Origin of the sequence: Mycobacterium aquaticum (assembly GCF_002086485.1) — a bacterium.
In the GTDB taxonomy this organism is placed as follows: domain Bacteria; phylum Actinomycetota; class Actinomycetes; order Mycobacteriales; family Mycobacteriaceae; genus Mycobacterium; species Mycobacterium aquaticum.
Genome location: NZ_MVHF01000053.1, coordinates 1 through 55,625, shown reverse-complemented (window position 1 = coordinate 55,625; position 55,625 = coordinate 1). Strand labels below are relative to the sequence as shown.

Below are 55,625 nucleotides of genomic sequence, written 5' to 3'. Positions count from 1 at the left end.
CATCGCGGCCACCACCCCCGACCCCCGGTAAGACATACCGAAGCCCCCGATCAACCGCTCAATTTCGCAACAACCCGATCGAGCGACAAAGCGTACGATAACTGGCCATTGAGCAGCTAGTCGGCGCCTACCATGTTCAGCATGTCTGAACACACCGGCGCGCTCGTGCGGTCTGCCCGCACTCGAGCCGGGGTCTCGTTACGCCAACTGGCCACCCGCATCGGAGTGAGCCCGGCCACGATGAGCGCGATCGAGAACGACAAGGCCGGGCTGAGCGTGGACCGGCTCTACGCGATCGCCGAAGCGCTGGGTACGTCGGCCACCGAGATGTTGCGAGCGCCCGAGCCCGACCATGTCCCGCAGGCCCGGAGCCGCGACAACGCCCCCGGCTCAGACTGGCGGGCGTTCCCCGCCCTGAACCTGGATCCGGTTCTCGTGGCCGCAATCTCGATGTTCGTCCGCACCGGCTACCACGGCGCCACCATGCGGACCATCGCCACCGCCGCACACATGAGCGTTCCCGGCGTCTACCACCACTACCCGAGCAAGCAGCGCCTGCTGGTGGCGATTCTCGACGTCGCGATGAGCGAGTTGCACTGGCTGATCCCCGCGGCCAGGTCTGAAGGATCAACACCCACCCAGCGGTTCAGCAACATGGTCGAGGCGCTCGCGCTGTTCCATACGCACCGCAGAGACCTGGCCTTCATCGGCGCGAGCGAGATGCGCAGCATTCTGCCACCGGATCACGAACGAATCTCCGCGCTACGCAACGACATCCAGTACATGCTCGACGACGAGGCCGAGGCGGCGATCGCGACGGGCGAGTTCCGCACGCCCCACGCCCACGACGCCACCCGGGCGATATCCACCATGTGCACGTCGCTGCCGTCGTGGTTCCAGCCGTCCGGGCCGACGTCGGCTTCCGAGATCGCGCGGGAGTACGCCCGCTTCGCCGTCGACATCATGCGCGCCGGTTGACACTCTCTGTTCAGCTTCTCTGAACAGACTCACCCGCTAGCACCGATGCTATTGACAAATCACCAGTGTTCGTCGCACCATGCAGATACCGAACGTTATCGAGCGTTCGGTCGGGAACCGCAAATCGTGTCCCACCACCCGCAGAACGGAACACCTCATGACCGATGTCGAATCGCTGCTGCACCCGGCCCGACTGGGCCCCGCCCTGGCCGACGTCACGCTCGACAATCGCTGGGCCACGTTCGACGCCAGGCTCATCGCCGGCGGAAAGTCGAACCTGACCTTCGAACTGACTTCTGCCGCAGGCGAATTGATCCTCCGTCGACCACCGCAGGGGCCCCTGCTGCCGAGTGCGCACGACATGGCCCGCGAGGCGCGCGTGCAGCGAGCACTGGCACAGACATCCGTGCCGGTCGCATCGGTCGTCTACGCCGAGACCACCGCGCAGACGCTCGACACCCCGTTCTATGTCATGGAGAAAGTCGCAGGCCACGCCATCCGCGACGCCATGCCGGCCGATTACGCGACGGCGCCGGCGGATCGGCACAAGATCGCCGACGCCCTCATCGACACACTGGCCGATCTCCACGGCATCGAGCCCGCATCCGTCGGCCTCGACGACTACGGCCGGCCGGATGGTTTCCTGGCCCGTCAGGTCACCCGCTGGCGAAAGCAGTCGCTGGCCAGTCGTTCCCGCGATGTGCCCGCCCTGGATGCCCTGGCGACCGCCCTGGAGGCGGACCTGCCGGCCAGCCCGCCACCGGCCATCGTGCACGGCGACTTCCGGCTGGACAACTGCCTGATGGACCCAACCGATCCCGGTCGCGTCGCCGCGGTGCTGGACTGGGAGTTGTCGACGGTCGGCGATCCGCTCACCGACCTCGGTCTGCTGATGTTCTACTGGCCGCAGGCAGACGAACCGCAGATCCCGCTGGTGCCGACGGTCACCACGCAGGAGGGATTCCCGCCGCGGTCATATCTGTTGTCCCGCTACGCCGAACGGACCGGACGTGACGTCTCGGCGGTGCCGTTCTACGAAGCGTTCGCCCGGTTCAAGTTCGCCGTCATCATCCAGGGCGTCGCGGCCCGCTCGGCCGCGGGAATGATGGCAGGCCAGGATTTCGGCGAGGTGGAAAGCGAAGTCGTCCAGCTCGCCGAGGCCGGCCTGGACGTGTTGGGGGCGGCGTCATGAGTAGCGTCATCGATCGGTTCCGGTTGGACGGGCGGGTCGCGGTGGTGACCGGGGCGAGCTCGGGGCTGGGAGCCGGATTCGCCCGGGCACTCGTCGACGCCGGCGCACGCGTCGTGCTCGGAGCCCGGCGCGAGGACCAACTCCACACGCTGGCAAGTGAATTCGATACAGATGTGGTCCGCACCCGGCGCACCGACGTCACCGATCCGCAGGATTGCACGGCGCTGGCCGAGCTGGCGATCACCGAATTCGGCCGTCTCGACGTCCTGGTCAACAATGCCGGGGTCGGCACCGCGGTGCCCGCACTGCGGGAAACCCCCGACGAGTTCCGCGGCGTCGTCGACGTCAACCTCATGGGCACGTACTGGATGGCCCAGGCCGCCGCCCGGGTGATGAGACCCGGATCGAGCATCGTCAACATTGCCAGCGTGCTCGGCTTGATCAAATCCTATGCGCCGCAAGCGGCGTACGCGTCGAGCAAGGCCGCGGTCATGGGCCTGACCCGGGACCTGTCCCAGCAGTGGTCGGGCCGCAAAGGCATCCGGGTCAACGCCATCGCGCCCGGATACTTCGAGAGTGAGATGACCGCGGCGATTCCCGGTGACCAACTCGCCGCGTTCGTCGACCAGACCTCGACGCTCAAACGCGTCGGCCGCCAACACGAACTCGATACCGCCCTGATCTTTCTGGCCAGCGACGCGTCGACCTACATCACCGGAATCACGCTGCCCGTCGACGGCGGCATGTCCGGCCACTGAACCCTCGGACAAGGAGCACATCATGGATTTCAGCCCGTCACCACGTACCACCGAGCTCGCCGAAAAGGTGTGGGACTTCATGCGCGAGAAGGTGTTTCCCGCCGAATCGGTCTACCGGGACTGGCGCGCGGCGAACTCTGCGCACGCGCGGCCACCCGTCCTCGAAGAACTCAAGACCGAAGCCAAGCGGCGGGGGCTGTGGAACCTGTTCCTGCCACATGAATCAGGGCTGAGCAACACCGAATACGCCGCGATCGCCGAGATCACCGGATGGTCGCCCGTCATCGCCCCCGAAGTGATGAACTGCAACGCGCCCGACACCGGAAACATGGAAACGCTGTTGATGTTCGGCACCGACGAGCAGAAGAAGCAGTGGCTCGAACCCCTTCTGGCAGGCGACATCCGGTCCGCGTTCGCCATGACGGAGCTGGCAGTGGCCAGCTCCGACGCCCGCAACATCACCACCTCGATAGCCCGCGACGGCGACGAGTACGTCATCAATGGCCGCAAGTGGTGGATCACCGGCGTCGCCGATGAGGCGTGTCAGATCTTCATCGTGATGGGCAAGACCGATCCTGACGCCGCGCCGCACCGGCAACAGTCCATGGTGCTGGTCCCCCGCGACACCCCGGGACTCCAGATCGTCCGGCACCTGCCGATTTTCGGGTATCAGGATCAGCACGGGCATTCCGAGATCCTGTTCGACAACGTCCGCGTCCCGGTGACCAATGTGCTCTCGGGCGAGGGCGACGGGTTCATGATCGCTCAGGCGCGCCTGGGTCCGGGCCGCATCCACCACGCCATGCGGGCCATCGGAATGGCCGAACGCGCATTGGCGCTCATGGTCGATCGCGCCCAGAACCGCGAGGCGTTCGGCGGACCGCTCGCCGAGCAGGGCGTGGTGCGTGACCTCATCGCCCAGTCCCGCATCGAGATCGACCAGGCCCGGCTGCTGGTGCTGCACACCGCATGGCTGATAGATCAGCACGGCGCGCGAGGGGCCGCGACCGAGATCGCCGCCATCAAGGTCGCGGCGCCGAACATGGCCACCCGGGTGATCGACCGCGCCATCGAGGTGTTCGGTGGTGGCGGCGTCAGCGACGACTACCCACTCGCGTACTTCTACAGCTGGGCGCGGGTGCTGCGGATCGTCGACGGCCCCGACGCAGTTCACCGGCGCACGGTGGCCCGCAACGAGCTGCGCCGCGAACGCCCGTACGTCGGATAGCTCACGGCACCGAGATCCGGCATTCCGGCAGGCGGCGGACGGCGTCCAGGGCGATGTACAGCTCGGCGGAATCGAGCCGCCGGTCGAAAGACCGGCCGGACAGCTGCTCGATGCGGCGCAGGCGGTAGCGGACCGTGTTCGGGTGGCAGTACAGCCGCTCGGCGGCCTCGCTGGCCGAGCCGTCGACGGCGAAATAGGTGGCCATGGTCGTCAGCAGCAGCTCGCGGTCGGCCTCGGGCAGGTCGAGCAGCTCACCCAGGATCTGCTTGCTGATGGTCGCCGCCGTCGACGGTGCGCCCACCACCAACATCGGTAGCGGCGCGTCGTCGAACACCGTCACGCGGGCCACACCGGCCTGAGCACCCGCGAGCGCGTTGCGCGCCAGATGCAATGCCTGCGGCGTCTGATCCAGCCGGGTGTAGGACGGGCTCACGCCGACGGGCCCTACGGCGAGCGCGCGCAACGCGTCGACCAGTTCGGCCAGGCCATCGGCGCTGCGCATCGACACGATCCCGATGTGCAGATCGGGCGTGAGACGCCACGCCGACCCGATGTCCCTGGCCCGCAGCACCGGTTCCACGTTGGGCAGCGCGTGCCGGGCCAGGCCCGGGGCATCCGCGACGACGACGGCAAAGGTGCCTTGATACGGCAGGGCCAGGAGATCGGCGGCATCGAGGATGGTCTTGGTGTCGCCGGTGCCGCCGCCCTGCAACACCCCCTCGACCAGCGCAGAACGCTCCTGATCGCGCTGCACCATCAGCAGCGCCGCGGTCTCGCTGAACGAGTTCATCATCGCGGTGGTGAAGGTGTCGTGATAGGACCACACCTCACCGGCGATCCCGACCAGGTCGGCGTCGGTGACCGTGTCGGTGCGCGCCGCTTCGGTCACGATCATCTCCCACATACACGCGAACGAATGGCGAAATGCGGTCTGCACCATCGCCAGCGGAACACCTTGTTCAGCACGCCTGCGACCGGTCTGCCGCGGCGCATCGAGATCGAGCCACGGCTCGTGCGCGACGTGGCGAATCATGAATTCCAGGTTGGTCCGGCACGACGTGTAGAGATCGTCCGGTGGCACCACGCCGTCGGCCCGGTACACCTCGATGTTGTCGCGGATGCGGTCGACCAGCACCTGCGCCAACTCGTCGACGCGGGGCAGCATCGCTGCCGCGAGCGTCGCACCGGCGTCGGGGATGGGAGCACGCACGATGCCAGGGTATGCGGCCGCCCGTCCCGTGCGGCCGAACTTGTGCCGGTGGACTTGTGCCGGTGGACAAACGACGTCTGGCCGGTCTTGTTCGGCACACCATCGACTGGGCAGCCCACGACAACCACTATGGACATAGACCGACAACCGAGACGAAAGCAGGTGGAGGCCGTGGCAGCCAATGCAGACGATCTGAGCAGGGAACCGACGCCGGACCCGGCCGAAGACAACGCCTTCTTCCCGTCGCCGTACTCGCTGAGCCAGTACACCACCGCCAAGACCGACTTCGCCGGCGTCAAGCACAAGGACGCCTACACCGGCGGCAGGTGGAAGGTGCTCATGATCGCCGCCGAAGAACGCTACGTATTGCTGGAGAACGGCAAGATGTTCTCGACCGGCAACCATCCCATCGAGCTGCTGCTCCCGCTGCACCACCTGATGGAGGCAGGCTTCGAGATCGACATCGCCACGCTGTCGGGCTACCCGGCCAAGCTGGAACTGTGGGCCATGCCCCGCGAAGACGACGCGGTCATGTCGACCTACCAGGCACTCAAGCCAAAGCTGAAGCAGCCCAAGAAACTTGCCGACGTGATCGCCGATGACCTCGGCCCGGACTCCGATTACCTCGCGGTGTTCATCCCGGGCGGCCATGCCGCCGTGGTCGGCTTGCCTGCGAGCACGGACGTGGAGCAGACGCTCGACTGGGCGCTGGCCAACGACAAGTTCATCATCACGCTGTGCCACGGCCCGGCCGCGTTGCTGGCCGGTGCGCTCGGCAAGCAGGAATCGCCGTTCAAGGGCTACTCCGTGTGCGTCTTCCCGGACGCCCTCGACCAGGGCCCGAACCTCGAGATCGGTTACCTGCCAGGACATTTGCGGTGGCTGGTCGCCGACCTGCTCGGCAAGCAGGGGCTCACGATCGTCAACGATCAGATGACCGGCCAGGTCCACCGAGACCGCAAGCTGCTCACCGGGGACAGCCCACTCGCCTCGAACAATCTCGGCTTACTCGCCGCCGACGCTCTCGTCGAAGCGGTGCGCGCCGACGGTTAGCCACGCCCGGGCCCGCGAGCAGACACGAAAGTCCGCCAAACGCCGCGCGTCGCGAACTTTCGTGTCTGCTCGTCGGGAGTGTGGCACGCGTGAGCAGACCCGCCCACGCGTGCCGTCACCCTCACACCAACTGCTCGCGATATGCGCGCGCGTTGCCCATCAGCTCTTCCACCCGTGCCCGCTGCGCCCGGTTCTCGAACACACCGTCGGCCTTGAAGTAGGTGCCGACCACCGCGCCGTCGGCGATGGCCAACTGGTCGGCGACGTTCTCGGCGCGCACCCCGGTGTTGACGAAGACCGGGACCGCGCCGGCTGCCGCCTTGACCACGCGCAGTGCCTCGAGGTCCGTCGGTGACCCGGCCGTCGCGCCGGACACGCAGATGGCGTCCGGTGCGGTGGCGAACACCGTGGTCCGCGTGATCGACGCGAGGTCGCGTGCAGCCAGGTAAGTGGCCGACTCCGGCACGATGTTGAAGAGCAGTTTCACGCCGGCCCCACCCACCCGGGCGCGGTGCCGGGCGACCTCGCCCACGTTGGTGTCCCACAGACCGAAGTCACTGGCGTACACGCCGGTGAAGATCTCGCGGACGAACTTCGCCCCGGTCGCCACCGCCAGGTCGATGGAGGCCCGCCCGTCCCACAGGACGTTGACCCCGTAGGGCACGGCAATATTCGGCAGCAGCTCACCGATGATGCGCGCCATGGTGATCGCCGTGATCGGTTCGGTCTTGGTCAGGTACGGCAGGCTGAACTCGTTGCTGAACATCACTGCGTCAACGCCGCCGGACTGCAGGGCATCGAGTTCTTCGCGGGCCCGATCGACGACCGCGGCGATACCGCCCGCGGTGTCATATGCGGGGTCGCCGGGCAGCGCGCTCAGGTGGAGCATGGCGATGACGGGCTTGCGCACATGGAAAACCTCGTCGAGCCAGGTGGTGGTCACTACTTGTACCTTTCTTTTTTGTCTTGCATCACAGTCTCTTTCGGGCTAGTCCATGTAGGCGCCGCCGTTGACGGCCAGAGCCTCGCCGGTGACGAATCGCGCGTCCTCGGAGAGCAGGAAGGCCACGACGCGCGCGACGTCCTCGGGTTGTTCCAGCCGGCCCAGCGGCGTGTCGTCGATCATCATGGTGCGCACGCCCTCGGGGGTGATCCCGCGCAGTTCCGCCTCCCACTCCAATTCCCTTGACTGCATGGGTGTTTCGACGTAGCCCGGGCAGACGCAGTTCACGGTGATGCCATGCTCGCCGAGTTCGTAGGCCATCGCCTGGCTCAGGCCGACGACACCGAACTTCGACGCCACATAGTCGGACAGGAACGGAACCCGACCCTGTTTGCCCGCCATCGATGCCGTGTTCACAATGGCTCCCGCCGTGCCGCTGCGCACCATCGCGCGCGCGGCCGCCTGCCCGCACACGAAGACACCCTTGAGGTTCACATCCATGGTCTGGTCGTAGCGGGCTATCGGAGCGTCGAGGAATTTGTGCATGAAGGAGATGCCGGCGTTGTTGACCCAGGCATCGAGGCCGTGGCGGTCGGCGACCCCGGAGGCCACCGCGGCGGCATCGTCGGGCTCGGTGACGTTGAGCACCGCCGATTCGTGACCGGCGCCCGGATTGGCCAGTGATGCGGCGACTTCCCGTGCCGCGTCGCCGTTGATGTCGGTGACGACGACGCGCCAATCCCGTTGCGCGAGGGTGGTGGCGATGGCGCGCCCGATCCCCGAACCTGCGCCGGTCACGACGACTGTCTTGGTCATGAGTGTGATTCGTTCCTATCCGTTTTCGGTTACTTGCCTGCGCCCGTGAGACGCCGGCCGGTGACTGGGTCAAATGTGTGGACGGCGCCGGGCCGGGCCGCGAGGGTGACCGCGGCGCGCTCACGTATCCCCGACATGCGGGACACCTCTACGACACTGGTGAGCTCGGTGCCACGCGCGTCGATCGTGACGATGGCCCGAGGGCCCAGCAGTTCGACGAGTGTCACGGTGGCCGCGGTGTCGTCGCCGTCGGCGGCGACCGTGGGCACCAGGTCGTCGGGGCGCACACCGAGCGTCACCGCGCCGGACGCCTCGGCCCCCTGCACCCCGAACGCGAAACCGGTTGGCAGCGTGAACGTCGAGCCGTCCAGCCGGCCGTCCACGAGGTTCATCTTGGGGCTGCCCACGAATGCGGCGACGAAGGTGTCGGCCGGGGTGTTGTACACCTCCAGGGGCGTGCCTTCCTGCGCGGTGCGGCCGTCGCGCATCACCACCATGCGGTCCGACAGCGTCATCGCCTCCTCCTGGTCGTGCGTGACGTAGACCGAGGTGATGCCGAGCCGGCGCTGGATCTGCAGCAACTCAGTGCGCGTTTCGACGCGCAATTTGGCGTCCAGGTTCGACAGCGGTTCGTCGAACAGGAACACCGACGGTTGCCGCACGATGGCGCGGCCGATCGCGACGCGCTGCTGCTGCCCGCCGCTGAGGTCTTTGGGCTTGCGGGCCAACAACTTTCCCAAGCCGAGCGATTCGGCCACCTCGTCGGCCCGCGCCAGCGCATCGTGGCGGGGTGTCTTCGACGCCCGCAACGGGAACGCTATGTTCTCTCGCACGGTCAGATGCGGGTAGAGCGCGTAGTTCTGGAACACCATCGCGACATCCCGGTCACGCGGCGGCAGGTGCGTGACGTCGCGGTCGCCGATCGTGATGGTGCCCGCCGTCACGGTTTCCAGCCCTGCCAGCATGCGTAGTGACGTCGACTTGCCGCAGCCGGACGGCCCGACCAGCACCGTAAACGAACCGTCGGGCAGTTCGAGGTTCAAGTCCTCGACGATGGACGTCGAACCGTAGGACTTGTTGACACCCGAGAATCGGACTGTTGCCATGAAGTGTTGATCACCAACCTTGTCAGAACTTGACCGCGCCGCCGCTGATGCCCTGCACCAGCCTGCGCTGAATGAAAAAGCTTGCTATGACTACCGGTACGACCGCGATGAGGATCGCCGCACTCATCGAGCCGATCTGGACACCACGGAATGTGTTGAACCCGGCGATCGCCACCGGCAGGATCGCGGCCTTGCCGGGCGCCAGGATCAGGCCGTAGAACAGGTCGTTCCACGACAGGGTGAACCCGAAGATGGCGGCGGCGCCGATGCCCGGATACACCTGTGGCAGCACCACCATCCGGAACGCCTGGAACCTGGTGAAACCGTCGACCTGGGCCTGCTCCTCCAGCGACCGCGGCACTGCTTCGAAGAAGCCGATCAGGAACCACGTCACCACGGGCAGAACGAAACTCAGGTGCGCAAAGATGACCGGCACCAAGGTGTCGTTGAGCCGCAGCGCGTACGCCATGGTGAGGAACGGGAACACCAGCACCGCCGGCGGCAGCACCTGGGCCGCCAGCATGCCGAACCGGGTCGCGGTGCCGCCGGCCCGATACCGCGCGATCGCGTAGGCGCCCATGCTGCCGACCACCACGCTGATACCGACGGTGACGACGGCGACGACGGCACTGCGGCCGGCCGCGGCCAAGATCCCCGATGTCAACACGTTGCGCCAGCTGTCGAGCACCGGGGTGAACGCGATCAAGAACGGATCATTGAGCTGCTGAGGGGTTTTCACGCTGGCCAGCGCGACCCATACGACCGGGAACAGCACCGTGATGGCCGCGGCCCACAACAGAGCGATCCGGCATACCGTGAGCGCGATCGAATTCCTCATGACTGCTTCGTCTTCTCCATCCGGCGGAACGCGAGCACGATGACAGTGAGCACCACCAGCAGCACCACGAAGGCCATGGACGAGGCGGATCCGAGCCGGAAGAACTGAATTCCGGTCTGGTAGATGAAGTACTGCAAGGTTTCGGTTTCCGTGCCCGGGCCGCCCCGAGTGGTGGCGAACACGTACTCGAACACCTTCATGGCATCCAGGCACCGCAGCATGATGGCCACGACCAGCACGGGCGCCAGCAGCGGCAGGGTCACCCTCCGCAGGATGTACCAGCCGCCTGCGCCGTCGACGCGAGCGGCCTCCAACGGTTGGCGCGGAATGGATTCCAGCCCGGCAAGCAGGAGCAGCACCATGAACGGAGTCCACTGCCACACGTCGATGAAGGCGATGGTGAACAGCGCGCGGCCAGGCCCGAAGAAGTCGTAGTCGATACCGATGGCGCGCAACAGATGTGGGATCGCACCGAGCTGATCGTTGAGCAGGAAGCGGAAGATCAGTCCGACGGCGATGGGCGTGATGAACATCGGTGCGAGCAGCATGGAGCGGGTGAGATCGCGTGCCCAACGCTGCTTCTGCAGGGCGAGCGCAATGGCCAGCCCGATGACCAACTCGAGCCCCACCGCCACGAACACAAACAGCGCGGTGGTGCCGAACGCGTGCCAGAACTCGCCGTCGCCGAAGGTGTTGACGTAGTTTTTGGCACCCACCAGGTTCGGTGTGCCGTGATTGGTCAGCCGATAGTCGGTGAGGCTCAGGTAGAACGCGTACGCCAGGGGGAAACCGACCACCCCGACGAAAAGCGCAATCAGAGGGGCGACCATGCCGTGTTTGAACTGCATCATGGTCATTGCTCCTTTCGCGGGGTGCTCGGTTTCATGAGGACAGCTGCGAGGGGTCAGCTAGCCCTGGATCTTCTCGGCCGCGGCCTCTGCGGCGGCCAGCGCGTCGTCGACACTCTTGGTGCCTGCGACGGCCTCGTTGAGCTCGGTGCCGACGGCCTGGATCATCTCCTCGCCGCTGGGACCCTGGCTCAGCGGTGCGGAATTGGCGAGCAGCTTTTCCACCGTCTGGTAGTAGTCCGCGCCGAACTTCCCGTTCAGCACCGCCGGGTCCTTGAGCGTGCTCTGCCGGATCGCGGCGCCGCCCTTCTCGGTGCGGGCGACATCGTGCGGCTTGGCCGTGATCCACGAGGCGAACGCCCAGGCGGCGTCCGAAGCACCGGAGTTGGCCGGGATGGCCCAGCTCCAGGAGCCCAGCACCTGCTTGCCGCCGGGAATCGGCGCCAGCTTGAACTTGCCTGCCGAGGGCCCGGATCCGGGCTCGTTGACGGCGGGTAGCTGCCAGTTGTAGTTGATCATCGACGCGGCCTGCCCGGCGGCCAGCGACCGCTGGGCCTCGTCCATGCTCCAGTTCAGGCTGTTGGCCGGGGCGGCGTTCTTGTAGGTGTCGATGTACGCGGCCAGCGCACGCTTGGCCTCCGGCGTGTTCAGGGTGGGCTTGCCGTCGGAACCGTAGATTGAGCCGCCCGCGGCGAACAGCCAGTTGCCCCATTCCTCGAAGATCTTGTAGCCACGCTGGGGCTGCATCGCGATACCGGCGTGATCACCGGACTTGAGCGCCTTGCTGGTGCTGACCAGTTGATCCAGGGTGGTCGGGACCGTCTGCTTGGCCTGTGCCAGATCGTCTGTGTTGTAGAGGTATCCGAGCGCGTAGTTGTAGAACGGCACGGCGTAGCGGACCCCGTCGACGGTGGTGATGTCGGTCAGTGGCTTGAAGAAGTCGGCCGCGTCGTAGCCGGGCGTGCTGTCGATACGGGCGTCCAGCGGCTGCAGGAACTTGGCCTTGGCGAAGTCCACCATCCACGGGTTGTCCACCACGATCAGGTCATAGTTCGGGGTGGTGGACTGGAACGAGGACACGAGCTTGTCGCGCATCTGGTCATAGGTCAGCAGCTCGATGTCGACCTTGACGTCCGGGTAGTCCTTGTTGAAGTCGGCCACCATCGATTTGACGATGTCGCTGTCCGGGACGTTCTCCATCAGGATGCGCACGTTGCCGGAGGTGTTCTTCGGGATTTCCCCGGTTCCGGTCCCCTGTGCTTGCTCGGGCCCACCGCTGCCGGCGCAGGAGCTCAGCAACATGGCGACCGCTGACACCAGGGCGATCACGGCAGCCAGAAAGAACGGCCGCCTCCGCCCTGGTGTCGGGTTAGTGGTGATTTTCATTGCGGCACTTATCCTTTCGGTTCTGATTCTCATCGGGGGGCACGGGCGATGGTGTGCGAGATGGGCGCCACCGCGTCGCCGAGGTCGCGCCACGTCGCGTATGCGGCGTCATAGATCGACTTGTGCGCCGGGTCCGGCACATACGGTGCGTCCAGGGTGATGAACCGCGAGACATCCGACCAGTCGTCGAGGGCACCGATGCCGATGGCGGCGATCACGGCGGCGCCCAGAGAGGCGCCGGGATGACCGCGTACCGGCAGCATCTCCAGACCGAGGATATCGGCGTGGATCTGTTTCCACAGTGTCGATTTCGATCCACCGTTGGTGATCATCACGCGGCGCAGCGGGAGGCCGATCTCGGCGAATACGTCGATGTGGTGGCGGAATCCGAAAGCGATGGCCTCCAGCACCGAGCGGTACATGTCCGCCCGGGTGTGCCCAAGGTGTAAGCCCGCGAACACGCCTCGCAGGTCCGGGTCGTGGATCGGGCTCTTCTCCCCGAGGAAGTAGGGCAGGCACATGACCTCCGCCGGCGCCCGGCCGGCCGCCTCGGCGTCGAGCGCCGTCAGCTCGGCACCGCCGACGAGGGCCTGGAACCAGCGAATGAGGCTGCCGCTGGTGGCCATACAGCCGTTGGGCAGCCACTGCCCCGGAACCGGATGGGCGTCGAGGTAGAGCCGCTCGTCGACCACCCCGGTGTTGCTGGCGGCCAGGATGTCCCCCGCCCCACCGAGTTTCACCAAAGCATCGCCGGGTTGATTGACGCCGGCGGCGTACGCCGAGAGCACGTGGTCGGCACCACCGACCACGAGCGCCGTGCCCGCCCTCAAGCCCGTCAGCTCGGCGGCCGCCGTGCTGAGCTCGCCCACCCTGGTACCCGGCCGGCACACCGGCGCGAGGGCCGCCGGGTCGATGTCAGCAGCGGCGAGCACAGGTTCAGCCGTCGCCCCGGCGATCGTGAACAACCCGGATTCCAGCGCCCAGTTCTGCTCCACGTGCACCTGCGCACCCAGCGCGGCGAGCACCCAGTCATACGAGCCGACCCAATGCGTGGTGCGGGCATAGACATCCGGCTCGTTCTCTCGCAGCCACACAATCGTCGGAGCCACCGACTGCTGAGTCAGCGCAGAACCGGTCAGACTGACCAGATCGACTCCGGCCAGCGACTCGGCGAGCCGGTCGACCTGCCGATGCGCCCTGGCGTCGTTCTGAAGAATGCCACGGCGCAACGGTTTTCCCGACTTGTCGATCGGTACGACGGCGGGCACCATGCCCGACGTGGCGATCGCGCCGACCTCGCCGGCGTCGGCGCCCGCGGCGGTGACCACTTCCCGGATCGACTCGACCACATTCCGATGCCATTGCTCGGTGTCCGCCTCGGCGATGCCAGGCCCCGTCGAGTACAGCGCGGTCTCACGGGAAGCGGTCGCGACGATGCCGTGATCGACGTCGAACAGCACCGTCTTGGTGCCCGTGGTGCCGATGTCGACCCCGATGGTGTAGTGGCTCATGCCCGGGCCGCCTCAGGGTCGGAGGCCGGATCTTCGTGCCCCGCAACGCAGATCACCTCGACACCCGCATTGCGTGCGGCGACCAGCGCCGGGTGGTCGACGGGTCCGTCGGTGACGATGACGTCGATATCGGTCAGTGCGGCAATGCTGACGAACGTGACGCGTCCGAGCTTGCTGGTGTCCGCCGCGACGATGACCCGGTCCGCACGGCTGCTGGCCACCCGCTTGACCCGGCTCTCGGCCTGGTGATAGTCGGAGATTCCGCGCTCGACGTCGATGCCCGCGACGCCCATCACGAAGGTGTCGCAGTTGTACTGCGTGAGAGTGTCTTCCGTGGCGGGACCGATCAGGCTCAGCTCGCCGGGACGCAGCTCGCCGCCGGCCAGCACCACCTTGGTGTCCGGCTCGTCGACGAGTTCCACCGCGGCGAGCACGCTGGGGGTGACCACGGTCAGACCGAGTCCGCGGCCGCGCAGCGACTGCGCCACGGCCAGCGCCGTACTACCGGAATCGAGGATGAGGGTCTCCTCGGGACCGATCAGGTCCGCGACGGCGTCGGCGATGTGGCGTTTCTGCTCGGCAGCGTCGGCCACCCGGGTGGCGAACGACGGTTCGGTGCGCTTGCCGGTCAACGCGATGACGCCGCCGACCACCCGGCGTACGACACCGAGTGCCTCCAGAGCCTCGACGTCGCGGCGGATGGTCATCTCGGACACGTCAAACTCGGCGGCCAGCTCCGCGTAACCCACCTCGAAATCGGTGCGTACTCGTTCGCTGATGCGGTCTCTGCGGGTCTTGGCGTCCACGCTCACGCCCGCCACTCGTGTGTAAGTTTCACATCGCGAGGGCGCGAATTCGCCACGCCAACCGCTGAATCGCACATAGCGTGTGAATATATGACAGATACGGCCCGGTGTCTACGGCTGAGTGTGAATTTTTTTCAGATAGGTAACGAGGCTGTCCGCCGTGACATCAGGACCGCCAATTCAGCACCTCACCGGCGCCCGCGGTCAACACCGTCCCGGGCATGACGCGCAGCCGGTACGGGCTCAGCCGCAGCGCCGCGAAACCGGGCGAGGTCGGCCCGTCCCAGCCCGGAATGATCGAGGGGTCGTAACCGAGCGGCGCGGGCGCGGTGGCGAAGCGGTCCCACACCTGGCGGCGGGTCTCGTCGTCGAGGTACCACTCGACGAGGCAGTCGGCCGAGCACGTGTCGTGGCTGGCGGTCCAGTAGCTCACCGAGAGGTACGGGTGCGCGGCGAGATCCGCCTTCTTCACCGGCGTCGGCCCGGTGGCGATCCAGCCGAACAGGTCGGTGCCGTCCCAGTCCCAGATCGGGTGCAGGATGCGGCTGCGCGGGCGTCCGTCGGCGTCGACGGTGGCGGCCGACGCCCACACGATCGAATGGGCCATCTCGACGAAGGCAGGCGCGATGCGCTCCAGTGCGGTCACACGAGCGAGGTTATTACCCGTCGTCGCCCTTGTCGGCGTCTTTTCCGGCGTCCTTGTCGTCCTGGCCGTATATGGGCTTACCCTCGTCGTCGAGCCAATCGTTGACCGCAGTCCCCGAGACCGTTCCCCCGGTTCCGGGCATGGTGACGGTGGGCCGGGTGTCGTCGTACGACTTCATGACCTCTTCGGCCTGTCTGTGGTGTTCCTCGGTGACATGCGGTTGTTTCTCGGTAGCCATGGGTAACGGCTGCCCAAAAAGCCGGGCCGCCAAACAGCTCAGGCCGAGACGGTACGCAGCGAGACGGGCAGGCTGGGCAGGAAATGCCGGGCCGCGAACGCCCGGATCTCCTCGGCGGTCTGCACCGGTTGGACGCTGGGTAGCAACAACACCATCGCCGCGTAGCGCAGGATGGTGTCCGCCAGATCGTTGACCGCCTGCGGCCCGATGCGGTCGGCGAATCCCTCCGGGAAGATCACCCGCAGCGCGGCCGCCATCCGCTCGATGGCCGCACCGTAATGCCGGTGCATCAGTTCCAGCACCAGCGCGGGCTCGTCGACGATCATCTGATTGAGCACGTGGTGTTTACGGAACCTCAGGATCGCCAGCGTGAACGCCTCGACATAGTAGTTCGATTGTGGCCCAGCGTCTTTCAGTTCACGTGCGATGTCGGCGAACAGGGCCACGTTCTCCCGCTCGATGACGGCGGCCACCAACTCGTCGCGGTTGGCGAACCTGCGGTAGATGGTGGTGCGACTGACCCCGGCACGGCGCGCCACGTCATCCAGCGCGACGCGGCGGAAACCGTGCCGTTCGAATTCGACCAGGGCCGCGTCCAGAATCCGCCGCGTCGAAGAAGACCCCGTCGCCTCAGCCGCGGGCATAGCCCCTCTGCGCGAAGCGGTTGTAGCGCACGCTCATCGGCAGATGGTCCCACACCCAGTTGACCGGGGCCGACCGCCAGAACGCGGCGAACCGCTGATAGTTGCGCTCCTGACGCTGCGACCACGGCAGCTGCAGCAGTTCGCGGGCGCGGGGCGGCAGGCCGCCGGTGGTCAGGAAAGCCGCCGCCGGGTCGAACACCGTCGCCACCACCCGCCACACGACCGGGTGCACCGCCTTGGGGCACGGGAAGCCCTTGGTGACGTAGCCGACGCCGTATCGCGCGCTCTTGTGGGCGACGGCGACCTCGTTCATCATGCGGTCCCAGTACCGCTCGAACTCGGCGTAGTCGGCGGGCATGGGCCGGTCGCTGACGCCGTAGCGGCGGTACCAGGTCTTCGATTCGAGGTAGATCTGCTCTTTCTCCTCGCGGGTCAACCGCTTGACGAACGTGTCGGCGAAGTAGAGCACCTGTTCGACGAATGTCGCGTGCGCCCAGAAGTAGGTCTCGGGGTCCAGCGCGTGATAGCGCGAACCGTCGGGCATATCGCCCTTGACGTGGTGGTGAAAGTCGCGGACCTGGGTGCCTGCGTTGTCGTCCTCGGTCCCGTACACGGTCCGGAAGATCGGCGGCACAGTGCGTTTGAGCCGCTCGGCGGTATCGGAGAAAAACGTCGAATGATCCAGCACGCCCTGGCCGAGCTCGGCGAGCATGTTCTGCAACACCGCGGGCCGAGGACCGATCAGGTACATCCGGTTGTCGCCGAAGTATTTCCACACCAGCGATTGCGGGCCCAGCGGCAGGGCGTCGACCTGCTGCGACGGTTCGGCCAGTTCGGTCATAGATACAGTGTTACAAATTTTGAACTTTGTTCCAATCCGTGTGGCGCAACTCACGAGGACATCGACGAGGTTTCTCATCGCCGCACTCCAGCGGGCATGGCTCACTACGATGAGTGCACGTTTGCGGGGGGCGGAAGGAACGGTGGCCGTGACCGCTCCCGTACTCGACCTCGACGGACGCGTCGTCGGACGGGTCGGTGAGTCGACCACGCTCCGCGCCGCCATCACCGATGCCGAACGCAACGGCGGCCGGTGCGTCCTGGTCAGCGGGGCCCCGGGGGTGGGCAAATCGACACTCCTGCAGGCCTTCGGCGTCGAGCTTGCGCAACGCAACTGTGTCTTCGCGTACGGCCGGTGCCGCGACGGCGCACCCGCGCCCTATGCCGCACTGGGCGACGCCTTCAGCTCGATCGTGCACACCATGGAAGCCACCGGCCCGGCCGAACGTGACAGCTGGCGCGCCGACCTCGCCAACGGAATGGCCGCACTGGCCGGCGTGCTGTCCGAGCTCGTCCCCGACCTGGCTCAGGTGCTCGGTCGGCCGCCAGGAACCGGAGACCGCGAGGCCGCCGATCCGCGCCGTCGGCTGCACCGCGCTGCCATCAGGTTGATCTCCGAAACCGCCTCGTACCGCCCGGTGGTGCTCGCGATCGACGATCTGCAATGGGCCGACCACGATTCGCTGCTGATGCTGTCCGAGCTGCTCGCGGTGTCATTGCGCAACGTGCTGGTGCTCGGCGCGCACCGGGCCGGCGAGTTCGACCCCAACAGAGCCGGCCTGCCCACGGCCGGGTTGTCCAGCATCCGGCTCGCGCCGCTGTCCCGCGACACCGTGGAAGAGTTGCTGGCCGCCGTGTGCGGCCGCGCCGTCGAGCTCGGCGACGTGGCCGCCGAATTCCATCACCGCACCGGCGGCAATCCGCTGCAGGTGCGCCAGCTGCTGTATCGCGCCCAGCGGGAAGGCGCGCTCACCCCGGTCGGCGCGAGCGGGCGTCCCAGCTGGGACCTGCGGGTGTTGTCCTCCATCGAGGTCACCGAATCCACCGCCGAGTTCCTCAACCGCTACCTCGACCAGCTGCGCCCGGCGGACCGCGCCGTGCTGAGCACACTGACCTGCATCGGGGGTGAATTCGACCTCACCGACGCGACGACAGCGGCCGCGCAGCCCGCCGACGTCGTAGCGCAGGCACTGTGGTCGGCGCTGGAGCTGAGACTGCTCGAAGCCGTCGACAGCCGCGGTCAGCGGATCGCCAACACCATCAGCCACGACGCCCGCTACCGGTTCAGCCACGACCGGGTTGCCGAGGCGGCCCGCGAAGACCTCACCGACGACGTCGCACGCGAGACCCACCTGCGGATCGGCAGGCAACTCGTCGAGCAGGGCGACGAGCGGCTGTTCGAAGCCGCCCGGCACCTCGGCATCGGCGGACCCGGGCTGGCCGACGACGAGCGCATCCGGTTCGTCGACGTGCTGCGGCGCGCAGCGCGCAAGGCCAGGGCGCAGGCGTCATTCCCCTTGGCGCTGACGTACTGCCGCAACGGTCTTGACCTCTTGGGCGACGAGCGTTGGACCCGGCACTTCGACATCGCGCGGGAACTGCAGCTCGAGGCGGCCGAGGCGGCGCTGCTGGTGGGTGACGTCACGGCGCTGCACGCGCTGCTCGACGAAGCCCAGGCCGCGTTGCGCGAACCCGCCGATCGCAGCCGGCTGGCCTACCTGCGGCTCAAAGGGCGGATGGCGCAGAACAGGCTGCAGGAGGCGCTCGACACCGGGTTGCAGGCACTCGACGAGCTGGGCGAACCGCTGCCGCGCGACGCGGGCAAACCACAAATGGCCAACGCGCTCTTGCGAATGCGCTTCACCGTGCGGCACTGGAGCACCGACCAACTGCTGCAGTTGCCCCGGTGTGCGGACCGCCGGGTGGTGGAGATCCAGCGCATCCTGGCCGAACTGCGCAGCCTGTCCTACATCGCGCGGTCCAACCTGTTCCCGCTGATCGTGCGCAAGCAGCTCGAGCTGACCTTGACACACGGCCACACGCCGTCACTGCCGCTCGTGTTGGTCAGCTACGGCGTGATGCTGGTGCTGACCGGCGACCGCGCCGGTGCGCAACGGTTCGGTGAGACGGCGCTGCTGCTCACCGAACGCCCGGAGTTCCGCGACGCCCGGCCCGAAACGCTGTTCATGCACCTGAACTTCATCCGGCACTGGCGGCACCCACTGCGCGACGGCTTCGGGCAGCTGCGCGACGCGGTGACCGAGGCGCTCGACCACGGCGACCAGGAGTACGCGGGATTCCTTGGTGCCGTATTGCTTTCGCAGTACTTCTGGATCGGCCGACCACTGGCCGAGATCGACGAACTGGCCCAGACCCTGATCCCCGAGATCTGGTCGCAGCCGGTACCCCGAGGGCTGTGCCAGGCCGTGCAGCAGATCTGCCTGAACATGATGGGACGCAGCGAGGATCCGTTCCTGCTGGCCGGCGAGAGTGGTTACGACGAGCGGGTGGCGCTGCCCGCGGCCCGCCGCGAAGGAGACGAGGTCGCCCTCGGCGCGGCCGCGACGATGCGTCTGGGCCTGCACTTCTGGGCCGGTGACTACGCCGGTGCGGTCGAGGTGGCCGACGACGCGTTGGCGCACATCGCCGGCATGCAGGGCACCGCCATCATGCAGCTCGTACACCTGACGAGTGCGCTGAGCCGCATCCACGTCGCACCCGACGCACGCTCGACGCGCAGTTGCGCACACCGCGCCCTGGCATTGCATCGCAAGTGGGCGGCGGAATCCCCCGCCAACTACGCGGCACCCTACGCACTGATCGAGGGCACCTGGGCACACGCCCGCCGCCGGCACCAGACGGCCGAACGCGCCCTGCACCGCGCGATGGAACTCGCCGACGAGCACCAGCTGCCGTTGATCGCCGCGGCCGCCCACGAGGAAGCCGCCATCCTCTACGCCGACACCGGCCGCAACCGGCTCAGCGAGCACATGCTGCGCACGGCGTATCAGCGGTTCTCCACGCTGGGTCTGACGCTGCGCACCGAGCGGCTGGCCCGCGCCCATCCGTGGCTGCTCAGCCGCGACCTGGTCACGCCCGATTCGGCGGGCATCGATCCGGCAGGCGCCCACCATCTGGCCCGGGCCCTGTCCGCGGCGCGCAGCGCGGACGCCCTTGCCGAGATCGTGCTGCGGACGGTCGCCGACACCACCGGCGCCCGCCGCGTCCTGCTGCTCACCGGTGAGCCGGCGCATCTCGGCGTGCGGACCATCCTCGACGGCGGCGAGATCACGACAGTCGACGGGCCATGGACCGAGGTGGCCTACGACCGCGCCCTGGTGCGGCGCGTCGTCGATTGCGGCACCCCGCTGATCGTGGCCGCCGACTCCTCGCGGCGGCCCGGGCCCAACGGCCAACGCCGCCCGGCGCCTTCGGTACTGGCCGCACCGATACGCTTGCAGGACAACATCATCGGCATGATCTATGCCGAACAGGACGATCCCACACAGCATTTCGGCGCACATCACGAGGAAGCCGTCTCGTTCGTGTGCGACCAGGCCGCCGCGCCCATGTGGAACTTCCAGCTCGAGGCGCAGCTACAGGCGGCCGACGAGTACCGCCGCTCGCTGATGGACGCGCAGTCCAAGTTCGTGCCCAACGAGCTGCTGCGCATCCTCGACATCGACGATCTGCGCCGCGTGCACAGCGGCTACCGCGTCGAGCGGGAGATGACCGTGCTGATCTGCGACATCCGCGGCTACACAACCCTTTTGGAAGACATGAACGTCTCCGACGCCAGCAATCTGGCGATGGGGTTCCTGCGCGCCGTCGAGCTGCCGATCATCAGCTGCAACGGCATGATCCAGGACGTCCGCGGCGACGAGATCGTCGCGGTCTTCGAATCGGAGACCGACGCCGTACGCGGCGGTCTGGCCATGCTGCGCTCGCTGCGCGAGCACAACCGCGACCGGCTCGCGCACGGGTCCGACGAACTGCAGGTCGGCATCGGCATCAACACCGGCCCCGTAGGGGTAGGCCTCGTCGGCGGCGTCAACCGCATGGTTCTGACCATCATCGGCGACGCCGTGAACGTCGCCGCGCGCATCGAGAGCACCAACAAGCGTTACGGCACCGCGCTGCTCATCTCCGACGCGACCTACGCGCGGCTCGCCGCGCGAGGCGAGTTCGCCATCCGTCGGATGGAGCGAGTGATGGTGGTCAACCGGCGCAGGCCGGTGACCATCTACGAGGTGTACGACGAGGATCCGGCCCCGCTGCGGGATGCGAAACGCGCGGCACAACCGATGTTCGACGAGGCGTTCGGCCTGTTCGACGCGGGCGACGCCGCGCGGGCCCGCGCCGCGTTCGAGAAATGCCGCCTGCTGCTGCCCGAGGACGCCGTCGCCACACTGCACATCGCCCACTGCGATGCCGTCGCCCGCGGTGACATGTCCCCAGGTCAGGAGGTTGCACTCGCACAGAAGTAGCTGCGTCAATCAGCCCTCGACGACCCGGATCCTCTGCCATGATTTGGACCACACTCGTCGAGGGGGTCGCAGCCCATGTACCTGAGCGCCGAGCGGTTGGCCGTGGCCGACCGGGCTGTACGCGAGACGTTCGAACAGGCCAGCGTTGCCTGGCAGGCGATCCCACACTGGGACACCGGCGATCCCGGGCAAACCTGGGTTCGCAGCGACACCATCCCGCCGGGCATTCTCGAGGTCGACACCGTCAACGAAAAGTTCGCGGTGACGCTCGCGCAGGTGGGTGCACCGACGCCGGACCCACTGCTGGCCGTCCTGATGGCGAAGACCGTCGAGCTCGCCGCGAGGATCGACACCGCGGTCCTGGCAAAGCTGCGACCCAAGAACCTCAAACCTCTGAAGACGGCAGGCGCCACCACGCAGGACTTGTTGGACACCCTCGTCGACGCCCGGGCCAAAGTCGAGACGGCCGGGTACCGGGCACCGTCGTGCTTGTTCAGCAGCACCGACGGCATCAAGCGGCTCAACCACATAGAGAGCGGAGAGGACATCGCCGAGGCCGTGCTCAAGGCGGCCGGCGTCACCACCCTCTACCGCGTCGACGGAACCGGGATGATCATGCTGGGCCGTCGGCAACGCATCGCACAGGGGGCCGCCGCGACCGCGTCACCTGGCGAGGAACCCGTGGACCTCGCCGTCGCCGTCGCGCCCAGCCTCGAGGTCATCGGCGAGAACGCGGACGGAACGATCGAACTGGCGGTGCGGATCCGGTACGCGCTGCGGATCAAGGATCCGCGCGGTGTCGTCGGCATCGATTTCTGATCCGCCGATGCCGGCCGTCGCTGAACTGCCGCCGCAGATATCCGGGCTCGACGACTACCTCGCCCGGTGCAAGCAGGCGTGCGACGGTGAGATCGAAAGGCTTTACGGCTCAAGCGATCACGGCACGAGCGGGCTGCGGGAGCTGATCCTCGACTATCCGCTGCGCGGCGGGAAGGCGCTGCGTCCCGCGCTGAGCATCGCGACGTGCCTGGGCCTCGGCGGCCATCTCGATGCGGTCCTGCCGACCGCCGCGACACTGGAGCTCTACCACAACGCCTTCCTCATCCACGACGACATCGAGGACGATTCGTGGCGTCGGCGCGGCCGTCCGACATTGCACATCGACCACGGAATCCCCATCGCGGTCAACGTCGGCGACGCCATGCTGTCGCTGTCCCTGCAACCGCTGCTCGACAACGTCGAACGCATCGGGCTCGGCCCGGCGCTGCGCATCCTGCGAGCCGTCGCCCACATGACGCGCCAGAGCGTCGAGGGCCAGGCCATCGAGCTCGAATGGGTGCGGTCCAACATCTGGCGCTTGGAAGACGTCGACTACCTGCGCATGGTGGAGCGCAAGACCAGCTGGTACTCGTTCATCACCCCGCTGCAGACCGGGGTGATCGCCGCGGGCGGGGGCGCCGACCGGCTGGCCCCGCTGGAAGTCCTCGGCCGCCATCTCGGCGCGGCGTTCCAGATCACCGACGATCTGCTGAACCTGCGGGCCGATCCGCAGGACTACGGCAAGGAGATCGGCGGGGATCTGTGGGAGGGCAAGCGGACACTCATGCTGCTGCACGCGCTGCGCCGCGCCGATCCCGAGGACCGCGACCGTGCCGTGACCATCCTGGCCAAACGCCGCCCCAGCGCGGCCGGCGAGCTGGGGCTCGCCGAACTGCTCGACCGGCTCACCGCCCGCGGCGAACTGTCCCGAGTCGGGCGCGACGCGATCGCGGCGCAGGTGCTGGGCCGCCGCGATGCCGAGGCCAAGACGCTCGACGACATCCGGTGGCTGTACCGCCTGCTGCACCAGACGGGCTCGCTCGCCCATGCGCGCGACGTCGCGGCAGGCCATGCGCGTGACGCCGCCGCTGTGCTGGCCGACCTCGACTGGTTGCCGCCGAGTCAACACCGCGACATGCTCACGGACCTCGTCGCCTACGTGCACGGGCGGACACGATGACCCCCGAAACCCTGGTGGGCATGCTGACGGAGTTGGACCGGATCCGGGCGCTGACGCTCGACCTCGTGGAACGCAGCGCTCCACAGCTGCTGCCAGCCCCGCCTGAGGACGCCGCCGGCGACGAGCGTGCGGTGTACGAGTTGCTGCTGGGCGCCCGACGCGCGGTGCTCGGCAACCCTGCCGCCGCCCGCGGTGTGCACGACCTGCTGGTTGCCGAGGGGGTTCGGTATGCGCAGACGCCGGAGGGCGCGCGGCTGCGCGACGCGCTGACGACCTCCGAGGCGGTCGAGAACCTGCGGCGGGTGTGGGAGACCGTGAGCCTGAACGTGCTCGACGGCCCGGCCGCGCCCGCGGCCGCGCCCACCGCCTGGATCGAGCTGCTGACCGACGCGATCATCGGCGCCTCACGCGCCGACGATCCTGTGCTGGCCCGGTTGCGCCCCGAGGGGTTCGCGTGACGGGGCTGGACGACGCGCGTGCCGCACTGGCCGAGAACGCCGGCCTGATCGACTACCTGCTGGGCCTGGCCGGCCTGGGCCGGCTCGTGCGCACACTGGCCACCGGCGGCGGGACGCCCCGGGAGGCCGACGACTTCGTGCACATGCTGCTCGGGCTCGCGAGCCTGGGCGCCCGGGTGCAGCGGCTGGCCCCGCCCGCAGCGCCGGTACCTGCCGGCGCGGCACCCGACCCCGCGGTGAGGTGGCTGCGATGACGCTCGCGGCCAGTGATTTCCTGCGGGCGCCGGTGCTGGCCGCCGCCGAGCCAGCAGGCTTCAAGGAGTGGCACCACTTCGTGGTCCACGGCCGCACCGGCCGCTTCCTGATCAACTTCAGCCTCGCGTGCGAAGAGACCCCGGGCGGGCGTTCCCGCATGGTGCCGCGCGTCATCGTCATCGCCCACGACCGGCAGTGGACCGGGGCCGTCGAACGCTTCGCCGAGACGGCCCTGGACATCTCGGCCGATCTCGGTGCGTGCGCCATGGGCGCCAACCGCATGACCGTGCGGCCCGACGGCTACGAGGTGCTCATCGACCTGCCCGGTGTCCGCGGGGAGGTGCGTCTCACCCCGGTCAGCCGACCGTTCGCCGTCAACAACCAGCCCGTCGGGCAGGGCCGGATGTCATGGCTGTTCGTACCACGGCTGCGGGCCGACGGATGGCTGCGCATCGCGGACCGGGAGCACCGCCTGGAGTCCGACCTGGCGTATCACGACCACAATTGGGGCCGGTTCCGGTGGGGCGACGACTTCGGCTGGACGTGGGGCACCATCCTGCCCGCGGAGCCCGGCGGCCTGTGGTCGGCGGTGCTGCTGCAGATGACCGACCGGCGCCGGCTGCGGTTCCTGTCGCAGGCGCTCTACGTGTGGCGCCGCGACGAGCCCGCGGTGATCTTCCGGCACGCGGAGGTGCGCATACGCACGTCGGGGCGGCTCGACCGGGCACCCGACTGCACCCTGCCGCCGCCGATGCGGCTGCTGATCGACGGTGACGTGCCCGGCGTCCCGGAGCACGTCGCGGTCAGCGCCACCCGAGCGGGCGACACGGTCCACGCTGAGTTCCGGCCCGAGTCGTACGCCCGGCTGGCCCAACCCAGCGAGGTCAGCCTCGACCGCTCGACCGTGCTGTGCGAGGCCAGCGGCACCGCCCGGATGACGGGATCCATCAACGGTGAAGCCGTCGACTTCACCGGCACCGGCGTATTCGAGTTTCTCCATGGCTGAGCCGGTGGCGGCGCTGCTGCGCCGGTCGATCGGGCATCTCGCGGACGAGGTGCCCGCGAGCTACCGCCTGGTGCTCGACCGGCTCGGGCCGCTGGTGGTCGCCCTTGAGGTCGACGGCGAACAGTTCACGCTGCGCGGCGGGCCCCGCCTCGAAGTGTCGGACGGGTCAGAATCCGACGGCGGGCCACGCATCACCACGTCGCGCGCCGCGATCCTCGACGTGCTCGACGCTCGCATCGGGTTGCACGACGCCGTGCAGGCAGGCGCGGTGACCGTCGACGGCACGCTCGACGACATGCTGCAGGTGCACGACACCCTGCTGGCCTATGTGCACGCCGCGGTCCGGGCACCGGCACTGCCGGGACTGCTGATCGCGCTGCGGGAGGAAGTGCCGTGACGAGTGAGGTCATCACCACACCCGCGTCGTGTCCGCGTCGTCCGACCGTCGCGGTGCTCGGCGCGGGCATCGCGGGCCTGACCGCCGCACACGAACTGGCGCAGCGCGGTTTCGACGTCACGGTGTACGAGCCGCGCGTCGACGAACGCGCCGGGCTCGGCTCCGCACCGGCCGACACGTACCCGCCCGTCAAGCTCGGCGGGCTGGCCGCGTCGCAGTACTCGACCGTGGGCACGCACGACGGCAGCGCCGCCGAGCTGAGGCCCTTCCCCGGCCGCCGCGGCGACCCGCGCCCACCCGCGCGGGCCGTCGCCGGTGAGCACGGCTTCCGCTTCTTCCCGGCGTACTACCTGCACACCTGGGATCTGTTCCAGCGCATCCCCGTCTACCAGCGGACCGACGGGCCCGGCGGCACGGTCGACTGGGCGCCCACCGCGCGGACCATCATGGACAACGTCCGGCGCGTGGTCACCCAGGGCACCACCGTGGACGGCAAGCCGTCCCTGGTCTTCCCGCGCGAAGCGCCGCGCACCCCGGCCGAATTCCTCACCATCGCCGGCCAATTGACCCAATTGGGGTTCACGGCGTCGGACATCGACCGCTTCGTCAGCAGGCTCCTGCGGTACCTCGTCACGAGCCCCCTGCGCCGCGCCAGCGAACTGCAGAACCTGTCGGCCTACGACTTCTTCGTCGGCCGCGACGACACCGCCGAGCAGCCCCGGTTCTCCTACTCACCGCGGTTCGACTCCCTGCTGCTGGAGATGCCCCGCGTCCTGGCAGCCTTCGACACCCGCTGGGGCGACGCCCGCACCAACCTGACCACCTACCTGCAACTGCAGCTGCAGATGGACCGCCGCGACAACAAGGCCGACGGCGTGCTCAACGGCCCCACCACCGAATCGTGGTTCGACCATTGGCACCGCCACCTCGTCGAGCTCGGCGTCCGCTTCGTCCGGGCGGGCGCAGGCAGCCTGGAGGTGCCCGCGGCCGACCCGGGACAGCCGCCTCATTTGCGGCCGCGGGTTCAGGTGACGCTGGCCGACGGCACCCGGCTCGCCCCCGACTACACCGTCGTCGCGGTCGACGCTCCGGCGGCCGAACAGATCACCGCCGCGTTGCGCGCAGCGGGCACGGGCGGCACCGTGGCCGGACTCGACGGGTTCACCACGTCGGCCCCGCCGAACGACGGCCCGCTGGACCCCGGCCACACCCGCCCACAGACCCGGCGCGACCCGTACGCCATGGACGAGATGGGCCGGGTGCCGTGGGACCGGTTCCAGACCCTCGGCGGCATCCAGTACTACTTCGACACCGAATTCCAGCTGCTGCGCGGGCACATGTACTACTCGGGCACCGAGTGGGCGCTGTCGTCGATCAACCAGCACGGCCTGTGGGAACGCAGGCCGACCCTGGCCCGCGACGGCCACGTCTCCGTGCTGTCGGTCGACATCGGCGACTTCAACACGCCGTCGCGGTACCTGCTCGACGAATCCGGGCGCGGCAAGGCGGCTCGCGACTGTACGGCCGACGAGATCGCCACCGAGGTGTGGCGCCAGATCGTGTGGGCCCTGACCAGCGACGTCGACAACGTCGCCGAAGCTCTCATGCCGTGGCCGACCTGGTATGCGCTCGACCGGGGGCTGGTCATGGGCGGCGGCCCCGGCCAGGGACACGGCAAGGCCGTGCGCAACGAGACGCCCTACCTCGTCCCGATCGTCGGCGACTGGGAGAACCGGCCCGGACCGGACCCGTGGAATCCGCACGGCGGGTCCTGGGGCACCCGGCCGACCGAGGAGACCTGGCTGGAGGATCTGCGGCAGCGCAACGTCTGGCAGGCCCGCCACGGTGGCTATCAGGTGCACCACAACTCGGTGGTGTTCGCGGGCACCTGGACCAAGACGTTCACCCGGATGACGTCCATGGAGGCGGCCTGCGAATCGGGCCGTCACGCCGTCAACGCGATCCTGGACCACTACATCTGGGTGGCCTCGGGCGGCACCGATCACCGCGAGAACACCACGCTGGACTGGCGCTTCCCCTATGACTTCCTCGACCAGGGCTATTCCAGCCCCGTTCGGATGCCGTCTCCGGCCGGGGACTACTGCTACGTCTTCGACATCGAGAACCGCGAACCCGCCGACGCCCGTCCGCTGCGCACCCTCGACGCCCAGTACTGCCGCGAGGCGCTGCCCCACCCACTGGACACTGCGGCTCCGCTGCTGCTCACCGCCCCAGGAGGCCTGCCGATGACCCAGCCGATCATGCCGCCCGAGCCCGGCCTGCAGCTGCTCAGCTACCTGCAGTCCTGGCGCCAGTACCTGCAGCAGCTCGGGGGCCTCGGTGGTGCGCTGCTGACCCCGCCGGGCACACCGGTGACGACCTCGCCCACCGACTACGCCCAGCAGCTGCTCACCTATCTGCAGGCGTGGCGGCAGTACCTGCAGCAGACCGTGGGTGAGGCGACGGGCCGGCCCAGCGAGGGCGACGGACCACCGGGCCGGCCGCCGGATGCCGGTGAGGAGATCGTCGCACCCGCCGACGACTACGGAATCCAGACCACTGCGGGAGCTCGGCCGCGGCGCGAACCGCAGCCGGACCGGCCCAAGCCGCAGCCGGCCCCCGCGCCGCCACAGCGACGATCGGCGGGTTCGGCTCATCACCGGTTCACCGAGGCCGAGCACGAGCCGGTGTCAACGGCTGCGCCCCGCTCGCTGTACGGCAGGGCGCCGGAGCCTGGTGCGGCGCAGTCGGGCTATCCGGGCATCACCGAGCCCGATTGGCTCGAGCAGGAGCGTTAGCCGCGGCGCAAGCGCGCGATGCCAAGCACGGTCAATACGCCGGCGACGGTCGCCAGCAGCAACGACAGCACCAGCAGCGGGGCGGAATGGACGACCGACGTGGTCGACGGTTCGCCTGCCAGGATGGGCGCGACGTCCACGGTGGTGCCGGCCGCCAGCCAGCTCACCACACACCCTGCAGCGGCGCAGACGGCCACCACCAGTTCGATCACGGCACGGATCTTCATGGTGTGCGCTCCTCGATCAATGCATCCAACTGCTCGCGCAGCTGCCGATGCCTGCGGGCCCACGCCTGCACGGTGCGGTCGCCCTTGAGTTTGAGGCCGATACCGGTGCGGCCGCGAGGCACCCCGGTCAGCTCGCCGAGCGCCCGGGCGGATTGCCACTTCGGCATGTCCGAGCCGCTGGCCTCGGGATAGAGCTTGACGATCTCGTCCAGGTTGAGCTTCTCGGTGCCCTGCCGCAGGGTGTCCCTGGTCAGTTCCACCGAGGTGTGAATCCGCGCGGCCTTGATCTGGATGGCGACGAAACCGGACACCAGCACCAGGAACAACAGCGGGATCCACGGATCCCGTCCGTAACCGCCGGACATCTGCAGCAGCGCCATGCCGATGGCGGCGAACGGCCCGAGCAGCAACCACAGCCATCTGCCACCGGGTTCGTAGAACAACGGCTGCGGCGTGGATTCGTCAGTCACCGGTCCCCCTGGCGATCTGCGCGTTCAGCACGGTCCCGGCGATCAGCAGGATCACCCCGGCCAACGTCAGCATGTGCACCGGGACAAGGCTGAACGCCGCCGCCACGGCGATCAGCACGGCAGCGACGAGCGCCAACGACATCGCGGCCCGACGAAATCTCGGGTCACCGCCGCGGCTGCGGCCTGCCAGGAACGCCATCACGACACCGACGATCACGGTCAGCACCCCCGACCCGCGGTACAGGGTGTTGACGGTCCCCGGCCAGGACACCGTCGCGGCGATGAGGCCACCGACGATCAACAACACGGACGCGGCCAACCAGCAACTGAAGGCGATGGTGGCGCGCAGCGACCGGGGCGACGGCTGCTTTTCGGACGGCGACGACGGTGCAGGCATTGCCGGGAAGCCTAGAGGGTCGCGGGTCAGGCCAGCCATCCGGCCACGTCGGCCGCCCAGTAGGTGAGCACGATGTCGGCCCCGGCGCGCCGGATGCCGACCAGCGATTCCAGCGCAGCGGCCTCCAGATCGATCCAGCCGTTGGCGGCCGCGGCGCTGATCATCGCGTACTCGCCGGAGATCTGATAAGCCGCGACGGGCACGGGTGAGATGTCGGCGGCCGCGCGGACCACGTCGAGGTAGCTCATCGCGGGCTTGACCATCACCATGTCGGCGCCCTCGTCGATGTCGAGCTCGATCTCGTGCACGGCTTCGCGGATGTTGCCCGAATCCTGTTGGTAGGTACGGCGATCGCCGCTCAGGCTGGAGGACACCGCCTCGCGGAACGGGCCGTAGAACGCGGAGGCGAACTTGGCCGCGTAGGCCAGGATCGCGACCTGCGTGTGCCCCGCCGCGTCGAGTCCGTCCCGGATGGCGGCCACCTGGCCGTCCATCATGCCGCTCGGGCCGACCACCTGTGCGCCCGAATTAGCTTGCGCCACAGCGAGTTCCACATACCGGACGTTGGTGGCGTCGTTGTCCACCCGGCCCGCGGAGTCCAGCACGCCGCAGTGGCCGTGATCGGTGAACTCATCGAGGCAGGTATCGGCCATCAGCACCGTGGCGTCGCCGAGATCCTTCGCCAGATCGCGCAACGCGACGTTGAGGATGCCGTCCGGATCGGTGCCGACGGACCCGACAGCATCCTTGGACTCGTCGCGCGGCACCCCGAACAGCATCAGGCCACCCACGCCCGCGGCGACCGCGTCGGCGGCAGCACGGCGCAGCGAATCCCGCGTGTGCTGCACGACGCCCGGCATCGAGGAGATGGGCCGTGGCTCCGAAAGACCGTCGGCGACGAACATCGGCAGAACCAAATGCCTTGGCTCCAGCGAGGTTTGCGCGACCAGCCGGCGCATCGCCGGCGTGGTGCGCAGCCTGCGGGGCCGGTGCCTGGGGTACCCCATCTAACGCCGGCGGCTCTTCTTGCGCGGCGGAGGCAACGCCCCCTCGGCCCGCAGCCGGGCGGCATGCTCGGCGAGCGCCTCGACAAGCGGTCCCACCGCGGCGGTCTCCGGCTGCACGTCGACGCGCAACCCGAATTCGGCTGCGGTCTCAGCGGTTTTCGGGCCGATGCAGGCGACGATGGTCCGTGCGTGCGGCTTGCCCGCGATACCGACCAGGTTGCGCACCGTCGAGCTCGAGGTGAAGCAGACCGCGTCGAACCCGCCGGTCTTGATCATCTCGCGGGTGTGCGCAGGCGGCGGTGCCGCGCGCACCGTGCGGTAGGCGGTGACATCCTCGATCTCCCAGCCACGTTCGCGCAGCCCCTCGGCCAGCGTCTCGGTGGCGATGTCGGCGCGCGGCAGCAGCACGCGGTTCACCGGATCGAAAATCTCGTCGTAGGGCGGGAATTCGTCGAGCAGGCCGAGCGAGGACTGCTCGCCTGAGGGCACCAGCTCGGGGTTGATGCCGAACGCCCGCACCTTGTCCGCGGTGGCCTGACCGACGCAGGCGATCTTCACACCCGAGAACGCGCGGGCGTCGAGGCCGAACTCGCCGAACTTCTCCCACACCGCACGCACCGCGTTGGTGGAGGTGAACACGACCCACTGGAACCGGCCGTCGACCAGACCCTTGACCGCACGCTCCATCTGCGCCGGGCTGCGCGGCGGCTCGACCGCGATGGTCGGCACCTCTATGGGCAGGGCGCCGTGACCCACCAGCTTCTCGCTCATCTCGCCGGCCTGGTCCTTGGTGCGCGGCACCAGCACGGTCCAGCCGTACAGGGCGCGGCTCTCCCACCAGTTCAGCTTGGCCCGGTTGGCGACGGTCTTGCCGATGGTGACCACCAGCGGGCCTGCCAGCGGACCGGCGGGGTCGGAGGCGGCGTGCTTCTCCAGCATGCCCTTGTCGATCAGCCCGCCCAGGGTGGTCTCGACCGAGCGCTGCTGGCACGTGGTGCCGTTGGCGGTCACCACCGCGGGGGTGGAATCGGCCAGGCCGTACTCGATCAGCGTGCGGGCGGCGTCCGGCAGGTGCGACGTGGTCGCGTGCAGGATCAGCGGGCCCGGTGCGGCGGCCAGCGCGGCCCAGTCGACATCGCCGCGCACGTCGGCGACGGTGTGCGACGAGCCGAGCGGCAAGCCGGCGTAGGTGGGCACTGCCGTGGTGTCGGGCAGGCCCGGCACGATCTCGAAGTTCAGGTGGGTCTTGGCCAGCGCACCGATCTCGGTGATCACGGCGTCGATCGACAGCGGATCACCCGCGACGAGCCGCACCACGTCGAATCCGTGCCGAGCCTCCGCGGCCAGCGTCTTGGCCACCTCGGCCGGGTCACCGAGAGCGGGCCGGATCTCGGGGCCGCCGGGGATGACGGCCGATGCGGCCTCGGACTGGCTGGAATCGGCGGTTGCGTCACCCTGGTCAGCGGATTTGGCCGGCGCGGCCGGGGCAGGACCGGAGGCCGGCGGCAGATCGGTGCCGACCATCGCCAGCACGGCTTCTGGCACATCGGGGTCGGTGAAGACCATCTCGGCATGCGCCAGCACGGACTGCGCCCGCGCCGTCAACAAACCTGGATCCCCGGGGCCCGAACCCACGAAGGTGATGCGGCCGGGCTTTGCCTTGCGGCCTCGCATGGTCATGTTTCACTCCCGCGCTCTACCAACAGCTCGCGTGCCCCCAGTTCGAAAAGCTCCGTAGCCACCGAGACGCCGAGGTCGGCGGCCCGTTCCGGAGTCCCGATGCCGGACGCACGGATCACGTCGGATCCGTCCAGCGTCGCCACGCAGCCGCGCAACGACAGCTCCTCGAAGACATTGCCGTCCTCATCGATCGACTCGACCACCTCAGCGATCGCGCCCACCGGTGCGGAACAACCCGCCTCCAGTTCGGCGAGCAGGACCCGTTCGGCGGTGACCGCGGCACGCGTGTCGGCGTCATCCAACTGCGCAAGCACTGCGATCAGCTCGGTGTCGCCTGCGCGGCATTCCACCGCGAGCGCACCTTGAGCCGGCGCTGGCAACATCTGCACCGGCTCGAGCGTCTCGGTGACAACGCCTAGCCGTCCGATGCGGGAGAGACCCGCCCGGGCGACCACGATGCCGTCGAGATCACCGCTCGTAACCCTGTTCAACCTGGTATCTAGGTTGCCTCGTAGGGGGCGGATTTCCAAACCGAGACCCAGTGCTCTAAGCTGCGCCTCCCGCCGCGGGCTCGAGGTGCCGATCACCGATCCGACCGGCAACTCTCCGAGCACCAGCCCGTCACGCGCGACGAGCGCGTCGCGGGGGTCCTCACGGGGCGGGATCGCGGCGATGACGAACCGCTCGTCGGCCGCGGTCGGCAAATCTTTGTAGGAGTGGACGGCCATGTCGACCCTGCCGTCGTGGATGGCTTCGCGCAGTGCCGCGGTGAACACGCCGACGCCGATCTCGGCAATGGGGGCACTGGAGCGGTCCCCGTCGGTGGAGATGATCACCAGCTCGCAGGGATGACCTGCGGCGAGCAAAGCGTCTCTGACATGTCCGGCCTGTGTGGTGGCCAGCAGGCTACCGCGGGTGCCGATCCGGATTACTGTGTCGCGAGCTTCGAAAGAGATGGGCAAGCTTTACTCAGACTTATCGAGTTCTGTTGTCATGAAGGGCAATTCGCTGGCCGCGACGGCGTCGACGGCCTGGGGGTCGAGCTCGAAGAGCTCACGCAGCGCCTCGGCGTAACTGTCGCCGCCGGGGGCACTGGCCAGCTGTTTGACCCGCACCGTGGGGGCGTGCAGCAGCTTGTCGACGACGCGGCGCACGGTTTTGGCGACCTCGTCGCGATGGGCGGCGTCCAGCCCCGGCAGCCGGTTGTCCAGCCGCAGCAACTCCGCCTCCACCACGTCCGCGGCCCGTTGCCGCAGCGCGGTGACGGTCGGGGTGACCTCGGCCATCCGCTGGCCGGCCAGGTAGTTGGCAACCTCGGTGGCGACGATGTTGCGGGCCGCGTCGGCGTCGGTCGCCGCCGCCCGCGCGGTGGGTTCGCGCTGGATGCGGTCCATGTCGACCACCCAGACGCCGGGCAGCCCGGCGACCGCGGGATCGACGTCGCGAGGCATGCCGAGGTCACAGATCACCAGCTGATGCTCGGGCTCGGTGACGCTGCGCTGGGCGAGCGCGTGGTGCACATCGGCCAGCGACACCACCGGACGCACGGCACCGGTGCTGCTGATGACGACGTCCACGTCGGCCAGGGCCCCCGACACGTGGTCGAGGGTGAAGGCACGGGCTTGGACACCCTGCTCGATCAGCTTCTTGGCCAGCCGCTGGGCGCGCGGCAACGACCGGTTGACCACGTGCACGCGTTCGATCCCGGCGCGCACCAGGTGGGCGCCGGCCAGCGCACCCATCGACCCGGCGCCGACGACGGCCGCGGTGCGGCCCGCCAACCCGCCGGTGAGTTTCGACGCGGCCATGTCGAGTGCCACCGAGACCACCGACGCGCCTGCGGCGTCGATCCCGGTCTCGGAATGCACTCGCTTGCCGACGGACAGCGCCCGCTGGGCCAGCTCGTGCAGCGTGCGGCCTGCGGTGTGATTGGCCTCGGCGGAGGCATACGCGCGGCGCACCTGACCGAGCACCTGTTGTTCACCGATGACGGCCGAATCCAAGCCGCTGGTCACGGCGAACAGATGCTCGACGGCGGCCTCGGCGTAGCGCACATAGGCGTACTTGGTGAGGTCCCCAAGACCCATCCCGGAATGCTCGGAGAGCACCTGACCGATCACCGACAGACCGCCGTGGAAGGCCTCCACCACCGCATACACCTCGACGCGGTTACAGGTGGACAGCACCATGGCCTCGGTCACCAGCGACGACTGAAGAATCTGGTCGATGATCTTGGCCTGCTCAGCCTCGTCCGTGCTCAATTGCTCCAGGACGGACACGGGCGCGCTGCGGTGCGAAACTCCGAACAGCAACACGCTCACGGCTTCATCACCACGTCATCTAAGGTAAACGTTTTACCTCTGGCCACCAAATTTCGCCTAGTCAGCGCACTGCCGACCGGCTCCGGCCCGCGCCGCGCCCCCGGCGACTCACCGGGTGGCGAGGTCCTCCCGCAGCTGCTCCACGTCGACCTCCCAGTAGCCGTGCTCGACCCCGTCGAGCAGGATCACCGGCAGCAGATCCCCGTACTGGGCCCGTAAGGCGGTGTTGCCCGCGGCCGCCTCGCTGTCGACGTCGGTGGTCAGCAGCGTGAAGCCGAGCTCGTCACGCAACGCGTCGAGCTGTTCGGCGGCTCGCGCGCACAGGCTGCAGCCCGCCCGGGTCAGCAACGTCACGGTGTGCCGGCTTCCTGCGCCGGGCTGCGGATGCTCCACACCGCCAGTATCCGGGCGCGGTGACTTAGGGTGAATCCGTGTCCGAAACCGGTAGTGCCGATGCGCCAGATCAGGAGCTTGCCGCCGAGGCCAGCGCCGAGGTGGCCGTCGCAGGCCTGCAGGCCGAAGCAGCCGAATCCGGCACCGGGGCCACGCCTGCCCCACCTCCGCCGGATCTGACCGCGGCGGCGTTCTTCGACGTCGACAACACCTTGGTGCACGGCTCGTCGCTGGTGCACTTCGCCCGCGGGCTGGCCGCACGCAAGTACTTCACCTACACCGACATCCTCGGCATCGTCTACGCGCAGGCCAAGTTCCAGTTCACCGGCAAGGAGAACAGCGACGACGTCGCAGAGGGCAAGCAGAAGGCGCTGGCGTTCATCGAAGGCAGGTCCACCGCCGAGCTGACCGAGCTGGGCGAGGAGATCTACGACGAGATCATCGCCGACAAGATCTGGCCGGGCACCCGCGCGCTGGCGCAGATGCACCTCGACGCGGGCCAGCAGGTCTGGCTGGTCACCGCGACGCCATACGAGTTGGCCGCCACCATCGCCAAACGCCTCGGGCTCACCGGCGCGCTGGGCACCGTCGCCGAGTCGGTCGACGGGGTGTTCACCGGCCGGCTGGTCGGCGACATCCTGCACGGCACGGGCAAGGCCCACGCGGTGCGGTCCCTGGCCATCCGGGAGGGTCTGAACCTGCGCCGTTGCACGGCGTATTCGGACAGCTTCAACGACGTGCCGATGCTGTCGCTGGTGGGCACGGCGGTGGCCATCAATCCCGACGCCGCGCTGCGCGACGTGGCCCGGGAACGCGGCTGGGAGATCCGTGATTTCCGCACCGCCCGCAAGGCCGCCCGGATCGGGGTACCGTCCGCGCTGGCCCTCGGCGCCCTCGGCGGTGCCCTGGCCGCGGTGGCCTCACGCCGCCACGACATTCGCTGAGCAATCCGGACGCGCTGATAGGCTTCACACCCGCCAGACACGTTTGAGTGGAGAGCGCGGATACATGAGCATCGCCAGCGACATCATCGGGACCCACTTCCGGTACCCCGACTATTTCGAGGTCGGCCGGGAGAAGGTCCGCGAGTTCGCCAAAGCGGTCAAGGACGACCATCCCGCCCACTACAGCCAGGAAGCGGCCGAGGAGCACGGGCACGACGCGGTAGTGGCGTCTGTGACTTTCCTGGCAGTCGCCGGACGGCGTGTCCAGCTGGAGCTGTTCGACAAGTTCGACGTGCCGATCAACCTGGAGCGCGTGCTGCACCGCGACCAGAAGCTGATCTTCCACCGCCCGATCATGGTCGGCGACCGCCTCTGGTTCGACTCGTATCTCGACTCGGTCATCGAGTCGCACGGAACCGTGATCTGCGAGGTTCGGGCCGAGGTCACCGATGACGACGGCAAACCGGTGGCCACCAGTATCGTCACCATGCTCGGCGAGGCCGCCCACCCCGAAGAGGCGGGCGAGATCAGCTCGCAGATCGCCGCGGCGCGCGACGCCGCGATCGCCAAGATGATTGCTGGGCAAAACGCCTGAGCAGATGCTCGGCGGCGGGGAAACTCAGCCGAAGAACATGTTCCTGCGGCCTGCCAGCAGCTGGTAGAGCGTCTGCTGGATGGTCTCGCGGACCTGGTCGGTCAGCTCGAAGGTGACCATCGGGTCGTCGGCCGCGGTCTCGTCATAGTCCGCGGTGTCGATCGGCTCCCCGAACTGGATGTGCCACTTGGACGGCAGCGGAACCAGGCCTGCCGGGCCCGCCAGCGGGAACAGCGGCGTGATCGGGAAGTACGGCAGACCGAGCAACCGCGCCAGCAGTTTCACGTCGGCGACCATGGGATAGATCTCCTCGGAACCCACGATCGAGCACGGCACGATGGGCGCCTTGGCGCGTAGCGCTGCGGAAACGAAGCCGCCGCGACCGAATCGCTGCAGCTTGTAGCGGTCTTTGAAGTTCTTGCCCAGGCCCTTGAAGCCTTCCGGGAACACCGCGGTGAGCTCGCCGTTGGCCAGTAGGCGGTGGGCGTCGGTGGTGCACGCGACGGTGTGGCCGGCCTTGCGGGCGAGTTGGCCGACCATGGGCAGGTCGAACACCAGGTCGGCGGCCAACAGGCGCAGGTCGCGGTGCGCCGGGGTGTGATCGTGGACGGCCACCTGGGTCATCAACCCGTCGAACGGCAGGGTCCCGGCGTGGTTGGCGACGACGAGCGCAGCACCGGTCTCGGGCAGGTTCTCGATGCCGGAGACCTCGACGCGGAACCATGACCGGAAGAGCAATCTCAGCAAAGGCAGAAAGATAGCGTTGTTGAGGTGCTCGTCGAAGCCGAACTCATCGACGGAGTAATCGCCTGCCATCCGTTTGCGGAGAAATTCGCTCGCCGCGGCGATCTGCTTGGCAAGCTCCGTCGGGGTGTTGTCGACGGTCGCAGACCCCGACGCGGTGCCGCGCCGCTCGTCGATCTCGCGCACCACCGCCGCGATCTGTTCCGCGGATGCGCGGGTACCCGGATCGGCCAGCAGCGACGGGTGCCGCCGCGCGCTCTCGGAGCGTTGGGCCGCCCGGCGCGCTGCCGTCGCGCGATTCGAATTGCCATGTAGCGGAATGACTTTGGCTTTAGGTTCGCCCGCCACGTCGATACCTTCTCCCCACCCCGGTAAAGCTGCTTCTTATCGTCCCCAACGCTGCGCCAACGCCACGGCGCTACTCTCCATTGAGCGTACCCATCGCGGATCGAGGATCGGCGTCAAACCACGACCCCGGACGTAGTCGTCGAATGCCTCGGCAGTCGTCCACTTTGGACTGTAGCCCAGATCCCTGTGCATGCGCGTGGTGTCCATGACGCGGCCGTAACTCAGATAGTTCAGCTGTTCGCGATCCAGTTCGGTGGAGCGGGTGGCCCGGCTCAGCGAATCTACGACGGACAGCGCCGAACGCGGGACGGGTAGGCGGAGCCTGCCCGATCGCCGGATGGCCTGGCTCATCATGATGATGCCCGAGCCGCCGATGTTGAAGGTTCCGGGTTTGCCCGCGACGGTGGCGCGTTCCAGAGCGCCGAGGGCGTCCTGTTCGTGCAGCAACTGCAGTCGCGCGTCGTGCCCGACCACCGAGGGCACCAAAGGGCCCGCCAGGTACCGCGAGAGCGCGGTGTCCATCGCTGGGCCGATCATGTTGGCCAGCCGCAAGATGGTCACCGCGATGTCGGGACGACGCCGCGCCAGGCCGCGGGCGTACCCCTCGATGTCGATACTGTCGCGGGCGAATCCTTCGCCCGGGGGCCGGCGCGCGCTGCTGTCCTCGGTGAACATCACCGGATCACGCGAGCTGGAGCCGTACACCTCGGACGTGGACTTGAGCACCACCCGGCGTACCGACGGCGTCTTCTGACATGCCGCGAACAGCTGGATGGCGCCCATCACGTTGAGTTCTTTCAACGTGGCCCGGCCTCCGGAGCGGGGCGCGTACGACGCGGCGGCGGCATGCACCACGGTGTCGACGTCCCCGTTCCGGATCACCTTGGCGATGAACGGGTTGCGAATATCGGCCCGAACGAACTCGGCCCGGCCCATCCGACGGAGCAGATCCTTGCTCGGCGTGATCGCGTCGACCGCGATCACATGGTTGATCAGGGGGTTCTGCGCCAGGCGGGCGGTCAGATAACCGCCAAGGAACCGGCAGGCCCCCGTGACCAGTACCACTTTGGGGTAGGGCGCCGCGTCGGTGGATTCTGAGCCACCTGAATCACCGGTGCTGCCTGGCGAGCGCCCTGGAGAACGACCATCAGAATCCATCGGGCAAGCCTAACGGCCGGGGCTGAAAGCTACTTGCCGAGCTTTCTACGCTGCACCCGGGTGCGTCGAAGCAGCTTACGGTGCTTCTTCTTCGACATGCGCTTACGACGCTTCTTGATGACTGAACCCATGAATCCCGGTGACTCCGCTACCTAGACAGCAATTGGTTGACCCGGTCACTTTACCCGGGCCAGCCAGTGAAACGGAAAACGGCTGCCGCTCAGCCCGCGTCGAAGTAGGAGGTCTCCAGCAGATCGTGCACGGCCTTGGCGTGCACACGGAACGAGCGACCCACCCGAACGGCAGGCAGCTCGCCGTTGTGCACCAACCGGTACACCGTCATCTTCGACACCCTCATCAGGTTCGCCACCTCGGCGACTGTGAGAAATTGAGCTCGGGGCTGGCCGTCGCCGGCCGAATCCCGCGCCGATGGCCCGTTCATAGACGTCATCGCAACCCAATCAATCAGGCACGGACAGTTCCAGCGGCTTCCCCACCGCTGGCACCAATCCGCGCATACAAAGGGAGAATAGCGTGGCGGGTGGGGTTACTGCGACGGGTGTGGGCTAATCCATCAGAAATTATCTAATTACTCTGATGTAATTCCTAGCTGCTCAGACCGCGTTTTCGCAGCCTCGACGGCGTTGCCGATCGCCGCCCGGAATCCACCACGCTCCAGTTCGCGCAGCCCAGCGGCGGTCGTACCGGCAGGAGAGGTCACCATGGCGCGCAGCGCCGCTGCGGTGGTGTCCAGCGCGGTGTCTCCCGCTGCGGTCACCTCATCGAGGCGTTCCAGCAGCATCGCGGCCGACCCGGCCATCGTCTGCACCACCAGATCGGTGGCCACCGAACGCGACAGCCCGGCCGCCACGGCCGCATCCACGAGGGCCTCGACCATCAGGAAGAAGTACGCGGGACCAGAGCCCGAGACGGCCGTGACGGCGTCCAGTTGTGCCTCGGCGACCGTGATGACACCGCCGACGGCGTCGAATATCCCCGAGACCTCCTTGAGCTGTTCGGGGGTCGCGAACCGGCCCGGGGCCACCGCGCTGATGCCCCCACCGACCAGGATCGGGGTGTTGGGCATGACGCGGATCACCGGCGCCCCCGCGGGCAGCTTGGCCTCGTAGTAAGCGGTGCTGACACCGGCGGCGATGGAGACGAACACCTGCTCGGTGTCGCTGTCGGCCGCCGCGGCGGCGGCTGCGACCTCGTCGACGACGTACTCCACGTCGCCGGGCTTCACCGCGACGATGACGTAGGACGCGTTGTCCGCGGCGTCGGCGACCGAGGTGACCAGCACCGAGTACTTCTCCGCCAGGTATTTGGCCCGATCAGGGTGCTTCTCGGCGACCACCAAGTCCTTGACCTGTCTGCCGGCCCGTAACAAGCCGGACAGCAGGGCCTCGCCCATGCTTCCGCCACCGATGATCGCGATTCTCGACATGCGCCACAGCATTGCACGAGCCGGCGCGGGGGCCGAACCGGCGCCTCAGCGCATCAGATGCGCCCTGGCAAACTTCAGCGATTCGGTAAGCAGCGCATCGCGCTCGGTGGCCGTGCGGGCGCTCGACGTGGTGATCTCGAGGATGACGTGCCCCGAGAAGTTCCCCGCCGCCAGCATCTGGCACACCTCGGCGGTGGGCTGGGTGCCGCGGCCCGGCACCAGGTGCTCGTCGGTGGACGCACCCTTGCCGTCGCACAGGTGCAGATGCGCCAGCCCGTCGCCCATCCGGCGGGCCATGTCCAGTGCATCGGTCCCCGCGGTCGCGGTGTGGCTGAGGTCGAGCGTGTAGTGGGCGTGATTGCCGTCCAGTGGGTCGTAGGACGGCGCGAACGCCGATATGCCGGGTCCTGGCCTACCGCCGCGTTTTCGCATCCTCTCGATGGATGTCTCGCCCGCACCGAAGAAGCGGTCCGCCCGGAACGGGAACATGTTCTCGACCGCGACGAGCACGTCGCTGCCCGCCTCGAGCTCGGCCACCTGCTCGCTGAATCCTTCGGCGTAGCGGCGCTGCCACCGGAACGGCGGATGCACCACGACCGTCTGGGCGCCCAGCTGTTCGGCGGCCCGCACACTGCGCTCCAGCTTGGGAATCGGGTTGGCGCCCCACACCCGCTGGGAGATCAGCAGACACGGCGCGTGCACCGACAGCACGGGCACGTTGTAGCGCTTCGACATCGCGGCGATCGCTTCGATGTCCTGGCTGACCGATTCCGCCCACACCATGAGCTCGACGCCGTCGTAGCCGAGCCGGGCCGCGTGTTCGAAGGCGGCCTCGGTCCTCAGCGGATAGACCGAGGCAGTGGACAGGCCGACCTTGATGGCAGGGCGCACGGGGTAATTGTCTACGTTTTCGTTTCGCTCCTCGCGGGCGCGCCGGGTTGTCAGCTCGCCTGCAGCAGAGCCAACGGCCCGAACGTCACCAGCGCGCCCACGGCCACCGCGGTGAGGGTGCTGCCGATGTCCTCGGTCTTGCGGACCACGCGCACTCCCCCGGCCAGGCCGAGAATGACCAGGACGCCGAGGATCAGCGCCACGATGGTGTTCCACTTCCACAGCTGGTCGAAGGCGATGAACAGGCCTGCCCCGAAGGCGACGGCGATGACGCACTGGCCGACCACCCACAGGCCGTGCATCAGCGAGGTGGCGCCGACGCGACCGCCGGATCCGGCGGTCTTCTCGTGTTCGTCTGCGTGGTCGACCTCGTCGGCTTCGTCGAGGTCGGTGTGCTCATCGTCGTCGTGGTCACGGTCTTCGAGATCGATGTCCTCGGGCCCGGGCTTGCCCCGCCGGCGGGCCACGTCGTCGGCGACCGACTGGCCACCGAACAGCGGTCCCAGCGTCGAGCCCAGGTAGGCCGGGCGGTCGTCGTCCGCTGCGGACTCGTCGTCGTCGGTGTCGTCCACCAGGTCGGGGCTCATGCGCTCGGCCCCGGTGCCCGACGGCTGGTAGTCGCGCACCAGCGGGCGTGAGTACTGCGGGCGGCGCGTGCTCGGCTTGAACTCGACCGGCTCGTGCTCGGCGTCGCGGGCCTGAAGGTGAGCCTGGTAATCGGCCTCCGCGTCGGTGACGCCCCCGGAGGTGTCCTCGGCTTCGGCCTCGGTTGTGTCGTCGGTCACCGGTGCACCGTTGGTGGGTGCCGATGGCACCACGATGTCGGTGTCATCCGGTCGGGACGGGCGCGCCTCCGCAGCCGGCTTGTCAGCCTTCTCGGCAGGCGCTTGCTCCGGCTCGTCGGCATGGTCGGAGACGATCGGGATCTCGCCGGTGAGTTCGGCGACCGTCACCGCGTCGCTGTTGCCCCGGCGCCGCCTCCGGCGACCGCCGACGGGAGGGGCGCCGATGGTGCCGTTCTTTGCCAGCAGTTCCGCAACCGAGATCGGCCGGGTGGCGGCGTGGCTATCTTCTGGTCCAGTCATGTCCTGTATTGCCTTTGGGGCTAGCTATTCCTACCGTCCAGCATCCCGCGTGGATGTCTGCACCAGGGCGGTGCCATCGGCCTCGCTGTCGAGTTTCCGCAGAATCAGCCCCTCCCGCAACGCCCAGGGGCAAATATCGACTGATTCGACTTCGAGGGCTCGCATGCTGGCCTCAGCTACCAAAGCTCCGGCCACGATCTGTGGCGCCCGCTCGGCACTCACCCCTTCCAGTTCGGCACGGTCTGCCGCCGTCATCCTAGAGATGAAAGCTATGAGCTGTCTTAATCCCGCCGCGGTGAGTGTCCGCTTGACCCGCGGACCCGCTCCCGACGGCGCCGCACCGGTCAGCCTGGCCAGTGACCTGAACGTCTTCGAGGTGGCCACGGCCAGGTCAGGGCTGCCCGTCGAGCGCATGGTCACGCCTGCCTCGGACAGCTCGGTCGCCAGCCAGTCCCGCAGCATCGCCACGCGACGGCGGCCGGGCGGATCGTCGGGCAACCACTCGCGGGTCAACCGGCCTGCACCCAGCGGCAGCGACAGCGCCACCTCGGGCTCCTCGTCGACACCGCTGGACAGCTCCAACGAACCGCCGCCGATGTCGATGTTGACGATCCGCCCCGCGCTCCAGCCGTACCACCGGCGTACCGCGAGGAAGGTCAGGCGGGATTCGTCGACCCCGCTGAGCACCCCCAGGGAAACGCCGGTCTCGGCCCGCACCCTGGCCAGCACGTCCTCGGAGTTGGTGGCATCGCGCACCGCAGACGTGGCAAACGCCATCAGCTCGGCGCAGCCCGAACTCGTGGCGATCTTGGCGAACTCGTCGACGGTCTCGACCAGCTTGTCGGCCCCGCGCCGGCTGAGCTTGCCGGAGGGTTCGATGGCCTCGGCCAACCGCAAGGCGGCCTTGGTCGAACTCATCGGGGTCGGATGGCCGCCGCGACGAGCGTCCACCACAAGTAGATGGACCGTGTTACTGCCCACATCGAGCACGCCTAACCGCACGCCCACAACCTATCCGGTAGGCGGCCCGCTTCCGTGCCCGGACCACCCGATGCGAGTACCGTTTCCCCCCGTGACAGACGTGCATCCCGGGGAAGTCGAGCTCGACTTTGCCCGCGAGTGGGTGGAGTTCTACGACCCCGACGACGCGGAGCATCTCATCGCTGCCGATATGACCTGGCTGCTCTCCCGTTGGACGTGCGTGTTCGGCACGCCGGCCTGTAAGGGCACCGTGGCCGGCCGGCCCGACGACGGGTGCTGCTCGCACGGGGCGTTCCTGTCCGACGACGACGACCGGGCCCGGCTCGACGATGCCGTCAAACAGCTGACCGACGAGGACTGGCAGTTTCGCGACAAAGGCTTGGGCCGCAAGGGTTATCTCGAAGACGACGAATACGACGGCAAGCCGAATCTGCGAACTCGCAAGTACAAGGGGGCCTGCATCTTCTTGAACCGGCCCGGTTTTCCCGCGGGCATCGGCTGCGCGCTGCACAGCAAGGCGCTCAAGATGGGTGTCGAACCGCTGACCATGAAGCCAGATGTGTGCTGGCAGTTGCCGATCCGCCGCAGCCAGGACTGGGTGACGCGGCCCGACGGCACGCAGGTGCTGCGCACCGTCATCACCGAGTATGACCGGCGCGGCTGGGGTGAGGGCGGCGCGGACCTGCACTGGTATTGCACAGGGGACCCGGCCGCCCACGTCGGCGAGAAGCAGGTGTGGGAGTCCTACGCACCCGAACTCACCGCGCTGCTCGGCGAGAAGGCCTACGCTGAGCTGGCCGCGATGTGCAAGCGGCGCAGCGGTTTAGGGCTCATCGCGATACACCCGGCGACCCGTGCCGCGGCGACCGGCGGCGAGACCGGCTAGCCCTCCAGCTTGTACCCCAGCCCGCGGACCGTCACCAGGTGCACCGGGTTGGCGGGATCGGCCTCGATCTTCGACCGCAGCCGCTTGACATGCACGTCAAGGGTTTTGGTGTCGCCGACGTAGTCCGCACCCCACACCCGGTCGATGAGCTGACCACGGGTGAGCACCCGCCCGCTGTTGCGCATCAGGTACTCGAGCAGGTCGAACTCCTTGAGCGGCAACGTGATCTGCTCACCGTTGACGCTGACCACGTGGCGTTCGACATCCATGCGGACCGGGCCCGCCTCCAGCACGCCGTCACCGGCGCCGGAGTCATCGGTGTCGGATCCGCGGCGCAGCACCGCCCGGATCCGGGCGATCAGCTCACGCGCCGAATACGGCTTGGTGACATAGTCGTCGGCGCCCAGTTCCAGTCCGACGACCTTGTCGATCTCGCTGTCGCGGGCGGTCACCATGATCACCGGCACGCTCGAGCGTGACCGCAGCTGCTTACAGACGTCGGTGCCGCTCATCCCCGGCAGCATCAGGTCCAGCAGCACGATGTCGGCGCCGGAGCGCTCGAATTCGGCCAGAGCCGAAGGGCCGTCGGCCACCACGGTGGCCTCGAAGCCTTCCTTGCGGAGCAGGAATGCCAGTGGATCGGCCAGCGACTCCTCGTCCTCAACGATCAACACGCTGGTCATCGTTCTCGCTAATCCTCTCGTTCGTACGAATCATCTGATCGGTCGTGATGGGGATATGCCGGGATCGACAACGTGAACGTCGACCCGGTTCCCGGCTGACTCCACAGCCGGATGGTTCCGTTGTGGTTGGCCGCCACATGTTTGACGATCGCCAACCCGAGGCCGGTGCCACCGGTGGCCCGCGAACGCGCCTTGTCCACCCGGAAGAACCGCTCGAACACCCGTTCCTGGTCGGCCTTGGCGATGCCGATACCGCGGTCGGTCACCGCGATCTCGACGCTGCCGCCTCGGCGACGCCGGCTGACGGACACACCGGATCCGTTGGGCGAGTAGGCGATTGCATTGGAGACCAGGTTGGCGATGGCAGTGACCAGCAGCGCCTCGTCGCCGAGCACCCGGTAGCCGGTCGGCGCGTCGGTGGTGACGACGATGTCGGCGTTGTCGGCGGCCACCTTGTGCCGGGACAGCGCCTCGGCGACGACGGCGTCGACGTCGACCTCGTCCAGATCGGGCAGCCGCTCGCCGCCCTGCAGCCGGGACAGCTCGATGAGCTCACCGACCATGTCGGCCAGCCGGTGCGATTCGGCGACCATCTTGTCCGCGAAGTGCCGCACGGTGTCCGGGTCGTCGGCCGAGGCCAGTAGCGCTTCGGCCAGCACGCCCAGCGCACCGACCGGCGTCTTCAGCTCGTGGCTGACGTTGGCCACGAAATCGCGCCGGGTCGCTTCCATCCTCGCGTGCTCGGACTGGTCATCGGCGTAGACGACGGCGAACCGGCGGTCGTGGTCGGTGAGCAGTTTCACGGTGCCCCGCACCGAGATGCCCGACCGGCCGGGGTTGGCCACCTTGAGCGGCGACAGATCGACCTCGACGCTCTGACCGGTCGCGAACACCTGCTCGGCCGCGCGCCAGGCGCGTTCGTCGAGCAGCCGGTCGCGCACCACACCCAGCTCGTCGGCTCGGTCGTTGGTGTAGACCACGTCGTTGAACATGTCGACGACCACGATGCCGACCGGTGAGAGCGACACGATGTGCTGCAGCATCTGCGAGACGGTCAGACCGGCCTCGTCGGCGGCCCGCCGCTCCTGTCTAGCCCTGATGCGGGGCATCAGCCAGGCCCCGACGCCCAGGCCGACAGCCAGCGCAAGCACTGCGACGATCACCGTCAGCAGTAGCGCCGACACAACACTCACGCGAAAAGCGTACGCATCGGGTGAACGTCATCCCAGCAGCGTGCGGCCAAATTGGGACAAGTCACACAGGCAAACACAGGAGTTCGGTCTGCGTTTACCCAGGTTCACCGGTTGTTTGCCGAATGTCCGGACTTACTTCTTGGCGCCCTGCGCGGCGACGGCCGCCGCACCCGCGGCCGCGGCCTCGGGGTCCAGGTACTCCCCGCCCGTCACCAGCGGCTTGAGGTTCTCGTCAAGGTCGTAGCGCAGCGGGATACCGGTCGGGATGTTCAGCCCGACGACCTCGTCGTCCGACATGCCGTCGAGGTACTTCACCAGCGCCCGCAGCGAGTTTCCGTGCGCGGCGACCAGGACGGTCTTGCCTGCCTTCAGGTCCGGCACGATGACCTGCTCGTAGTAGGGCACGAACCGGGCCACGACGTCGGCGAGGCATTCGGTCAGCGGTCCGCCGTCGATGTCGGCGTAGCGCGGGTCGGCGTCCTGGCTGAACTCGCTGCCCTTCTCGATGGGCGGCGGCGGCGTGTCGTAGCTGCGCCGCCACGCCATGAACTGCTCTTCGCCGTACTTCTCCTTGGTGGCGGCCTTGTCGAGGCCCTGCAGCGCGCCGTAGTGCCGCTCGTTGAGCCGCCAGTCCCGGTGGACCGGGATCCAGTGCCGGTCGGCCTTGTCCAGCGCGAGGTTCGCGGTGTTGATGGCGCGACGCAGCAGCGACGTGTAGACGACGTCGGGCAGCACGCCCTGCTCGGCCAGCAGTTCGCCACCGCGAACGGCCTCGGCGCGGCCCTTTTCGGTGAGATCCACGTCCACCCATCCGGTGAACAGGTTCTTCTGGTTCCAGTCGGACTCACCATGGCGGAGCAAGATCAGCGTCGGCATGACGCTAATCCTGTCACAGCCGGTCAGCGGTCTGCGTCGTCGATCAGATGCTCGAAGGCCTTGAGGTTTTTCAGCGACTCACCGCGGGACACCCGCCATGCCCACTCCTTCTGGATCGAACTGCGAAAACCCAGCTCCAGCAAGGTGTTGAAGTCCGAGTCGACGGCTTCGAGCACCTGGCCCAGCACGCGGTCGATCTCGTCGGGCGTGACCGCGTCGAGCACCATCCGGCCGACGAGGTAGATGTCGCCGACGTTGTCGAGGGTGTAGGCGACGCCGTAGAGCCTGCGGTTGCGTTTGAGCAGGAACCGGTAGACGCCCTCGTGGTTCTCGTCGGGCTTACGGCATACGAACGCCTCCACGCGCACGGAGTGCTCGCCGATGCTCAGGATGGTGTTGGTCTTGAGCTTGCGCTCACCGGGCAGCGCGACCACCAGGCCGGGCAGGCCGCCGTGCGACCCTGGGTGGTGGCTGTATTCCAGGCCGTGCTCGTCGAGGGTGTTCTCGATGACCTGCTGAACCGCCGTCATGCCCGCACGCCCCTGCGCATCGAGAACCTGCGGCCGGACCGGCGCATCGGGGGCCGGGCGTGCCGGGCGCGGTAGTCGCCCATCGCCAGGGTGTAGCTGTCGAGCAACGCGTCGACCGTGTGTGCCCAGGAGAATCCGTCGGCATGGGCGACCGCAGCTCGGCTCAGCGCGACGGGATCGCGCTGCAGCACATCGTCGATGGCCGCGGCCCAGTCGTCGATGTCGTGGCCGTGGACAAGCGCGCCGGTGATGCCGTCGCGCACGGCGACCGGCAGCCCGCCGACGGCGGCGGCAGCCACAGGTGTCCCGCAGGCCTGCGCCTCGATGGCGACCAGCCCGAAGGACTCCGAATAGCTCGGCACCGCAACAAGATCGGCAGCGCGGTACACGTTGACCAGTTGGGCCCGCGACTGCGGCGGCAGGAACGTCACCCGGTCGGTGATACCCAGTTCGTCGGCGAGCCGAACCAGGGTCTCGGGTTCCGCGAGGCCACTCCCGGAGGGTCCGCCCGCCACCAGCACCCGCAGCTTCGACCCTTTTGCTCCTCGCGTGCGCAGCAGCTTGGCGGCCGCCCGCAGCAGGACGTCGGGAGCCTTGAGCGGCTGGATCCGGCCGACGAAGGCCACCACCTGCTCGTCGGCCGCGAGGCCGAGTGCCGCCCTGGCGGCGCGTCGATCACCGGGAGTAAAGAGCTCGAGGTCCACCCCCGGATGCACCACGTCGATCCGCGAGCGATCGGCATGGTGCAGCGAAACAAGTTGCTGCGCTTCATGTTCGGTGTTGACGATGAGCCGGTCGGCCTCATCGACCACCTGCTGTTCGCCGACCGCACGCAGTGGCGGCTCGGGGGCGTCGCCCTCGGCCAACGCAGCGTTCTTGACCGCGGCGAGGGTGTGCGCGGTGTGCACCAGGGGCACCGCCCAGCGGTCCCTGGCCAACCAGCCCACCTGACCGGAGAGCCAGTAGTGCGAATGCACGACGTCGTAATAGCCGGGTTCGTGGGTGGCCTCGGCGCGCAGCACCCCGGCGGTGAACGCGCACAGCTGCGTGGGCAGGTCGTACTTGTCGAGGCCCTCGAACGGGCCGGCCACCACGTTGCGCACCAGCACGCCGGGAGCCACCGCGACGGTCGGCGCGTCGGCCGACGAGGTGGCCCTGGTGAAGATCTCCACCTCGACGCCGCGGCGGGCCAGTTGCAGGGCCGTCTGCAGCACATATACGTTCATGCCGCCGGCGTCACCGGTGCCGGGCTGGGCCAGGGGCGAGGTGTGCACGGAAAGCACCGCGACGCGACGCGGCCCGTCGGGCCGCTGCCGTTCCGCAGCGGCGTCGGAACCGTCTGAAGTTAGGCGCACATCGTCATGTCTACACCGCGGCAGATCGGCGGGTCTGAGCGCGCCGCATCGCACCGATCGGATCGGCGTACAGCCCACCGAGGGAGACGATGCCTGCACCGGCCTCCTGGACCCGGTTGCCGAATGCCGTGACGCGGATGTCGCGCGCCGCGAGCACCGACCGCCGGGCGAACGCGGACTCCACCGCGGCCATGCCCTCGGGGTACTCGGTGAACGCCTGCCCGCCGACGATCAGATCGTCGGGATTGAGCATGTCGCGCAGCAGTGCGACGGCCTCACCGAGCACGCGGGCCCGGTCGGCCAACAGCCCGGCGGCCTGCGCGTTGCCCGCACGCGCGGCGCGCAGCACCGCGGGCAGGGTGGACGCCGGCCCTTCGGCGGGCACGATGCGTAGCTTACGGGCCGCGGTCAGCACCGCCTCGTCACTCACCGTCGACTCCAATTGCCCTGTGCCGCCGAGCAATTCGGACTGCGCGGGCAGCCCTGCGATGGTGCCGGGGCCGCTGGCAGGCGAATGCACGCGGCCGTCGATGGACAACGCGTAGCCCACGGTCTCGCGGGCGTAGACGTACAGGCTGGTCCTGGCCTGGCCGGCGTCGGCGTCGGTGTCGGCGCCCCTACGGCGGCCGCCCAGCAGCAGCTCGGCACCCGCCATGGCGTCGACGTGCGATGCCAGCGACACGGGCAGGCCCAGCGCCTCGGCCAGCACCGGCCCCACGGGGGCGTCGCGCCAACCCAGCCGGGGGTGGTCGAGGTAGCCGGTGGTGCTGTCGACGACGCCACCGGAGGCGACGCCGACCCACAGCGGACGACGGCGGTGCCAGCGGCTCAGGTAGCGGCGCGCACTGGAGGCCAGTGTGGCCAGCGCTGCGGCCTGGGTACCGGACGGCGTCGGCGTCTCGACCACGTCGAGGGTGCGGCCGAACAGGTCGGTGGCCACGATCGAAGTGGTGCGGGCCCCGATGTGGATGCCCAGGGTGAGGAACGGCTCGTGGTTGACCTCGACCGGCACCCGGGGGCGCCCGATGGCACCCGATACCGCGAGGTCGGCGCGTTCCCGCAGGATGCCTGCCTCCAGCAGGGCGGTGACCTGGCGGTTCACCGTGGCGATGCTGAGCTGGGTGTGCTGGGCGATGGCGTCCCGCGCGACCGGGCCGCGGGTCCGCGCGGCGCTGAACACCGATGCGGCGGCCGCGTCGGCGACCTTGAGCGACGGCGCGACGATGTGCAGCAGTCGCGACTGCGGGTAGCGGGCACTCGCGGGGGTGAGCACGCGCTTGTTGTGTGCGGTGCCGGCGCGGGTGGGACGACGCAGCGGTGCGGCGGGGGCGGTGCTGACGGCGGCGGTAGCGGTGGTCACGTGAGAGGTCCTTACTGGAGGTCGGCCGGTGGGGTGGGGGCCACACCTGGCGACTCAGCAGGACAGGAAAACGGTGTCCGGGTACGAATCAGGCGCGGCGGGGTGCGCGACAACAACACGCACGCCGCACGAGGGCAGCCTGAGAACTCCGAGACACACGATGAACTTAGCACGCCAATTAAAGTTGGGCAGATGACGACACCACAGAACGACCGCCGGGTGGCAGTGGTGACCGGTGCCAGTGCGGGCATCGGTGCAGCGACCGCCAAAACCCTTGCCTCCCTTGGATTTCACGTGGTCTGCGTGGCCCGCCGAGCCGACCGGATCGAGGCCGTCGCCGCCGAGATCGGCGGCACGGCGATTGTGGCGGACGTCACTGACGACGACGCGGTCGACGCCCTGGCGGCCGGCCTGGATCGCGTCGATGTGCTGGTGAACAACGCAGGCGGGGCACGCGGTCTGGAACCCGTCGCCGCGGCGGATCTGGATCATTGGCGCTGGATGTGGGAGACCAACGTGCTGGGGACGCTGCGGGTGACCAAGGCGTTGCTGCCCGCGCTGGAAGCCTCGGGTGACGGGCTGATCGTGACGGTCACCTCGATCGCGGCGTTCGAGGTCTACGACAACGGCGGCGGCTACACGTCGGCCAAACACGCCCAGAGCGCGCTGCACCGCACCCTGCGCGGCGAGCTGTTGGGAAAACCGGTGCGGCTCACCGAGATTGCGCCGGGCGCCGTGCACACCGACTTCTCGCTGCTGCGCTTCGACGGTGATGCGGCGCGCGCCGACGCCGTCTACGCCGGGCTCACCCCGCTGGTCGCCGAAGACATCGCCGACGTGATCGGATTCGTCGCAACCCGCCCGAGCCACGTCGACCTGGACCAGATCGTGATCCGGCCGCGCGATCAGGCCTCCGCCACCCGGTACAACCGGCGGACCAACTAGCCGCCCGGCCCCCGGGCCGGCGGCGGCGTCGTGGTCGTCGGCGTGCCCGACAGGGTCGGCGCATCGGTGGGCGTCGCGGGGGCGCTCACCGGGATCTCCGGCGGCTTCTTGTTGTTGATCGCCGACATGGACACCCACTCGTCCCAGCTGATCGCCCAGTCCCAGATGTCGCCGTCGGCGTAGGACAGCTGAATGGACGTGCCGGTGACCTCGACCGGATCGCCGTATATCGCGGTGTGGAAGTACTGTTCCGCATCGCCGGTGGACAGGTTGATACAGCCGTTGGTGACGTTGGTGTTGCCCTGGGCACCCGAACTGGCGGGGTTGGCGTGGATGAACTCGCCGTTGTTCGAGATCCGCACCGCCCACCGCTCGTGGACGTTGCTGTAGCCGGCGGCCGGGTTCGACATGTAGAAGTCGGCGTATTTCTCGGTGACGACGTGGGTGCCGCTGCGGGTGACGTTGCGGGGCAGGTCGGCCTCGCCGTAGCTGCACGGGAAGTCGAACAGCACCCCGCCGTCGTTGATCACCTGGATGCGGTGGCTGGTCGCGTCGGCCTTGACCACCTGGCGGCGGCCGATCTCGATGCTGAGCGTGGCGTCGGCGGCCCCGTAGGCACCGTCGCCGAACTTCACGCCGTAGAGCGGTGCGTTGACGTTGACCTTGGTCCCGGCCGGGTAGTACTCGCGGGTGCGCCAGTGCACCCGCGAGCCGGCGGCCTCGTCGGGCAGCCACGCCCAGGCGCCTTCCACGGGCGGATCCGTGGTGACCTTGAGCGCCTTTTCGACGGTGACCTTGTCGGCGTCGCTGATGGAGGCGTCGAACTGCAGGATGATCGGCGCGGCCACCCCGACCACCTGGCCGTCGGCGAGCTGGAACTGCCCGCTGACCTGCTTCTGCGGGTCGATGGTCTTGAACTTGGCCTGCAGCTGCTCGGCCTTGCCGTCGTGCCCCACCACGGATCCCGACCACTTGTAGGTCATGCCGTAGCCCAGCGGTTCGGTGACCGTGTAGGCGGTGCGGTCGCGGTTGAGCGCGCCGGCCACGATCTTGCCGTCCGGATTGGTCAGGCTGACGGTCTGGAACCAACCGTCGGCGACCTGGACTCCCACGGCAGCGGTCGGGATCACGTCGGACGCGTCGGCACCGGGCTGGTACGTCACCGTCGGGGCCGTCGGGGCGGCCTCCGGGGCGGACTTGGGCGTCGAGTTACCCGAGCATGCTGCCAGCACACTTGCGCCGACTCCGACAGCAAGCGTGGACAGGGCTCGGCGCCGGTTCATCACCGGCGCCGGGACCTGGAAAAAACCGGCTGAGCTCACGTGGACCTAGGGTACCGACAGCGAGCTGCCAATCAGAATTGGTTCAGGTGTGAGATCTATCCCGAACACCTCGCGAACACCCGCCTGCACGCGCCTGGCCAGTGCAATCACGTCGGCGCTCGTGGCTCCGCCGCGGTTGGTCAGGGCCAGGGCGTGCTTGGTCGACAACCGGGCCGGGGCGCCGTCGCCGGGGTACCCCTTGCCGAAGCCGGCGTGCTCCACGAGCCAGCCCGCCGCGAGTTTCACGCCGTCGGGGGCCGGGTAATGCGGCACGTCGGCCGATTTCCGCAACGCGTCGAACTGGGCCTGCGACACCACCGGGTTGGTGAAGAACGAGCCGACGCTCCACGTGTCGTGGTCGTCGGCGTCGAGCACCATGCCCTTGCCCGCCCGCAACTTGAGCACGGTTTCCCGCACCCGCAGCGGGTCGGCTCGCTCGCCGGTCTGCACACCGAGCGCGTTGGCCAGTTCCCGGTAGCGCAGCGGCGCGCTGCGGCCGTGCGCGTCGAGCTCGAATTCCACCTCGAGCACGATGACGGCATCGGAGTGTTTGAGCACACTGGTCCGGTAGGCGAAACGCAGTTCTTCCGGTGCGGCCCAGCGGTCTTCGCCGCTGCGCCGGTCCAGCAGGCGGACCCGGCGGATGGTGTCGGCGACCTCGGTTCCGTAGGCACCGACGTTCTGCACGGGCGTCGCGCCTGCGGAGCCGGGTATGCCGGACAGGCATTCCAGCCCGCCCAGCCCGTGCGCCAGTGCGGTCACCACCACGTCGTCGAACACCGCGCCGGCCTCGGCGCGCACGATGTTGTCCTCGACGGTGATCTCGGTGTTGGCCACCCGCACGACGGTGAGCTCGGGTTGCGTGTCGGCCAGATCGTCGGCGAGCACCACGTTGGAGCCGCCGGCGAGCACCAGGATCGGATCATCGAGCGCGCGCAGCACACCGACGAGTTGTTCGGTGCTGGTGCAGGTCAGGACCCGGCGCGCCACCGGTCCGACGTGCAGCGTGGTCAGCGGCGCCAGCGGAACCGACTCGGCGACCGCCACCCCGGCGACATACGAAGTGGCCACGGCCGGTAACGGTAGCGTGGCCAGCTATGCCGCGATCATTCGACATGGCCACCGAATATCCCGCCACGGTCGAACGGGTGCATGAGGCTTTCCGCAGCGAGCAGTACTGGCGCGCCCGGCTGGCCAATTTCGGCGCCGACGACGCCACGCTGGACGAGTTGACCGTGGCCGACGACGGGCACGTCGACGTCATCACGAGCCACGTGCTGCGCGCCGACGGGCTGCCTGCGCTGGTGTCGCAGTTCCACCATGGCGACCTGCGGATCCGGCGGGAAGAGCATTGGCAGCCGGTTCGTGACGGCCGGTCTGCCGTCACGGTCAGCGGCGTGATCGCCGGTGCGCCGGTGACTTTGGACGGTGGCGGGATGCTGGCACCGGCCGGTGGCGGTGCCCGGCTGACCGTGACGCTCAGCGTCGAAGTCAAGGTGCCAATGGTCGGCGGCAAGATCGAGAACTTCATCGGCGGCCAGCTGGTGGATCTGTTGACCGCCGAACAGCGGTTCACCACGGTGTGGATCACCGAGAACAGCTGAACCCGGCGGTAGCGTCGAGAGCCATGAGTCGGCCCGTCGGGGCGATCACGCGGGGCACCACCGGATACAACCGGCTGCGCCGTAGCGATCGTTGGCTGGTGCACTCGGCGCGCGTGCGCACCGCGCTGAGTGCGGCGTCCGACCCGCTGGTGGTCGACCTGGGCTACGGCGCACTTCCCGTCACCACGCTCGAGCTGGCGGCACGATTGCAGTCCGTGCGGGCCGATACGCGCGTCGTCGGCCTGGAGATACACCCGGAGCGGGTGGCCACGGCCCGGGCCCTGGTCCTGCAAGCAGGCCAAGATGCGTCGGGCAGGCACACGTCCGTGGAGTTCACCCTCGGCGGCTTCGAGCTGGCCGGGCTGCGCCCGGTGCTGGTGCGCGCGTTCAATGTGCTGCGGCAGTATCCGGTCGAGGCGGTGCCCGAGGCGTGGGCGACGATGCAGCACCGCCTGGCTCCCGGCGGGTTGATCGTCGACGGCACGTGCGACGAGCTGGGCCGGTTGAGCTGCTGGGTGCTGCTCGACGCCACCGGCCCGGTGAGCCTGACCCTGGCGTGCGACCCGTTCAGCATCGAACGGCCCTCGGATCTGGCCGTACGCCTGCCGAAGGTGCTCATTCACCACAATGTGCCGGGCCAGCGCATCCACGCTCTGCTCAGCGCCGCCGACCTGGCCTGGGCCAGTGTGGCCGGGCACGGGGTGTTCGGGCCGCGGGTGCGCTGGCGGGCGATGCTGGAGTTGCTGCGCGACGAGAACTTCGGGGGCTTTCCGGTCGAGCCGCCGCGGCGCCGCATGCGCGACGGCGTCCTGACGGTCCCGTGGGCGACGGTCGCGCCACTATCCTGAGGCCATGCGAGTTGCCCTGGCGCAGATCAACACCGGCACCGATCCGGCGGCCAATCTCGAGCTCGTCGACGCCTACACGCGCCGTGCCGCAGCCGCCGGGGCCCGGCTGGTGCTCTTTCCCGAGGCCACCATGTGCCGCTTCGGGGTGCCGTTGGCACCGGTCGCGGAACCGCTCGACGGTCCATGGGCCAACGGGGTGCGCGACATCGCGGCGGCCGCCGGGGTCGTGGTGGTGGCCGGGATGTTCGCGCCTGCCGACGCGGGGCGGGTGACCAACACGCTCTTGGCGACCGGGCCATCGGTGGCGGCGCACTACCACAAGATCCATCTCTACGACGCCTTCGGCTTTGCCGAATCCAAAACTGTCGCAGCAGGTTTCGAGCCGGTGACCATCACCGTCGACGGCGTGATAGTCGGGTTGACCACGTGCTACGACATTCGCTTCCCGGAACTGTTCGTCGAGCTGGCGCGCCGCGGCACCCAGCTGATCACCGTGCACGCGTCGTGGGCGTCGGGACCGGGCAAGCTCGAGCAGTGGACGCTGCTGGCCCGGGCGCGGGCACTGGACACCACAGGGTTCGTCGCTGCGGTGGATCAGCCCTATCCGGGCGACGAGCTCGCCAAGGCCGGGCCGACCGGCGCGGGCGGCAGCATCGTCGCCTCCCCCACCGGTGAGGTGGTGGCCGCCGCAGGCACGGACACGGAGTTGCTGATCGCCGACATCGACCTCGACGCCGCGCGGCGGGCCCGCGAGAGCATCGCGGTGCTGCAGAACCGCTCAGAGCTCGCTCAGATCGGTAGGGCACAATCGGCGGGGTGACCGATCCCTGGGCTCGCCCCACCGACCAGTCCCCTCCCGTGACGTCCGAGAGCGCGCCCGAGCCTCCCCAGGCC

General features: G+C 68.4%; 57 protein-coding genes. 20 read left to right on the top strand and 37 right to left on the bottom strand.

Going from position 1 to position 55,625, the window contains the following annotated elements:
- The first annotated feature begins 141 nt into the window (after positions 1-141).
- The 4 genes from BST13_RS33060 (at position 142) to BST13_RS33045 (ending at position 4,156) form a co-directional block, all read left to right on the top strand.
- Entirely contained in the window at positions 142-978 is an 837-nt protein-coding gene (locus BST13_RS33060) for a TetR-type transcription factor C-terminal domain-containing protein (RefSeq protein WP_095533811.1), read from the top strand.
- Positions 979-1,135: 157 nt separating this feature from the next.
- Positions 1,136-2,170 carry a phosphotransferase family protein gene (locus BST13_RS33055; RefSeq protein ID WP_083169706.1) on the top strand — a complete coding sequence of 345 codons (1,035 nt, stop codon included), beginning with the start codon at positions 1,136-1,138 and terminating at the stop codon, positions 2,168-2,170.
- Positions 2,167-2,928, top strand: a complete 762-nt coding sequence (locus BST13_RS33050; protein WP_083169694.1) for an SDR family NAD(P)-dependent oxidoreductase — start codon at positions 2,167-2,169, stop codon at positions 2,926-2,928. The genes BST13_RS33055 and BST13_RS33050 overlap by 4 nt, the downstream gene beginning before the upstream one ends.
- Positions 2,929-2,950: 22 nt before the next feature.
- On the top strand, positions 2,951-4,156 hold the full coding sequence (locus tag BST13_RS33045) for an acyl-CoA dehydrogenase family protein (RefSeq protein ID WP_083169692.1): 1,206 nt from the start codon (positions 2,951-2,953) through the stop codon (positions 4,154-4,156).
- Between the two features lies 1 nt (position 4,157).
- Here the strand turns inward: BST13_RS33045 and BST13_RS33040 are convergent, their stop codons facing one another.
- Positions 4,158-5,366: a PucR family transcriptional regulator gene (locus BST13_RS33040; RefSeq protein ID WP_083169690.1), complete on the bottom strand. Its 1,209-nt coding sequence runs from the start codon at positions 5,364-5,366 to the stop codon at positions 4,158-4,160.
- Positions 5,367-5,537: 171 nt separating this feature from the next.
- On the opposite strand from BST13_RS33040, the gene hchA reads away from it, so the two are divergent.
- On the top strand, positions 5,538-6,419 hold the full coding sequence (gene hchA / locus BST13_RS33035; protein ID WP_095533810.1) for a glyoxalase III HchA: 882 nt from the start codon (positions 5,538-5,540) through the stop codon (positions 6,417-6,419).
- Between the two features lie 121 nt (positions 6,420-6,540).
- Here the strand turns inward: hchA and BST13_RS33030 are convergent, their stop codons facing one another.
- From BST13_RS33030 to BST13_RS32975, 12 genes are all read right to left on the bottom strand, one after another.
- Positions 6,541-7,362, bottom strand: a complete 822-nt coding sequence (locus tag BST13_RS33030) for a BtpA/SgcQ family protein (RefSeq protein WP_083169686.1) — start codon at positions 7,360-7,362, stop codon at positions 6,541-6,543.
- Between the two features lie 45 nt (positions 7,363-7,407).
- Positions 7,408-8,178 (bottom strand): SDR family NAD(P)-dependent oxidoreductase, encoded by a 771-nt coding sequence (locus BST13_RS33025; protein ID WP_083169684.1) that lies wholly within the window; start codon positions 8,176-8,178, stop codon positions 7,408-7,410.
- A gap of 29 nt (positions 8,179-8,207) precedes the next feature.
- Positions 8,208-9,284 (bottom strand): ABC transporter ATP-binding protein, encoded by a 1,077-nt coding sequence (locus BST13_RS33020; protein ID WP_083169682.1) that lies wholly within the window; start codon positions 9,282-9,284, stop codon positions 8,208-8,210.
- Between the two features lie 22 nt (positions 9,285-9,306).
- Positions 9,307-10,122, bottom strand: a complete 816-nt coding sequence (locus tag BST13_RS33015; RefSeq protein ID WP_029369589.1) for a carbohydrate ABC transporter permease — start codon at positions 10,120-10,122, stop codon at positions 9,307-9,309.
- Complete coding sequence (locus BST13_RS33010) at positions 10,119-10,970, bottom strand: carbohydrate ABC transporter permease (RefSeq protein ID WP_029369588.1); 852 nt, start codon at positions 10,968-10,970, stop codon at positions 10,119-10,121. Before BST13_RS33010 ends, BST13_RS33015 begins: the two co-directional genes overlap by 4 nt.
- A 60-nt stretch (positions 10,971-11,030) precedes the next feature.
- Positions 11,031-12,356: an ABC transporter substrate-binding protein gene (locus BST13_RS33005; RefSeq protein WP_083169680.1), complete on the bottom strand. Its 1,326-nt coding sequence runs from the start codon at positions 12,354-12,356 to the stop codon at positions 11,031-11,033.
- 29 nt (positions 12,357-12,385) lie between these two features.
- Entirely contained in the window at positions 12,386-13,867 is a 1,482-nt protein-coding gene (locus tag BST13_RS33000) for an FGGY-family carbohydrate kinase (protein ID WP_083169678.1), read from the bottom strand.
- Positions 13,864-14,679: a DeoR/GlpR family DNA-binding transcription regulator gene (locus tag BST13_RS32995; protein WP_083169704.1), complete on the bottom strand. Its 816-nt coding sequence runs from the start codon at positions 14,677-14,679 to the stop codon at positions 13,864-13,866. Before BST13_RS32995 ends, BST13_RS33000 begins: the two co-directional genes overlap by 4 nt.
- 160 nt (positions 14,680-14,839) lie before the next feature.
- On the bottom strand, positions 14,840-15,319 hold the full coding sequence (locus BST13_RS32990; protein ID WP_083169676.1) for a pyridoxamine 5'-phosphate oxidase family protein: 480 nt from the start codon (positions 15,317-15,319) through the stop codon (positions 14,840-14,842).
- 13 nt (positions 15,320-15,332) lie between these two features.
- Entirely contained in the window at positions 15,333-15,557 is a 225-nt protein-coding gene (locus BST13_RS32985; protein WP_083169674.1) for a hypothetical protein, read from the bottom strand.
- Positions 15,558-15,595: 38 nt separating this feature from the next.
- On the bottom strand, positions 15,596-16,201 hold the full coding sequence (locus BST13_RS32980; RefSeq protein ID WP_083169672.1) for a TetR/AcrR family transcriptional regulator: 606 nt from the start codon (positions 16,199-16,201) through the stop codon (positions 15,596-15,598).
- The gene (locus BST13_RS32975) at positions 16,188-17,042 is read right to left on the bottom strand and encodes an oxygenase MpaB family protein (RefSeq protein WP_083169671.1); all 855 of its coding nucleotides are present in this window, start codon (positions 17,040-17,042) and stop codon (positions 16,188-16,190) included. The genes BST13_RS32980 and BST13_RS32975 overlap by 14 nt, the downstream gene beginning before the upstream one ends.
- Before the next feature lie 109 nt (positions 17,043-17,151).
- Here BST13_RS32975 and BST13_RS32970 point away from each other — a divergent pair, with 109 nt between their 5' ends.
- The 8 genes from BST13_RS32970 to BST13_RS32935 all read left to right on the top strand — a co-directional run bounded on the left by BST13_RS32970 (position 17,152) and on the right by BST13_RS32935 (position 28,441).
- Entirely contained in the window at positions 17,152-21,528 is a 4,377-nt protein-coding gene (locus BST13_RS32970) for an AAA family ATPase (RefSeq protein ID WP_083169670.1), read from the top strand.
- A 75-nt stretch (positions 21,529-21,603) separates the two neighbouring features.
- Positions 21,604-22,347, top strand: coding sequence for a hypothetical protein (locus tag BST13_RS32965; protein WP_083169668.1), 744 nt, complete (start codon positions 21,604-21,606; stop codon positions 22,345-22,347).
- Between the two features lie 7 nt (positions 22,348-22,354).
- Positions 22,355-23,527 (top strand): polyprenyl synthetase family protein, encoded by a 1,173-nt coding sequence (locus BST13_RS32960; RefSeq protein ID WP_083169666.1) that lies wholly within the window; start codon positions 22,355-22,357, stop codon positions 23,525-23,527.
- Complete coding sequence (locus BST13_RS32955) at positions 23,524-23,985, top strand: hypothetical protein (protein ID WP_083169664.1); 462 nt, start codon at positions 23,524-23,526, stop codon at positions 23,983-23,985. The genes BST13_RS32960 and BST13_RS32955 overlap by 4 nt, the downstream gene beginning before the upstream one ends.
- Positions 23,982-24,239 (top strand): hypothetical protein, encoded by a 258-nt coding sequence (locus BST13_RS32950; protein ID WP_083169662.1) that lies wholly within the window; start codon positions 23,982-23,984, stop codon positions 24,237-24,239. The genes BST13_RS32955 and BST13_RS32950 overlap by 4 nt, the downstream gene beginning before the upstream one ends.
- Entirely contained in the window at positions 24,236-25,246 is a 1,011-nt protein-coding gene (locus BST13_RS32945) for a hypothetical protein (RefSeq protein WP_083169660.1), read from the top strand. The genes BST13_RS32950 and BST13_RS32945 overlap by 4 nt, the downstream gene beginning before the upstream one ends.
- A complete protein-coding gene (locus tag BST13_RS32940) occupies positions 25,239-25,643 on the top strand; it encodes an SCP-2 sterol transfer family protein (RefSeq protein WP_083169658.1) in 405 nt (134 codons plus the stop codon). Before BST13_RS32945 ends, BST13_RS32940 begins: the two co-directional genes overlap by 8 nt.
- Positions 25,640-28,441, top strand: coding sequence for an FAD-dependent oxidoreductase (locus BST13_RS32935; RefSeq protein WP_083169656.1), 2,802 nt, complete (start codon positions 25,640-25,642; stop codon positions 28,439-28,441). The genes BST13_RS32940 and BST13_RS32935 overlap by 4 nt, the downstream gene beginning before the upstream one ends.
- Here BST13_RS32935 and BST13_RS32930 read toward each other — a convergent pair.
- The 8 genes from BST13_RS32930 to BST13_RS32895 all read right to left on the bottom strand — a co-directional run bounded on the left by BST13_RS32930 (position 28,438) and on the right by BST13_RS32895 (position 34,936).
- Positions 28,438-28,668 carry a hypothetical protein gene (locus tag BST13_RS32930; RefSeq protein ID WP_083169654.1) on the bottom strand — a complete coding sequence of 77 codons (231 nt, stop codon included), beginning with the start codon at positions 28,666-28,668 and terminating at the stop codon, positions 28,438-28,440. The two genes, BST13_RS32935 and BST13_RS32930, sit on opposite strands and share 4 nt — an antisense overlap.
- Positions 28,665-29,138 carry a DUF3093 domain-containing protein gene (locus BST13_RS32925; protein ID WP_083169652.1) on the bottom strand — a complete coding sequence of 158 codons (474 nt, stop codon included), beginning with the start codon at positions 29,136-29,138 and terminating at the stop codon, positions 28,665-28,667. The genes BST13_RS32930 and BST13_RS32925 overlap by 4 nt, the downstream gene beginning before the upstream one ends.
- The gene (locus BST13_RS32920) at positions 29,131-29,535 is read right to left on the bottom strand and encodes a hypothetical protein (protein WP_083169650.1); all 405 of its coding nucleotides are present in this window, start codon (positions 29,533-29,535) and stop codon (positions 29,131-29,133) included. Before BST13_RS32920 ends, BST13_RS32925 begins: the two co-directional genes overlap by 8 nt.
- A 26-nt stretch (positions 29,536-29,561) precedes the next feature.
- Positions 29,562-30,542: a porphobilinogen synthase gene (hemB, locus tag BST13_RS32915; protein ID WP_083169649.1), complete on the bottom strand. Its 981-nt coding sequence runs from the start codon at positions 30,540-30,542 to the stop codon at positions 29,562-29,564.
- Positions 30,543-32,222, bottom strand: a complete 1,680-nt coding sequence (locus tag BST13_RS32910) for a bifunctional uroporphyrinogen-III C-methyltransferase/uroporphyrinogen-III synthase (RefSeq protein WP_083169647.1) — start codon at positions 32,220-32,222, stop codon at positions 30,543-30,545. It abuts the gene before it with no gap.
- A complete protein-coding gene (gene hemC, locus BST13_RS32905) occupies positions 32,219-33,178 on the bottom strand; it encodes a hydroxymethylbilane synthase (protein ID WP_083169702.1) in 960 nt (319 codons plus the stop codon). Before hemC ends, BST13_RS32910 begins: the two co-directional genes overlap by 4 nt.
- A gap of 9 nt (positions 33,179-33,187) precedes the next feature.
- Positions 33,188-34,543, bottom strand: a complete 1,356-nt coding sequence (locus BST13_RS32900; RefSeq protein ID WP_083169645.1) for a glutamyl-tRNA reductase — start codon at positions 34,541-34,543, stop codon at positions 33,188-33,190.
- Between the two features lie 108 nt (positions 34,544-34,651).
- Positions 34,652-34,936: a glutaredoxin family protein gene (locus BST13_RS32895; RefSeq protein ID WP_245839902.1), complete on the bottom strand. Its 285-nt coding sequence runs from the start codon at positions 34,934-34,936 to the stop codon at positions 34,652-34,654.
- 38 nt (positions 34,937-34,974) lie between these two features.
- On the opposite strand from BST13_RS32895, the gene BST13_RS32890 reads away from it, so the two are divergent.
- Together BST13_RS32890 and BST13_RS32885 are read left to right on the top strand one after the other, a co-directional pair.
- On the top strand, positions 34,975-35,880 hold the full coding sequence (locus BST13_RS32890) for an HAD family hydrolase (RefSeq protein WP_029369565.1): 906 nt from the start codon (positions 34,975-34,977) through the stop codon (positions 35,878-35,880).
- A gap of 64 nt (positions 35,881-35,944) precedes the next feature.
- Positions 35,945-36,475, top strand: a complete 531-nt coding sequence (locus tag BST13_RS32885; RefSeq protein ID WP_083169643.1) for an FAS1-like dehydratase domain-containing protein — start codon at positions 35,945-35,947, stop codon at positions 36,473-36,475.
- 24 nt (positions 36,476-36,499) lie between these two features.
- On the opposite strand, the gene BST13_RS32880 is transcribed toward BST13_RS32885, so the two are convergent.
- From BST13_RS32880 to BST13_RS32845, 8 genes are all read right to left on the bottom strand, one after another.
- Complete coding sequence (locus BST13_RS32880; protein ID WP_083169641.1) at positions 36,500-37,567, bottom strand: lysophospholipid acyltransferase family protein; 1,068 nt, start codon at positions 37,565-37,567, stop codon at positions 36,500-36,502.
- Between the two features lie 36 nt (positions 37,568-37,603).
- Positions 37,604-38,725 carry an SDR family oxidoreductase gene (locus tag BST13_RS32875; RefSeq protein WP_083169640.1) on the bottom strand — a complete coding sequence of 374 codons (1,122 nt, stop codon included), beginning with the start codon at positions 38,723-38,725 and terminating at the stop codon, positions 37,604-37,606.
- Between the two features lie 29 nt (positions 38,726-38,754).
- The gene (locus BST13_RS32870; RefSeq protein ID WP_003402602.1) at positions 38,755-38,856 is read right to left on the bottom strand and encodes a 30S ribosomal protein bS22; all 102 of its coding nucleotides are present in this window, start codon (positions 38,854-38,856) and stop codon (positions 38,755-38,757) included.
- 89 nt (positions 38,857-38,945) lie between these two features.
- A complete protein-coding gene (locus BST13_RS32865; protein ID WP_026256699.1) occupies positions 38,946-39,176 on the bottom strand; it encodes a cell division/environmental response transcriptional regulator in 231 nt (76 codons plus the stop codon).
- A 138-nt stretch (positions 39,177-39,314) separates the two neighbouring features.
- Positions 39,315-40,172: a pyrroline-5-carboxylate reductase gene (gene proC / locus BST13_RS32860; RefSeq protein ID WP_095533808.1), complete on the bottom strand. Its 858-nt coding sequence runs from the start codon at positions 40,170-40,172 to the stop codon at positions 39,315-39,317.
- Between the two features lie 45 nt (positions 40,173-40,217).
- The gene (locus BST13_RS32855) at positions 40,218-41,063 is read right to left on the bottom strand and encodes a sugar phosphate isomerase/epimerase family protein (RefSeq protein ID WP_083169637.1); all 846 of its coding nucleotides are present in this window, start codon (positions 41,061-41,063) and stop codon (positions 40,218-40,220) included.
- A 50-nt stretch (positions 41,064-41,113) separates the two neighbouring features.
- Positions 41,114-42,148 carry an FUSC family protein gene (locus BST13_RS32850; RefSeq protein WP_083169635.1) on the bottom strand — a complete coding sequence of 345 codons (1,035 nt, stop codon included), beginning with the start codon at positions 42,146-42,148 and terminating at the stop codon, positions 41,114-41,116.
- A gap of 30 nt (positions 42,149-42,178) precedes the next feature.
- Positions 42,179-43,150, bottom strand: coding sequence for a Ppx/GppA family phosphatase (locus tag BST13_RS32845; protein WP_083169698.1), 972 nt, complete (start codon positions 43,148-43,150; stop codon positions 42,179-42,181).
- A 49-nt stretch (positions 43,151-43,199) separates the two neighbouring features.
- On the opposite strand from BST13_RS32845, the gene BST13_RS32840 reads away from it, so the two are divergent.
- The gene (locus BST13_RS32840; RefSeq protein ID WP_245839901.1) at positions 43,200-44,015 is read left to right on the top strand and encodes a DUF3109 family protein; all 816 of its coding nucleotides are present in this window, start codon (positions 43,200-43,202) and stop codon (positions 44,013-44,015) included.
- Here the strand turns inward: BST13_RS32840 and regX are convergent.
- The 6 genes from regX to BST13_RS32810 form a co-directional block, all read right to left on the bottom strand.
- On the bottom strand, positions 44,012-44,698 hold the full coding sequence (gene regX, locus BST13_RS32835; protein WP_083169631.1) for a two-component sensory transduction protein RegX: 687 nt from the start codon (positions 44,696-44,698) through the stop codon (positions 44,012-44,014). The genes BST13_RS32840 and regX overlap by 4 nt on opposite strands.
- Positions 44,699-44,706: 8 nt before the next feature.
- Positions 44,707-45,891, bottom strand: a complete 1,185-nt coding sequence (locus tag BST13_RS32830; RefSeq protein WP_083169629.1) for a sensor histidine kinase — start codon at positions 45,889-45,891, stop codon at positions 44,707-44,709.
- A 132-nt stretch (positions 45,892-46,023) separates the two neighbouring features.
- The gene (locus tag BST13_RS32825; protein ID WP_083169627.1) at positions 46,024-46,767 is read right to left on the bottom strand and encodes a phosphoglyceromutase; all 744 of its coding nucleotides are present in this window, start codon (positions 46,765-46,767) and stop codon (positions 46,024-46,026) included.
- 23 nt (positions 46,768-46,790) lie between these two features.
- Positions 46,791-47,297, bottom strand: coding sequence for a type III secretion system chaperone family protein (locus tag BST13_RS32820; RefSeq protein ID WP_083169626.1), 507 nt, complete (start codon positions 47,295-47,297; stop codon positions 46,791-46,793).
- Positions 47,294-48,652, bottom strand: a complete 1,359-nt coding sequence (gene mshA / locus BST13_RS32815; protein WP_083169624.1) for a D-inositol-3-phosphate glycosyltransferase — start codon at positions 48,650-48,652, stop codon at positions 47,294-47,296. The genes BST13_RS32820 and mshA overlap by 4 nt, the downstream gene beginning before the upstream one ends.
- Before the next feature lie 10 nt (positions 48,653-48,662).
- On the bottom strand, positions 48,663-49,925 hold the full coding sequence (locus tag BST13_RS32810; RefSeq protein ID WP_245839903.1) for an ROK family protein: 1,263 nt from the start codon (positions 49,923-49,925) through the stop codon (positions 48,663-48,665).
- A 279-nt stretch (positions 49,926-50,204) separates the two neighbouring features.
- Here BST13_RS32810 and BST13_RS32805 point away from each other — a divergent pair, with 279 nt between their 5' ends.
- A complete protein-coding gene (locus BST13_RS32805) occupies positions 50,205-50,957 on the top strand; it encodes an SDR family oxidoreductase (RefSeq protein ID WP_083169620.1) in 753 nt (250 codons plus the stop codon).
- Here the strand turns inward: BST13_RS32805 and BST13_RS32800 are convergent.
- Both BST13_RS32800 and BST13_RS32795 read right to left on the bottom strand, forming a co-directional pair.
- Positions 50,954-52,240, bottom strand: a complete 1,287-nt coding sequence (locus BST13_RS32800) for a L,D-transpeptidase (protein ID WP_211296247.1) — start codon at positions 52,238-52,240, stop codon at positions 50,954-50,956. The two genes, BST13_RS32805 and BST13_RS32800, sit on opposite strands and share 4 nt — an antisense overlap.
- A 45-nt stretch (positions 52,241-52,285) precedes the next feature.
- Positions 52,286-53,350, bottom strand: a complete 1,065-nt coding sequence (locus BST13_RS32795; protein ID WP_083169616.1) for a UDP-N-acetylmuramate dehydrogenase — start codon at positions 53,348-53,350, stop codon at positions 52,286-52,288.
- 26 nt (positions 53,351-53,376) lie between these two features.
- On the opposite strand from BST13_RS32795, the gene BST13_RS32790 reads away from it, so the two are divergent.
- Genes BST13_RS32790 through BST13_RS32780 form a run of 3 tightly spaced genes read left to right on the top strand, consistent with a single transcriptional unit; the run spans position 53,377 to position 55,551 of the window.
- On the top strand, positions 53,377-53,883 hold the full coding sequence (locus BST13_RS32790; protein WP_083169614.1) for a DUF2505 domain-containing protein: 507 nt from the start codon (positions 53,377-53,379) through the stop codon (positions 53,881-53,883).
- A 23-nt stretch (positions 53,884-53,906) separates the two neighbouring features.
- Positions 53,907-54,731 carry a class I SAM-dependent methyltransferase gene (locus BST13_RS32785; RefSeq protein WP_083169612.1) on the top strand — a complete coding sequence of 275 codons (825 nt, stop codon included), beginning with the start codon at positions 53,907-53,909 and terminating at the stop codon, positions 54,729-54,731.
- A 4-nt stretch (positions 54,732-54,735) separates the two neighbouring features.
- Positions 54,736-55,551: a carbon-nitrogen hydrolase family protein gene (locus BST13_RS32780; RefSeq protein ID WP_083169610.1), complete on the top strand. Its 816-nt coding sequence runs from the start codon at positions 54,736-54,738 to the stop codon at positions 55,549-55,551.
- Positions 55,552-55,625 lie beyond the last annotated feature (74 nt).

Bases quoted from the DNA above. Each gene is read 5' to 3' on its own strand.
- BST13_RS33060 (WP_095533811.1), top strand. From the start codon at position 142: ATGTCTGAACACACCGGCGCGCTCGTGCGGTCTGCCCGCACTCGAGCC.
- BST13_RS33055 (WP_083169706.1), top strand. From the start codon at position 1,136: ATGACCGATGTCGAATCGCTGCTGCACCCGGCCCGACTGGGCCCCGCC.
- BST13_RS33050 (WP_083169694.1), top strand. From the start codon at position 2,167: ATGAGTAGCGTCATCGATCGGTTCCGGTTGGACGGGCGGGTCGCGGTG.
- BST13_RS33045 (WP_083169692.1), top strand. From the start codon at position 2,951: ATGGATTTCAGCCCGTCACCACGTACCACCGAGCTCGCCGAAAAGGTG.
- BST13_RS33025 (WP_083169684.1), bottom strand. From the start codon at position 8,178: ATGACCAAGACAGTCGTCGTGACCGGCGCAGGTTCGGGGATCGGGCGC.
- BST13_RS33020 (WP_083169682.1), bottom strand. From the start codon at position 9,284: ATGGCAACAGTCCGATTCTCGGGTGTCAACAAGTCCTACGGTTCGACG.
- BST13_RS33015 (WP_029369589.1), bottom strand. From the start codon at position 10,122: ATGAGGAATTCGATCGCGCTCACGGTATGCCGGATCGCTCTGTTGTGG.
- BST13_RS33010 (WP_029369588.1), bottom strand. From the start codon at position 10,970: ATGCAGTTCAAACACGGCATGGTCGCCCCTCTGATTGCGCTTTTCGTC.
- BST13_RS33005 (WP_083169680.1), bottom strand. From the start codon at position 12,356: ATGAAAATCACCACTAACCCGACACCAGGGCGGAGGCGGCCGTTCTTT.
- BST13_RS33000 (WP_083169678.1), bottom strand. From the start codon at position 13,867: ATGAGCCACTACACCATCGGGGTCGACATCGGCACCACGGGCACCAAG.
- BST13_RS32985 (WP_083169674.1), bottom strand. From the start codon at position 15,557: ATGGCTACCGAGAAACAACCGCATGTCACCGAGGAACACCACAGACAG.
- BST13_RS32980 (WP_083169672.1), bottom strand. From the start codon at position 16,201: ATGCCCGCGGCTGAGGCGACGGGGTCTTCTTCGACGCGGCGGATTCTG.
- BST13_RS32975 (WP_083169671.1), bottom strand. From the start codon at position 17,042: ATGACCGAACTGGCCGAACCGTCGCAGCAGGTCGACGCCCTGCCGCTG.
- BST13_RS32970 (WP_083169670.1), top strand. From the start codon at position 17,152: ATGAGTGCACGTTTGCGGGGGGCGGAAGGAACGGTGGCCGTGACCGCT.
- BST13_RS32965 (WP_083169668.1), top strand. From the start codon at position 21,604: ATGTACCTGAGCGCCGAGCGGTTGGCCGTGGCCGACCGGGCTGTACGC.
- BST13_RS32960 (WP_083169666.1), top strand. From the start codon at position 22,355: ATGCCGGCCGTCGCTGAACTGCCGCCGCAGATATCCGGGCTCGACGAC.
- BST13_RS32955 (WP_083169664.1), top strand. From the start codon at position 23,524: ATGACCCCCGAAACCCTGGTGGGCATGCTGACGGAGTTGGACCGGATC.
- BST13_RS32945 (WP_083169660.1), top strand. From the start codon at position 24,236: ATGACGCTCGCGGCCAGTGATTTCCTGCGGGCGCCGGTGCTGGCCGCC.
- BST13_RS32940 (WP_083169658.1), top strand. From the start codon at position 25,239: ATGGCTGAGCCGGTGGCGGCGCTGCTGCGCCGGTCGATCGGGCATCTC.
- BST13_RS32930 (WP_083169654.1), bottom strand. From the start codon at position 28,668: ATGAAGATCCGTGCCGTGATCGAACTGGTGGTGGCCGTCTGCGCCGCT.
- BST13_RS32920 (WP_083169650.1), bottom strand. From the start codon at position 29,535: ATGCCTGCACCGTCGTCGCCGTCCGAAAAGCAGCCGTCGCCCCGGTCG.
- hemB (WP_083169649.1), bottom strand. From the start codon at position 30,542: ATGGGGTACCCCAGGCACCGGCCCCGCAGGCTGCGCACCACGCCGGCG.
- BST13_RS32910 (WP_083169647.1), bottom strand. From the start codon at position 32,222: ATGACCATGCGAGGCCGCAAGGCAAAGCCCGGCCGCATCACCTTCGTG.
- BST13_RS32885 (WP_083169643.1), top strand. From the start codon at position 35,945: ATGAGCATCGCCAGCGACATCATCGGGACCCACTTCCGGTACCCCGAC.
- BST13_RS32875 (WP_083169640.1), bottom strand. From the start codon at position 38,725: ATGGATTCTGATGGTCGTTCTCCAGGGCGCTCGCCAGGCAGCACCGGT.
- BST13_RS32870 (WP_003402602.1), bottom strand. From the start codon at position 38,856: ATGGGTTCAGTCATCAAGAAGCGTCGTAAGCGCATGTCGAAGAAGAAG.
- BST13_RS32865 (WP_026256699.1), bottom strand. From the start codon at position 39,176: ATGACGTCTATGAACGGGCCATCGGCGCGGGATTCGGCCGGCGACGGC.
- proC (WP_095533808.1), bottom strand. From the start codon at position 40,172: ATGTCGAGAATCGCGATCATCGGTGGCGGAAGCATGGGCGAGGCCCTG.
- BST13_RS32850 (WP_083169635.1), bottom strand. From the start codon at position 42,148: ATGACTGGACCAGAAGATAGCCACGCCGCCACCCGGCCGATCTCGGTT.
- BST13_RS32840 (WP_245839901.1), top strand. From the start codon at position 43,200: ATGCGAGTACCGTTTCCCCCCGTGACAGACGTGCATCCCGGGGAAGTC.
- regX (WP_083169631.1), bottom strand. From the start codon at position 44,698: ATGACCAGCGTGTTGATCGTTGAGGACGAGGAGTCGCTGGCCGATCCA.
- BST13_RS32825 (WP_083169627.1), bottom strand. From the start codon at position 46,767: ATGCCGACGCTGATCTTGCTCCGCCATGGTGAGTCCGACTGGAACCAG.
- BST13_RS32820 (WP_083169626.1), bottom strand. From the start codon at position 47,297: ATGACGGCGGTTCAGCAGGTCATCGAGAACACCCTCGACGAGCACGGC.
- BST13_RS32805 (WP_083169620.1), top strand. From the start codon at position 50,205: ATGACGACACCACAGAACGACCGCCGGGTGGCAGTGGTGACCGGTGCC.
- BST13_RS32800 (WP_211296247.1), bottom strand. From the start codon at position 52,240: ATGAACCGGCGCCGAGCCCTGTCCACGCTTGCTGTCGGAGTCGGCGCA.
- BST13_RS32790 (WP_083169614.1), top strand. From the start codon at position 53,377: ATGCCGCGATCATTCGACATGGCCACCGAATATCCCGCCACGGTCGAA.
- BST13_RS32785 (WP_083169612.1), top strand. From the start codon at position 53,907: ATGAGTCGGCCCGTCGGGGCGATCACGCGGGGCACCACCGGATACAAC.
- BST13_RS32780 (WP_083169610.1), top strand. From the start codon at position 54,736: ATGCGAGTTGCCCTGGCGCAGATCAACACCGGCACCGATCCGGCGGCC.